Annotated in this window: 63 protein-coding genes and 1 pseudogene (2 of these 64 cut by a window edge); 39 read left to right on the top strand and 25 right to left on the bottom strand. The window is 46.7% G+C overall.

The window, feature by feature from the left end; translation table 11 throughout:
* The 4 genes in view from tyrS to mnmC are tightly spaced (each overlapping or abutting the next) and all read left to right on the top strand, a layout consistent with a single transcriptional unit that may run on beyond the window.
* Positions 1–1,101, top strand: partial view of a tyrosine--tRNA ligase gene (gene tyrS, locus EE116_RS09495; protein WP_122874208.1) — the 3' portion only. It extends 108 nt beyond the left edge of the window; the window shows 1,101 of its 1,209 coding nt (coding positions 109–1,209); the start codon falls outside the window, past its left edge; its stop codon occupies positions 1,099–1,101.
* Positions 1,101–2,192 (top strand): nitronate monooxygenase, encoded by a 1,092-nt coding sequence (locus EE116_RS09490; protein ID WP_122874207.1) that lies wholly within the window; start codon positions 1,101–1,103, stop codon positions 2,190–2,192. Before tyrS ends, EE116_RS09490 begins: the two co-directional genes overlap by 1 nt.
* Positions 2,176–3,897 carry an N-acetylmuramoyl-L-alanine amidase family protein gene (locus EE116_RS09485; protein ID WP_122874206.1) on the top strand — a complete coding sequence of 574 codons (1,722 nt, stop codon included), beginning with the start codon at positions 2,176–2,178 and terminating at the stop codon, positions 3,895–3,897. The genes EE116_RS09490 and EE116_RS09485 overlap by 17 nt, the downstream gene beginning before the upstream one ends.
* A complete protein-coding gene (mnmC, locus tag EE116_RS09480) occupies positions 3,894–5,981 on the top strand; it encodes a bifunctional tRNA (5-methylaminomethyl-2-thiouridine)(34)-methyltransferase MnmC2/FAD-dependent 5-carboxymethylaminomethyl-2-thiouridine(34) oxidoreductase MnmC1 (protein ID WP_122874205.1) in 2,088 nt (695 codons plus the stop codon). Before EE116_RS09485 ends, mnmC begins: the two co-directional genes overlap by 4 nt.
* 282 nt (positions 5,982–6,263) lie before the next feature.
* Here mnmC and EE116_RS09475 read toward each other — a convergent pair whose 3' ends face one another.
* From EE116_RS09475 to aspS, 6 genes are all read right to left on the bottom strand, one after another.
* Complete coding sequence (locus EE116_RS09475) at positions 6,264–6,797, bottom strand: DUF937 domain-containing protein (RefSeq protein ID WP_122874204.1); 534 nt, start codon at positions 6,795–6,797, stop codon at positions 6,264–6,266.
* A 90-nt stretch (positions 6,798–6,887) separates the two neighbouring features.
* On the bottom strand, positions 6,888–7,406 hold the full coding sequence (gene ppa / locus EE116_RS09470) for an inorganic diphosphatase (protein WP_002948463.1): 519 nt from the start codon (positions 7,404–7,406) through the stop codon (positions 6,888–6,890).
* 249 nt (positions 7,407–7,655) lie between these two features.
* Positions 7,656–8,039, bottom strand: coding sequence for a YgiW/YdeI family stress tolerance OB fold protein (locus EE116_RS09465; protein ID WP_122874203.1), 384 nt, complete (start codon positions 8,037–8,039; stop codon positions 7,656–7,658).
* A gap of 137 nt (positions 8,040–8,176) precedes the next feature.
* Entirely contained in the window at positions 8,177–8,743 is a 567-nt protein-coding gene (locus EE116_RS09460; protein ID WP_122874202.1) for an adenylate kinase, read from the bottom strand.
* Positions 8,744–9,034: 291 nt separating this feature from the next.
* Entirely contained in the window at positions 9,035–9,160 is a 126-nt protein-coding gene (locus EE116_RS13070; RefSeq protein WP_277418950.1) for a hypothetical protein, read from the bottom strand.
* A gap of 2 nt (positions 9,161–9,162) precedes the next feature.
* Complete coding sequence (aspS, locus tag EE116_RS09455) at positions 9,163–10,914, bottom strand: aspartate--tRNA ligase (RefSeq protein WP_122874201.1); 1,752 nt, start codon at positions 10,912–10,914, stop codon at positions 9,163–9,165.
* 93 nt (positions 10,915–11,007) lie between these two features.
* Between aspS and EE116_RS09450 the strand changes: the two are divergent.
* From EE116_RS09450 to mrdA, 13 genes and pseudogenes are all read left to right on the top strand, one after another.
* A pseudogene (locus tag EE116_RS09450) lies at positions 11,008–11,900 on the top strand (NAD(+) kinase).
* The gene (locus tag EE116_RS09445; protein WP_122874200.1) at positions 11,893–13,416 is read left to right on the top strand and encodes an AAA family ATPase; all 1,524 of its coding nucleotides are present in this window, start codon (positions 11,893–11,895) and stop codon (positions 13,414–13,416) included. Before EE116_RS09450 ends, EE116_RS09445 begins: the two are co-directional and overlap by 8 nt.
* A gap of 71 nt (positions 13,417–13,487) precedes the next feature.
* On the top strand, positions 13,488–14,741 hold the full coding sequence (locus tag EE116_RS09440; protein ID WP_122874199.1) for a diguanylate cyclase: 1,254 nt from the start codon (positions 13,488–13,490) through the stop codon (positions 14,739–14,741).
* The gene (locus tag EE116_RS09435) at positions 14,741–15,526 is read left to right on the top strand and encodes a TatD family hydrolase (protein ID WP_122874198.1); all 786 of its coding nucleotides are present in this window, start codon (positions 14,741–14,743) and stop codon (positions 15,524–15,526) included. Before EE116_RS09440 ends, EE116_RS09435 begins: the two co-directional genes overlap by 1 nt.
* A gap of 12 nt (positions 15,527–15,538) precedes the next feature.
* The gene (locus tag EE116_RS09430; protein ID WP_122874197.1) at positions 15,539–16,750 is read left to right on the top strand and encodes a lytic transglycosylase domain-containing protein; all 1,212 of its coding nucleotides are present in this window, start codon (positions 15,539–15,541) and stop codon (positions 16,748–16,750) included.
* On the top strand, positions 16,734–17,600 hold the full coding sequence (locus EE116_RS09425; protein WP_206159248.1) for a septal ring lytic transglycosylase RlpA family protein: 867 nt from the start codon (positions 16,734–16,736) through the stop codon (positions 17,598–17,600). Before EE116_RS09430 ends, EE116_RS09425 begins: the two co-directional genes overlap by 17 nt.
* 1 nt (position 17,601) lies before the next feature.
* Positions 17,602–18,165 (top strand): imidazoleglycerol-phosphate dehydratase HisB, encoded by a 564-nt coding sequence (gene hisB, locus EE116_RS09420; protein ID WP_122874196.1) that lies wholly within the window; start codon positions 17,602–17,604, stop codon positions 18,163–18,165.
* On the top strand, positions 18,162–18,650 hold the full coding sequence (locus EE116_RS09415) for a KdsC family phosphatase (protein ID WP_122874195.1): 489 nt from the start codon (positions 18,162–18,164) through the stop codon (positions 18,648–18,650). Before hisB ends, EE116_RS09415 begins: the two co-directional genes overlap by 4 nt.
* Positions 18,641–19,168, top strand: a complete 528-nt coding sequence (gene lptC, locus EE116_RS09410) for an LPS export ABC transporter periplasmic protein LptC (protein WP_122874194.1) — start codon at positions 18,641–18,643, stop codon at positions 19,166–19,168. Before EE116_RS09415 ends, lptC begins: the two co-directional genes overlap by 10 nt.
* A gap of 8 nt (positions 19,169–19,176) precedes the next feature.
* Positions 19,177–19,653, top strand: a complete 477-nt coding sequence (gene lptA, locus EE116_RS09405) for a lipopolysaccharide transport periplasmic protein LptA (protein ID WP_002948510.1) — start codon at positions 19,177–19,179, stop codon at positions 19,651–19,653.
* On the top strand, positions 19,650–20,273 hold the full coding sequence (yihA, locus tag EE116_RS09400; RefSeq protein WP_122874193.1) for a ribosome biogenesis GTP-binding protein YihA/YsxC: 624 nt from the start codon (positions 19,650–19,652) through the stop codon (positions 20,271–20,273). Before lptA ends, yihA begins: the two co-directional genes overlap by 4 nt.
* 136 nt (positions 20,274–20,409) lie before the next feature.
* Positions 20,410–20,895, top strand: a complete 486-nt coding sequence (locus EE116_RS09395) for a hypothetical protein (protein ID WP_122874473.1) — start codon at positions 20,410–20,412, stop codon at positions 20,893–20,895.
* Positions 20,892–22,745 carry a penicillin-binding protein 2 gene (gene mrdA, locus EE116_RS09390; protein WP_122874192.1) on the top strand — a complete coding sequence of 618 codons (1,854 nt, stop codon included), beginning with the start codon at positions 20,892–20,894 and terminating at the stop codon, positions 22,743–22,745. Before EE116_RS09395 ends, mrdA begins: the two co-directional genes overlap by 4 nt.
* A gap of 92 nt (positions 22,746–22,837) precedes the next feature.
* Here the strand turns inward: mrdA and EE116_RS09385 are convergent, their stop codons facing one another.
* Positions 22,838–23,476, bottom strand: coding sequence for a Crp/Fnr family transcriptional regulator (locus tag EE116_RS09385; protein ID WP_122874191.1), 639 nt, complete (start codon positions 23,474–23,476; stop codon positions 22,838–22,840).
* Positions 23,477–23,485: 9 nt separating this feature from the next.
* On the bottom strand, positions 23,486–23,893 hold the full coding sequence (mscL, locus tag EE116_RS09380) for a large-conductance mechanosensitive channel protein MscL (RefSeq protein WP_122874190.1): 408 nt from the start codon (positions 23,891–23,893) through the stop codon (positions 23,486–23,488).
* Between the two features lie 124 nt (positions 23,894–24,017).
* Between mscL and gltX the strand changes: the two genes are divergently transcribed.
* From gltX to EE116_RS09365, 3 genes are read left to right on the top strand one after another with little or no spacing between them, the layout of a single operon-like run.
* Positions 24,018–25,319, top strand: coding sequence for a glutamate--tRNA ligase (gltX, locus tag EE116_RS09375; protein WP_122874189.1), 1,302 nt, complete (start codon positions 24,018–24,020; stop codon positions 25,317–25,319).
* Complete coding sequence (locus EE116_RS09370; RefSeq protein ID WP_122874188.1) at positions 25,316–25,507, top strand: hypothetical protein; 192 nt, start codon at positions 25,316–25,318, stop codon at positions 25,505–25,507. The genes gltX and EE116_RS09370 overlap by 4 nt, the downstream gene beginning before the upstream one ends.
* Positions 25,491–27,122 (top strand): lytic transglycosylase domain-containing protein, encoded by a 1,632-nt coding sequence (locus tag EE116_RS09365; RefSeq protein WP_122874187.1) that lies wholly within the window; start codon positions 25,491–25,493, stop codon positions 27,120–27,122. Before EE116_RS09370 ends, EE116_RS09365 begins: the two co-directional genes overlap by 17 nt.
* Here the strand turns inward: EE116_RS09365 and EE116_RS09360 are convergent.
* The gene (locus tag EE116_RS09360) at positions 27,028–27,522 is read right to left on the bottom strand and encodes a membrane lipoprotein lipid attachment site-containing protein (protein WP_163028052.1); all 495 of its coding nucleotides are present in this window, start codon (positions 27,520–27,522) and stop codon (positions 27,028–27,030) included. The genes EE116_RS09365 and EE116_RS09360 overlap by 95 nt on opposite strands.
* A gap of 100 nt (positions 27,523–27,622) precedes the next feature.
* On the opposite strand from EE116_RS09360, the gene mobB reads away from it, so the two are divergent.
* The 5 genes from mobB to EE116_RS09335 are packed head-to-tail and all read left to right on the top strand — an operon-like array spanning position 27,623 to position 32,129.
* Complete coding sequence (gene mobB / locus EE116_RS09355; protein WP_122874186.1) at positions 27,623–28,105, top strand: molybdopterin-guanine dinucleotide biosynthesis protein B; 483 nt, start codon at positions 27,623–27,625, stop codon at positions 28,103–28,105.
* Positions 28,102–28,956 (top strand): class 1 fructose-bisphosphatase, encoded by an 855-nt coding sequence (locus EE116_RS09350; protein ID WP_122874185.1) that lies wholly within the window; start codon positions 28,102–28,104, stop codon positions 28,954–28,956. Before mobB ends, EE116_RS09350 begins: the two co-directional genes overlap by 4 nt.
* Entirely contained in the window at positions 28,953–29,165 is a 213-nt protein-coding gene (locus EE116_RS09345) for a hypothetical protein (protein WP_122874184.1), read from the top strand. The genes EE116_RS09350 and EE116_RS09345 overlap by 4 nt, the downstream gene beginning before the upstream one ends.
* Before the next feature lie 17 nt (positions 29,166–29,182).
* Positions 29,183–31,102, top strand: coding sequence for a methionine--tRNA ligase (metG, locus tag EE116_RS09340; protein ID WP_122874183.1), 1,920 nt, complete (start codon positions 29,183–29,185; stop codon positions 31,100–31,102).
* A gap of 19 nt (positions 31,103–31,121) precedes the next feature.
* Positions 31,122–32,129, top strand: a complete 1,008-nt coding sequence (locus EE116_RS09335) for a ferrochelatase (protein WP_122874182.1) — start codon at positions 31,122–31,124, stop codon at positions 32,127–32,129.
* Positions 32,130–32,492: 363 nt separating this feature from the next.
* Here EE116_RS09335 and queC read toward each other — a convergent pair whose 3' ends face one another.
* A complete protein-coding gene (gene queC, locus EE116_RS09325) occupies positions 32,493–33,164 on the bottom strand; it encodes a 7-cyano-7-deazaguanine synthase QueC (protein ID WP_122874180.1) in 672 nt (223 codons plus the stop codon).
* 446 nt (positions 33,165–33,610) lie between these two features.
* Here queC and ybeY point away from each other — a divergent pair, with 446 nt between their 5' ends.
* The 4 genes from ybeY to EE116_RS09305 all read left to right on the top strand — a co-directional run bounded on the left by ybeY (position 33,611) and on the right by EE116_RS09305 (position 36,633).
* Positions 33,611–34,027 (top strand): rRNA maturation RNase YbeY, encoded by a 417-nt coding sequence (gene ybeY / locus EE116_RS09320; RefSeq protein ID WP_122874179.1) that lies wholly within the window; start codon positions 33,611–33,613, stop codon positions 34,025–34,027.
* A gap of 345 nt (positions 34,028–34,372) precedes the next feature.
* Positions 34,373–35,464, top strand: coding sequence for a metallophosphoesterase (locus tag EE116_RS09315; protein WP_122874178.1), 1,092 nt, complete (start codon positions 34,373–34,375; stop codon positions 35,462–35,464).
* Positions 35,461–36,261, top strand: coding sequence for a phosphatidylserine decarboxylase (locus EE116_RS09310; protein ID WP_122874177.1), 801 nt, complete (start codon positions 35,461–35,463; stop codon positions 36,259–36,261). Before EE116_RS09315 ends, EE116_RS09310 begins: the two co-directional genes overlap by 4 nt.
* A gap of 9 nt (positions 36,262–36,270) precedes the next feature.
* Positions 36,271–36,633, top strand: coding sequence for a hypothetical protein (locus tag EE116_RS09305; RefSeq protein WP_122874176.1), 363 nt, complete (start codon positions 36,271–36,273; stop codon positions 36,631–36,633).
* A gap of 305 nt (positions 36,634–36,938) precedes the next feature.
* Here the strand turns inward: EE116_RS09305 and EE116_RS09300 are convergent, their stop codons facing one another.
* The 14 genes from EE116_RS09300 to folD all read right to left on the bottom strand — a co-directional run bounded on the left by EE116_RS09300 (position 36,939) and on the right by folD (position 46,666).
* A complete protein-coding gene (locus tag EE116_RS09300; RefSeq protein ID WP_122874175.1) occupies positions 36,939–37,676 on the bottom strand; it encodes a DNA alkylation repair protein in 738 nt (245 codons plus the stop codon).
* 60 nt (positions 37,677–37,736) lie between these two features.
* Positions 37,737–37,913, bottom strand: a complete 177-nt coding sequence (locus EE116_RS12485; protein WP_163028051.1) for a hypothetical protein — start codon at positions 37,911–37,913, stop codon at positions 37,737–37,739.
* Entirely contained in the window at positions 37,904–38,479 is a 576-nt protein-coding gene (locus tag EE116_RS09295; RefSeq protein WP_122874174.1) for a hypothetical protein, read from the bottom strand. The genes EE116_RS12485 and EE116_RS09295 overlap by 10 nt, the downstream gene beginning before the upstream one ends.
* On the bottom strand, positions 38,469–39,104 hold the full coding sequence (locus tag EE116_RS09290; protein ID WP_241091676.1) for a tetratricopeptide repeat protein: 636 nt from the start codon (positions 39,102–39,104) through the stop codon (positions 38,469–38,471). The genes EE116_RS09295 and EE116_RS09290 overlap by 11 nt, the downstream gene beginning before the upstream one ends.
* Positions 39,062–39,253: a hypothetical protein gene (locus EE116_RS12840; protein ID WP_241091675.1), complete on the bottom strand. Its 192-nt coding sequence runs from the start codon at positions 39,251–39,253 to the stop codon at positions 39,062–39,064. The genes EE116_RS09290 and EE116_RS12840 overlap by 43 nt, the downstream gene beginning before the upstream one ends.
* 458 nt (positions 39,254–39,711) lie before the next feature.
* Positions 39,712–40,815: a redox-regulated ATPase YchF gene (gene ychF, locus EE116_RS09285; protein WP_122874173.1), complete on the bottom strand. Its 1,104-nt coding sequence runs from the start codon at positions 40,813–40,815 to the stop codon at positions 39,712–39,714.
* Positions 40,815–42,266, bottom strand: a complete 1,452-nt coding sequence (locus EE116_RS09280; protein WP_122874172.1) for a leucyl aminopeptidase — start codon at positions 42,264–42,266, stop codon at positions 40,815–40,817. The genes ychF and EE116_RS09280 overlap by 1 nt, the downstream gene beginning before the upstream one ends.
* Entirely contained in the window at positions 42,247–42,849 is a 603-nt protein-coding gene (locus EE116_RS09275) for a DedA family protein (protein ID WP_122874171.1), read from the bottom strand. The genes EE116_RS09280 and EE116_RS09275 overlap by 20 nt, the downstream gene beginning before the upstream one ends.
* Positions 42,849–43,397, bottom strand: coding sequence for an adenine phosphoribosyltransferase (gene apt, locus EE116_RS09270; protein ID WP_122874170.1), 549 nt, complete (start codon positions 43,395–43,397; stop codon positions 42,849–42,851). Before apt ends, EE116_RS09275 begins: the two co-directional genes overlap by 1 nt.
* A gap of 20 nt (positions 43,398–43,417) precedes the next feature.
* Positions 43,418–43,747 (bottom strand): protein-export membrane protein, encoded by a 330-nt coding sequence (locus EE116_RS09265; RefSeq protein WP_002953464.1) that lies wholly within the window; start codon positions 43,745–43,747, stop codon positions 43,418–43,420.
* The gene (gene rpiB, locus EE116_RS09260) at positions 43,744–44,184 is read right to left on the bottom strand and encodes a ribose 5-phosphate isomerase B (protein WP_122874169.1); all 441 of its coding nucleotides are present in this window, start codon (positions 44,182–44,184) and stop codon (positions 43,744–43,746) included. The genes EE116_RS09265 and rpiB overlap by 4 nt, the downstream gene beginning before the upstream one ends.
* Before the next feature lie 110 nt (positions 44,185–44,294).
* On the bottom strand, positions 44,295–44,948 hold the full coding sequence (locus tag EE116_RS09255; protein ID WP_122874168.1) for a site-2 protease family protein: 654 nt from the start codon (positions 44,946–44,948) through the stop codon (positions 44,295–44,297).
* Positions 44,945–45,811, bottom strand: a complete 867-nt coding sequence (gene lepB, locus EE116_RS09250) for a signal peptidase I (protein ID WP_122874167.1) — start codon at positions 45,809–45,811, stop codon at positions 44,945–44,947. Before lepB ends, EE116_RS09255 begins: the two co-directional genes overlap by 4 nt.
* Before the next feature lie 3 nt (positions 45,812–45,814).
* On the bottom strand, positions 45,815–46,666 hold the full coding sequence (folD, locus tag EE116_RS09245) for a bifunctional methylenetetrahydrofolate dehydrogenase/methenyltetrahydrofolate cyclohydrolase FolD (RefSeq protein ID WP_122874166.1): 852 nt from the start codon (positions 46,664–46,666) through the stop codon (positions 45,815–45,817).
* 82 nt (positions 46,667–46,748) lie between these two features.
* Here folD and EE116_RS09240 point away from each other — a divergent pair, with 82 nt between their 5' ends.
* The 10 genes from EE116_RS09240 (at position 46,749) to EE116_RS09195 (ending at position 54,630) form a co-directional block, all read left to right on the top strand.
* Positions 46,749–47,105 (top strand): c-type cytochrome, encoded by a 357-nt coding sequence (locus EE116_RS09240; RefSeq protein WP_122874165.1) that lies wholly within the window; start codon positions 46,749–46,751, stop codon positions 47,103–47,105.
* The gene (gene hemL, locus EE116_RS09235) at positions 47,102–48,517 is read left to right on the top strand and encodes a glutamate-1-semialdehyde 2,1-aminomutase (protein WP_122874164.1); all 1,416 of its coding nucleotides are present in this window, start codon (positions 47,102–47,104) and stop codon (positions 48,515–48,517) included. The genes EE116_RS09240 and hemL overlap by 4 nt, the downstream gene beginning before the upstream one ends.
* Entirely contained in the window at positions 48,517–48,795 is a 279-nt protein-coding gene (locus EE116_RS09230; protein WP_122874163.1) for an AtpZ/AtpI family protein, read from the top strand. The genes hemL and EE116_RS09230 overlap by 1 nt, the downstream gene beginning before the upstream one ends.
* Entirely contained in the window at positions 48,792–49,550 is a 759-nt protein-coding gene (locus EE116_RS09225) for a potassium transporter TrkA (protein WP_122874162.1), read from the top strand. Before EE116_RS09230 ends, EE116_RS09225 begins: the two co-directional genes overlap by 4 nt.
* Positions 49,540–50,736: an MFS transporter gene (locus EE116_RS09220; protein WP_122874161.1), complete on the top strand. Its 1,197-nt coding sequence runs from the start codon at positions 49,540–49,542 to the stop codon at positions 50,734–50,736. The genes EE116_RS09225 and EE116_RS09220 overlap by 11 nt, the downstream gene beginning before the upstream one ends.
* 30 nt (positions 50,737–50,766) lie before the next feature.
* Positions 50,767–52,464 carry a flagellar hook-length control protein FliK gene (gene fliK / locus EE116_RS09215; protein ID WP_122874160.1) on the top strand — a complete coding sequence of 566 codons (1,698 nt, stop codon included), beginning with the start codon at positions 50,767–50,769 and terminating at the stop codon, positions 52,462–52,464.
* Between the two features lie 2 nt (positions 52,465–52,466).
* Entirely contained in the window at positions 52,467–52,736 is a 270-nt protein-coding gene (locus EE116_RS09210; RefSeq protein ID WP_002953476.1) for a FlhB-like flagellar biosynthesis protein, read from the top strand.
* 72 nt (positions 52,737–52,808) lie between these two features.
* On the top strand, positions 52,809–52,997 hold the full coding sequence (locus EE116_RS09205; protein WP_122874159.1) for a hypothetical protein: 189 nt from the start codon (positions 52,809–52,811) through the stop codon (positions 52,995–52,997).
* Positions 52,998–53,267: 270 nt separating this feature from the next.
* Positions 53,268–53,831, top strand: coding sequence for a CheB methylesterase domain-containing protein (locus EE116_RS09200; protein ID WP_122874158.1), 564 nt, complete (start codon positions 53,268–53,270; stop codon positions 53,829–53,831).
* Positions 53,824–54,630, top strand: a complete 807-nt coding sequence (locus EE116_RS09195) for a CheR family methyltransferase (protein ID WP_122874157.1) — start codon at positions 53,824–53,826, stop codon at positions 54,628–54,630. The genes EE116_RS09200 and EE116_RS09195 overlap by 8 nt, the downstream gene beginning before the upstream one ends.
* Before the next feature lie 136 nt (positions 54,631–54,766).
* Here EE116_RS09195 and EE116_RS09190 read toward each other — a convergent pair whose 3' ends face one another.
* Positions 54,767–55,380, bottom strand: partial view of an MFS transporter gene (locus EE116_RS09190; RefSeq protein WP_122874156.1) — the 3' portion only. Its footprint extends 589 nt past the window's final position; the window shows 614 of its 1,203 coding nt (coding positions 590–1,203); its start codon lies beyond the right edge, outside the window; it ends in the stop codon at positions 54,767–54,769.

Genomic DNA, 55,380 nt, shown 5'->3' with positions numbered 1-55,380 from the left:
GAAAATTTCTACGTTAAAGCAGGCTTTGACCCGACGGCTCCCGATCTACACCTAGGTCACACCGTAGTGCTTCAAAAGATGGCTCTTTTGCAAAAGCATGGAGCGATAGTGCAGTTTTTGATAGGCGATTTCACGGGACAAATCGGCGATCCTAGCGGCAAAAGCCAGACGCGTAAAAAACTAGACCGCGAGACCGTGGCGGCAAACGCCAAAACCTACGAGGAGCAAGTTTTTAAAATCTTAGATCCGCAAAAAACAAAGATAATGTTTAACTCCAAGTGGCTAAACGAGCTGGGAGCTGCGGGCATCGTGGAGCTAACTAGCACCTTTGCGGTGGCCAGGATGCTTGAGCGCGATGATTTTGAGAAAAGATACAAAAGCGGCGCCTCGATCTCGATTAGCGAATTTTTATATCCGCTCCTTCAGGGCTACGATAGCGTCGCGATGAAGTGCGATATCGAGATGGGCGGCACGGATCAGAAATTTAACCTTTTAATGGGGCGAACCTTGCAGCGAGTTTACAACGTCGGCAAAGAACAAGCCGTCATCATGATGCCGCTTTTAGAGGGGCTAGACGGCGTAAATAAAATGAGCAAGAGCTTGGGCAACTACATCGGCGTGACCGATGAGCCAAACGATATGTTTGCTAAGGTTTTAAGCGTGAGCGACGAGCTGATGTGGCGCTGGTACGAGCTACTAAGCGACAAAAGTGCGGAAGAAATCGCAAATTTAAAAGCGGACGTAGCTAGCGGCAAGGCTCACCCAAAAGCCGTAAAAGAGGCTCTTGCGCTAGAAATCACGGCTAGATATAACGGCGAAGCGGCGGCGAAAGAGGCGAAGGCCGAATTTGACCGCGTGCATTCGCAAAATTTGATCCCGACCGAGATGGACGAGTTTGAGCTCTCAGCTCCCGTTTGGATCGTGCAGGCGCTCACTCACTGCGGGCTCTGCGCTAGCAGCTCTCAGGCGCGCCGAGATATTGCGGCAAACGCCGTGAGCCTAAATCAAGAAAAGATCGCCGACGAGCAGCTTCAGTTGGGTGCCGGCGAATACGTCTTGCAAGTAGGCAAGCGTAAATTTGCAAAACTAAAGGTAACCTGATGCAACCCGTAAAAATCGGAAAATACGATATAAAATACCCGATAATCCAAGGCGGAATGGGACTTGGTATCAGTTGGGATAGGCTCGCCGGAAACGTCAGCCTAGAAGGCGGCCTAGGCGTCATAAGCTCTGTTGGGACGGGCTACTACGAAGGACGAAAATACATCACCAAAGAGCTAAACGCCAAGCCCTACGGTAGCGGAAATTTCTACTCGCGAGAGGGGCTAAAAGCCGTCATCGACAATGCGCGTAAAATTTGCGGCGATAGGCCTCTTGGGGTCAATATTTTGTACGCCAGCAACGACTACGAGCGTATCGTAAAAGACGCCTGCGATCACGGTATAAATGTAATCATCACGGGCGCGGGGCTACCGACGAATTTGCCTGAATTTACAGTAGACTACCCGGACGTGGCTTTGGTTCCTATAGTATCCTCGGCAAAGGCGCTAAAAATCATCTGCAAACGCTGGCAGGGGCGCTACGGTAGGCTTCCAGACGGCGTGGTACTCGAGGGGCCTCTTAGCGGCGGGCACCAGGGATTTACCTACGAGCAGTGCATAGATCCTGCGTACAGCCTGGAAAATTTGATAACTCCAGTTAGCGAAGAGATAAAGCAGTGGGGCGATTTCCCATTATTTGCCGCGGGCGGCATTTGGGATAAAAACGACATCGAAAAAGCGATTTCGCTAGGGGCAAATGGCGTGCAGATGGGTACTCGCTTTATCGGTACGCACGAGTGCGACGCTAGCGAAGAGTTTAAAGATGTACTCCTTGCGGCTAAAAAAGAGGACATAGAGCTAATCAAAAGCCCGGTAGGCTACCCCGCACGAGGCGTTAGAACAAATTTAATAAATCTAGTCGACAAACGCCAAGGACCAAAAATCAGCTGCGTAAGCAACTGCGTAAGTCCGTGCCAGCGCGGCAAAGAGGCCAAAGAGGTAGGATACTGTATCGCAGACCGCCTTTATGACGCCTTTGAGGGGCGCAAGGAGACGGGGCTGTTTTTCACGGGCGCAAACGGCTACAAGCTAAACGAGATAATAAGCGTGAAAGAACTATTTGAAAAACTGATAAATGGCGAAGATAGTTAAATTATTTTTAATACTTCTATTTTTTTTGAATAGCGCGGTTTGCGCAAGCGCTTTATCGAGTTTAGATAAATTCGATAAAAATTTTGATAGCGCAACCAATAAAGAAAAGATCGCAATGCATCAAGAGCTAAGGACTCTTTACGTAAAATCCATAATGGAAAATAACGTAAATTTAAGAGTCCAAAGCCTAACTAGACTAATAAAAAGCTCAAAAGCCCTAGGGCTAGATACCAAACCGTATGAAAAAGAGCTCGCGAGCATACCGCAGTCTGCAAAGCCAAGCGAAGAAAAACCAAAACAAGAAATAAAGCAGGTCAAAAAAGAACAACAAAAACAAGAGCCGAAGCAAAAAGAAGTAAAGCTAAGTCAACTTTCCTCCGCTCCATTGGCCGTTCAAAATACTAAAACCGTCAAAAATCAAACTTTGCAGCTTCTAGAAGTATCTGATAACGACGGGAATTTCGAGCTAAAATTTAACCGCCAGCTAAACGGCAATGATATTAAAAAAACCGACCTTAATCAAAAAGGTTCTTATAAAACGATTTATGAATTTAAAGGAATTTGGAGTGGCGGAAAACTGCAAAGATTTAAGAACTACTTGGTGGATGAGATCCGCATAAGTCAGTTTGACGAAAAAACCGTTAGGGTGGTATTCGTAAGTCAATTTGAACCAAATTTAAAACTCAGAGTCGATAATCAGTCTTTAATTTTCTCAAAGGCTAAGCCCACGCAAAGCCAAAATTTAACGAGTCAAAACAGTAAACAAAAAAATTATCAACCGTCTATCAAGCAAGAGCTCCCCAAAATCGCTGCAAATTCGAAATCTGAAATAACTCAAATACAGCAGCAAAAAGCAACTCAACACCAAGCTCAAAATCAAAAGCTCGCTCAGCAAAAGCAAGAAAAAGTTGCCGCACAGACCAAGACGAATGCTAAAAGTACCCAAAGCACCACCGAAAAGGATGAGCAAGAGGTCGTGCTGGCGCCCGTAAAAACGACAAGCACTAAAAAAATCACAAGCGCTAAAGGCAAGGTTGTCGTCCTTGACGCAGGACACGGAGGCGACGATCCAGGCGCCATAAACGGATCGCTAAAAGAAAAAAATATCGTGCTAAGTATCGCCCAAAAGGCAGGCAAAGAGCTGCAAGGACGCGGCTACAAGGTGTATTACACACGTAGTAAGGATAAATTTATCAACCTTCGCGACCGCACGAAATACGCCAACGACAAGGCTGCGGACCTCTTTATCTCCATCCACGCAAATGCCGCGCCGAGCAAAACCAAGGCAGCGACTATGCGCGGCATAGAGACGTTTTTCCTCTCGCCGGCTCGTTCTGAGCGTAGCAAAAACGCCGCTGCCCTGGAAAATAAATCCGACATCGAGGAGATGAACTATTTTTCTAAGCAGACTTTTTTAAATTTCCTCAACCGCGAGAAAATCATCGCCTCAAACAAGCTCGCCATCGACGTTCAACGCGAAGTTTTAGCGCGAGCAAAATCAGTTAGCTCAAAGGCCTCCGACGGCGGCGTTCGCGAGGCGCCGTTTTGGGTACTAGTGGGTGCGCTGATGCCTGCGGTTCTGCTTGAGGTCGGCTACATCACTCACCCGGGCGAGGGCGAGCTCATAAATAACTCAAAATACCAAGATGCCCTAGCTAAGGGGCTCGCAGACGGTATAGACGTCTATTTTTCAAACCAGCAATGAAAAGCGCGCAAGTCGTTTTAAAGGGCGGTATCCCTTTTAGTCCCGAATTTGACGACATTTACTTTAACGCAGACGACCCTGCCGGCCAGAGCGAGTACGTTTTTAACTCCGTTTTTGACGAAATTTGGGAGAAAAAGAGCGAATTTAACGTGCTTGAGGCTGGATTTGGCACAGGGTTAAATTTTCTCTGCGCTTTTAAAAGATTTAAAAACTCGGATAAATTTTTAAATTTCGTCAGTATCGAAAAAACTCCGATCGCCAAAGAGGATCTGGCTAAAATTTATGCGAATTTTAGCGAGCTCGCGGATATTTCGGGTGAGCTTTTGGGTGCCTACCCGCCTCTTATTCGCGGATTTCATAGGCTAAATTTGGCTCCAAACGTCACGCTTACCTTGTGTTTTGGTGACGTGGCCGAGGTTTTGGATGAGCTTAGTTTTAAAGCAGATACCGTTTTTATGGACGGCTTTGCTCCCGCTAAAAACGAAGCTATGTGGAGCGAGCGGGTTTGCGGTAAAATCGCAAATTTATGTGCATTGGGTGCTAGCGTTTGCACATACTCGGCTTCGGGTGCGTTAAAAAGAGCCTTGCAAAATAGCGGTTTTGAGGTAAATTCGCTAAAAGGTTACGGCAAAAAGCGCGAGATGCTACGTGCCAAATTTACGGGTGAACGGCAAGCTGAGGGTGAAATTTGGTTTAGCAGATTTGATCCCGCTGCCACGACCGCTCCAAAGACGGCGCTAGTTATCGGCGGCGGCGTGGCTGGCTGCGTTTGCGCGTTTAAGTTGCGCGAGCGCGGCCTAGATGTAACGATCGCCGAAAAGCGTGGCGATATCGCACTAAACGGCTCTGGAAATTACTGCGGGATTTTGATGCCGCTCATCACGAAACCAACCGTAAATTTAGGCCGAATGCATATGAACGCGTTTTTGCAGGCAGCGCGCTTTTATGAACAAAACCTCGGCGCCCAGGAGATAGAGTTTTGCGGTGCGACAGACTACGCATACGAGCAAAAGACGCTAGAGCGCTTTTACGAGTGGCACGAATTTGACGCGGACAACGGCGTTTTTGAGCTAAAATTTGATGACGAGCCTTACGCTAGCGCGTTTATTTTTAATGGCGCCAAAGCTCGCCCCAGAAAGATGTGCAAAGCGGCAAGCGCAGGCATAAAAACGCTATTAAACTGCGAATTTACGGGCTTTGAGACTCTTGAGAGCGGCGCTGTTAGGGCTCATTTTAAGGATGGGGAAATCATCGACGCCGACGTACTCTTGCTTGCTGTCGGTAGCGAGAGCATGGAGCTTTTTACGGACTACGACATCAGGCTTAGCTCCGTGCGCGGCCAGGTCACGCATATCGCGCCTGCCGTTTGGACGCCTGCGCCTTTTAGCGCCAAAGGCTACGTTTGCCCGCCTGCCCAAGGCGTGCAGGTTATCGGCGCGACTTACGATAGAAATCTTTTTTTAGACGAGCCGCGTTCTAGCGATGATGAGAAAAATTTAGCTGACGTTGCCGAGTTTTTGAGCGGTAAATTTGTAGAAAACGAGCGGCTAAATTTAAACGGCGTGCGGGAGCTAAATTTGACTATCGGCCCAGAGTGTGACGCTGAAAATGCGGATCGTTTGGAAGCGATAAATTTAAGTAAAAGTGTGGATTTGCGTGCCGAGACTACTGATGATTCGGCGCAGACGCAAGATGCATCAAATTTGACTGCATCCGAAAATCTCTCAAACAACACGATAAAAACTCCGCAAAACGTCCGAATAATCGGCTCGAAAGTGGGCTACCGCAGCTATAGCGGCGACCGTTTTCCGCTCATCGGGCGGCTTTACGACGAGGATTTTTATAAAGATACCTACAAGTCGCTGCTTTGGACGAAAGGTAAGTCTAATCCGCGTCCAAAATACGTGCCAAACGTCTACGTTAGCACCGCTCACGGCTCGCGCGGGCTTTGTACGGCCGTGCTCGGCGCCGAGCTCATCTGCGACCTTATTTTTGACCGTCCGCTTTGTATAGAAAAATCGCTTTTTGACGAGCTTCATTTGGCGAGATTTCTCGTTAGGAAACTCAAAAAAGGGCTAAAGTAGGCATAAAGTTGGATTTTAAAGTTTGATTTTACGTTGTTTAATTTTGCATCAAATTCGGCATAAATTTGAGGCAGCGGCTGGTACTGATCAAATTTTATTTTTTATAAATTTAGCCGTTCTAGTTAAAGTAGCATGAGTGCCGTTTGCAGGCGTATATCAAAAATGTTAAGAGTGGAATAAATTTACGCGATATGGTACAAAAGTAGCAGTTTTTAGCGAACCGTCAAAAGCTGTAATTTGGTGAAACGAAAAAGCACAACGGCTAAAATAGGCGAAATTCGCCTATTTTTTACCGAAAAAGTCGCCTGCGATCCTAAAAATATCATCTACGATCGAGCCGTCTTTGTTCTGATCCAAAAACTGCGTAAGCATCGACATCATGGAGCCGTTGTCCGCGGAGTCTTGCAAATTTGATGCTTTGAGTTGATTGTTTAGCATGCCCGCGATCATCGGCGCGATCATCGGTAGCAGAGTCTTTATAGAGTCTGCGCTGATGCCTAGCTGCGAGCCTATGTCGCTAGCTAGAGCCCTGCTGTTTTCTTTAGATCCCGTTAGTACGCCTAGTAGCTCGTTGCCTTCGGCGACGTTGATATTTTGCGGGGTGCCAGTCATCTCGTCAAGGTTTGAGCGGCGGATCATCTCTAGGAAATTTGACGAATCTGAATCTGATTTAAAATTCTCGTTGGCTCTTTGCATGAAAATCGGCGCGATCTTAGAAATCACGGCCTCTACGTCGTTTGTGCCCAGTCCGCTTTTTTGCGACATCGCATCTAACATACCGCCGGAGTTGCCCAAAAGTAGCTTTAGTATATCCATTTTTATCCTTTTGATTTTTGCGTGAGTTTAAATTTGGCCGCCGCTTGTTTAGGTTTAACAAGGCGGCGGCCGACAAGCCAAGATGGCTTATTATTTGTAGTTTTTGATCGCCGCGTCTAGGATCTCTTTTGCGGCATTCGCGTCTTTAAATTCTTTAACTTTGACCCATTTGTTAGGCTCTAAAATTTTATAAGTTTCAAAGAAATTTTTGATCTTATTTAAAGTGGCCTCAGGCAGGTCTTTGTAGCTTTTGATCGCGTCAAATCGCGGGTCGATCTTGGTAACCGGTACGGCCAGTAGCTTCTCGTCCATACCTGCTTCATCCTCCATCACGAGCACGCCGATGAGGCGGCACGGGATCACGCTACCTGCTTGCAGAGGGTATTCGTTTAGCACCAAGATGTCGGCAGGATCGCCGTCTGCTGCGAGAGTGTTTGGCACGAAGCCGTAGTTTGCCGGGTAGAACATCGCCGAGTAGAGCACGCGATCGACTACGACCGCGCCGCTATCTTTGTCGATTTCGTATTTTATGTTCGAGCCGTACGGGATCTCGATCACGGCGTTGATTTTGTCCGGGTTTGAGCCTGCTTTGATTTTTGAAACGTCCATTTTTATCCTTTGTAAAGCTCCTATCACGCGGCGTTTTATAGCAAAACGCTTTGAGATACTTGCCTTGAAATTTGAATAAGAGATTATATAAAATCTCGGCTAAATTTGGAGTAAAACGAGAATCGGGGCAGGCCAAAATTTGACCGGCATTACGGCGGTAAATTTGATGCTAAAAAGTAAAATTTGTAGATTTTTTTTGGGGGGGGACTAAAATTTGGGGAAAATTTAAGGCGGCGAACCGCCCTAAAATTATTTGATTATTTCGATAGTTTTTACGTCGATAGAGGTTTTCATAAAGTCCTTATCGACCTCACCGTAGATGCGCACGGGCGTGTTTTCATCGACGGTTACGCCTCTCCAATCCTTGTGGTCGATCTCGATTTCGATCGCGTCGCCGTTTCTATCGACGAACTGGTAGTGCTCAGGGCGAAACTCGGAGACGATCTTGCCTTCAAGCACTACGCGAGCGTCATCTGGTAGCGCTAGGGCTTGTTTTACAGTGCTTGCGCTCATGGCGCCTTTACCGACGAAGCCGCCTTGATTTGTTGAGTTTTGCGCGCTTGAACCAGTAAATCCGCCTGCTGCAAACATCGCGCTAGCAAGGGTTGCTGATAAAACTATTTTCTTAAACATTACGTATCCTTTAAAATTTTATGTGATTTTCGTGAAATCATAGTGCGGATTTTAATGATATTTCGTGAATTATTTGTTAATTTGTATTTATGGGAAGCTTAAATTTAGAGCCTGGTTTGAGGCTCTAAATTTAATGTTTATAGGCTATTTACGAGAGCTTTGACGTCGGCTACGATAGGCTCGATCGCACGCTCGCCGTTTACGACGTGAAGTAGGCCTTTTTCTTTGTAAAATTTACGTATCGCCTCGATCGGCTCTAGATAAACCTTCATGCGGTTGTTGAAAACCTCGTTGTTGTCGTCGGCTCCGCGCGCTCGTCCGAGTACTCTCTCGCGTGCGACGGCTTCGCTAACGTCCACTTCGATCACGCCTTTTAACGCGATCTCGTTTTGCGCGGCTAGAACCTTGTCTAGCTCGGTCATCTGCTCGATGCTGCGCGGGTAACCGTCGATGATGACGTTTGATTTGTCCGAGCTTTTAATCGCTGAGACGATCGCGTTTACGACGACGTCAAGCGGGACTAGGTTACCCTTTGAGATGAATCCGTCGATTAGTTTGCCAAGCTCTGAGCCGCTGGCAACCTCTGCGCGGAGCAGATCACCTGTTGAGAAGTGCGCAAATTTGGCGTCCTCTTGCGCGATTAGCGATGCGTCGGTGGTTTTGCCGGAGCCTGGAGCGCCGATGATTAAAAATAGTTTTTTCATAAAATTTCCTTTAAAACGGCTTGTCTTTTTCTGCTTATACTTCGCTCGATTTTAATTTTTAAGCTCGATGAACTATATGTTCTATCTACGCTTAAAAATTAAAATCCGCCTCGTCTAAGCGAAAAATACTTCGCCTACATTTTTACTATTAAATTTCAAAGCGAAAGTATTTAATACTTTGCTTTCCTGTGGTCGCAACTACAAACAGAAGCGACGAAATTTCTTCGCGACATTTAAATTCATCGCAAGATACTTCGCCTTTTCTTTAATAAAAAATAAAATTAGCTAAATTTATAGCGGAAGTATCGCCAAGCTAGACAAGGCGGTTTTAAAATTTAAGCGCACGCTAGGCATGTAGCCTGCGGAGCGTAAAATTTTAAAACCAACGACGTATAGCGCGGCGAGACGACGCTTCATACTTATTTTTCTTTTTCTCGCAGCCTTAGCCCCAGCTCCCTCAACTGCTCCGCGCTAGCTTCGCTTGGCGCTTTCGTTAGCGGGCACTGAGCGCGCTGGGTTTTAGGGAAGGCGATAACGTCGCGGATCGAGCTGGTTTTGTTTACTAGCATATTTAGCCTGTCAAAGCCGATCGCGATACCGCCGTGCGGAGGCGCGCCAAAGCTTAACGCGTCAAGCAAGAAGCCAAATTTCTCGCGCTGCTCGGCCTCGTCGATACCTAGCAACTTAAATACCTTTTGCTGAACGTCGTTTTTGTGTATTCTCACGCTGCCGCCGCCAAGCTCATAGCCGTTAAGCACGACGTCGTGAGCAACCGATAGGATATCCTCGAGATCCGGCTCGTCGATATTTTTAGGCATGGTAAACGGATGGTGCATAGCTGAGTAGCTGCCGTCGTCGTTTTGCTCAAACATCGGGAAGTCAAGCACCCATAAAAACTCCATTTTGTTTTGGTCTATGATACCCATTTGCTCGGCGAGGAAAATCCTAAATCGTCCCATATAATCAAGCACGACTTTTTTCTTGCCGGCGCCGAAAAATACGACGTCGCCGACTTTTAGCTCGCAGCGAGCGACGATCTCGTCGAGGTCGCTCTGCTCGAAAAATTTGCAAAGCGGTCCTTTTAGCCCGTCCTCTTTCATCTGGAAGTAGCCAAGGCCCTGAGCGCCGAATTTGCGGACGAACTCCTCAAATCTATTCATCTCGCGCTTGCTAAAGATATTATCGCCGTTTGGTACTTTTAGCGCTTTGACGCGGTTTTTCTTAGGTTCGGTTGCGATTTTGCTAAAGATTTCATTGCTAGAGCGCGCGAAAATGTCGATAACGTCGATCATCTTTAGATCGTAGCGCAAGTCGGGTTTATCGCTACCGTAGCTCTCGGTAGCCTCTTTGTAGCTCATGCGGCGGAAAGGTATTTGGATATCGTATCCGCAGGCGGCAAATACGTCTTTTAGCATATTTTCAGCCATATTTAGGATATCTTCTTGCTCGATGAAGCTCATCTCGATATCTATCTGCGTAAATTCAGGCTGTCTATCGGCGCGCAAGTCCTCGTCGCGGAAACATTTTGCGATCTGGAAATATTTATCAAAGCCCGAGCACATCAAAAGCTGTTTAAAAAGCTGCGGGCTTTGCGGCAGGGCGTAAAACTGTCCCGGATATACGCGGCTAGGCACTAGATAGTCTCTTGCGCCCTCCGGCGTCGCGCGGGTTAAAATCGGCGTTTCAAACTCGATAAAGCCCATTTTATCTAGGCTGTTTCTAGCCGCGATCGCCGCTTTTGAGCGCATTTTAAAGATATTTTGAAGTTTCTCGTTTCTAAGGTCTAAAAATCTGTATTTTAGCCTGATGTCCTCGTTTACGCTCTCGTCGCCGATGACGAAAGGTAGCGGCTCGCTCGGGTTTTCGACGATCACTTCGTTTGCGACTACTTCGATCTCGCCCGTTTTTAGGCGCGGATTTACCAGGCCTTCGCCGCGAGCGCGGACCTTGCCTTTTATCCTTAGTACGTACTCGTCGCGAACGTGCGACGCGGCCTCGTGAGAGCTCTTGCTATCTGCCGGATCGCAGACGATCTGAATCAGCCCCGTGCGATCGCGCAGGTCTAAAAATATAACGCCGCCGTGGTCGCGGTAGGTATTTACCCAACCGCAAAGCGTAACTTCTTTGCCTATGTCGGCACTGCTTAAATCAGTGCAGTAATGGCTACGCATTTTCACTCCTTTTGCTATTTTTAACGCGCCCATTATACTAGAAATTTGCTTTTTCCCAGCTTTTTTAAAACAAAATGTGATAAAATCCACTCTATGAAAAAAGAGAATTTATTACTTCCGGCTAAGGTAAAAAAAGTCGGCCTAGTCGCAAAAATCAATGCAAATTTAGTTAAAAACGTGCGAATCCTGCGCGAGATTTTGGCTAGGTACGGCGTTCAAATTTTGTTTGAAAATGCGGCGGCCAAACATTTAAATTTAAAAGAAGGCTCAAATTTACAAGGGTTTGATGTGCGCGAGCTAGCTACGGAGTGCGATTTTTTGATCTCGCTAGGAGGCGACGGCACGATCATCTCGATTTGTAGAAACGTGGCCGAGATTGCACCATTTGTGCTAGGCATACACGCGGGTAGGCTTGGATTTTTGACTGACATCACGATGAATGAATGCGAGAAGTTTTTCGCCGAGTTTTTTGATGGCAAATTTGAGGTCGAGACCCCTTTTATGCTTGATGTTTTTTGCACAAAAAAAGCGGCGAAATTTTACACAAGATAGCATTTAACGACGCGGTGATCGTGGGCGAAAAGGTTGGCTCCATGACGCACGTGGAGGCTTTTTGGAACGAAAAATACTTTAACGCGTATTTTGGCGACGGCGTCATCGTCTCTACGCCCGTTGGATCAACCGGATACAACATGAGCGCGGGCGGAGCGATAACATATCCTCTAAGCGAGGTGTTTTTGGTTACGCCAGTTTGCTCGCATTCGCTCACGCAGCGTCCGGTGGTGCTTCCGCGCGGATTTGAGATCAAATTTAAAACCGCTAGCGCGGCGGTGCTGGTTATCGACGGGCAGGAGCGGTACAAAATGGGCGAGCTTGAGAGCGTGAGCATGACGCTGAGCGCGAATACGGCGCGGCTAATCCGCCACGTCGGGAGAGATTATTTTCAAATTTTAAAAGAAAAGCTGCATTGGGGTTATAATGATTGAGCGGATTTTGATAAAGCAAAATTTGAGTTTTGAAAACGTCGAGTTAAATTTCGGGCGCGGGCTTAGCGTCTTTACGGGCGTGAGCGGTGCTGGCAAATCGGTCCTGATGGGCTCGATAATGGCGGTTTTGGGACTAAAGGACAGCGAAGCAAAGTTGATCGAGGCCGATGTCTCGCATAAATTTGACCTTGAGGAATTTGGTCTTGAGAGCGAGGAGATAAATACCTTTAAGCTATTTCGCGACAAAACGACGCGGTATTTTATAAACTCGCAAGCCGTTTCTAAAAAAAATCTCGCCAGCATCGCCAAAGAGCACGTAAAATACCTATCTGCAAAAGAAATAAACGAATTTGAAAACGAGAGATTTTTAAATTTACTAGATGCTTTGCAGGCGAAAAAAGACGCTAAATTTAACGAAAAGCTCGGCGAATTTAGGTTCAAATTTGAGGAATTTAGCCAAATCTCGCGCGAGCTGAAAAAAATAATCGACGAAGAAAAAAGAGTGGAGGAGCTAAAAGAATTCGCCTCCTTTGAAATCAATAAAATAGAAAGCGTGAGTCCGAAAATCGGCGAATTTGACGAGCTAATGGAGCTAAAAAAGCGCCTAAGCAAAAAGGATAAAATTTTAGAAGCATGGAATAGGGCGGAGCAAATTTTTAATTTCGAGCAATCCGTAGTAGACGCGCTAAACATCAGCGACGTCGATAGTAGCTTTTTTGAAGAAGCGATGAATGAACTGCGAGTAGCGCGCGAAAATCTAAACATGGATGAGCTGGAAGACGTGGATATCGAGGGCGTACTAGACCGCATCGAGGCGATAAACTCGCTCGTGCGTCGCTATGGCGGCGAGGAGGAGGCTCTGGCGACGCTAAAAACGCGCAAGGCAGAGCTAGCAAGATACGAAAATATAAGCTTTGAAAAGAGCGAGCTGGAGCGTAAATTTAAACAAAACGAAACTGCGATAAACGCGCTGGCGGATAAAATCAGCCAGGCTCGCGCGGCAAATTTAAAGGAGCTTGAAGTGCTCATAAATTCTTTTCTAAAAGAGCTTTATATGAGCGAGATTTCATTAAAGATAAATAGCAAAACCCTAGACGCCGCAGGTAGGGACGAGGTAAATTTGAGCTTAAACGAGACGGCGCTAAAAAATCTAAGCTCGGGCGAGCTAAACCGATTAAGGCTGGCTTTTATCGCGAGCGAAAGCAAGATCACCGGAGGCGGCGAGGGCGTCATAATATTAGATGAAATAGACGCGAATCTAAGCGGAAAAGAGGCGATGAGTATCGCAAACGTACTGCTAAATTTGGCCAAATTTTATCAAATTTTCGCTATCTCGCATCAGCCGCAACTAAGCTCTAAGGCCGATTCGCATTTTCTAGTAGAAAAACACGGCGAAACCTCGATCGTAAGAGAGCTAAAAGGCGAAGAACGCGTAAATGAACTAGCCAGAATGATAAGCGGCGAACATATAACCGACGAGGCGATAAATTTTGCCCGTCAACTTTTGGTTGTTTAAGTTTGGCTTAAAATTTAGGTTGAAAAAAGAAAAGTAATGGTATATTTGCAAAAATTTTAAAATGGGAATATATGGAAAAAAATAAAATTTTAATAGTAGAAGACAACAAAGCTCTGGCAAAGCTGATCGCCAAAAAGATGGAAGATAAGGTCGAGATGGATATCGACGTGGCGCACACTATGGCTGAAGCGCAAGCGTTTTTGAATAATTCAAAAGATTATTTTATCGCGCTACTTGATCTAAATTTACCCGACGCTCCAAACGGCGAAATCGTGGATTACGTCATATCAAAGGGTCTACCTAGTATCGTACTAACTGGTAGCATAGACGATGCTACCAGAGAGAGCTTTATCCATAAAGACATCGTAGACTACGTCTATAAAGGCAATATGGACGATATAAATTATATATTTCAGATCATAAATCGCCTAAGCAAAAATAGGCAATATAAAGTAATGATCGTTGAGGACTCGGCTCCTTTTAGAAATAGTCTTAAAAAAATCCTAACTAGCCTTCAGTTTCATGTATTTACCGCCGCTCACGGCGAGGAGGCTATGAGCTATTTTGCCGATAATCCAGATATTAGGCTTGTCGTTTGCGACTACAGGATGCCGGTAAAAGACGGCCTTGAGGTACTAAAAGAGATAAGGGCTGTGGGTGATAAAAATCAAATCGGCGTTTTAATGATGACGAGTCCGAGCGAAAACGTAAACGGCGCGATATTTTTGAAAAACGGTGCGAATGATTTTATTGCAAAACCTTTTGTAAAAGAGGAGCTTATCTGTAGGGTAAATAATCTAATCGAAGCGATGGAAAATATAAATCAAATCGCAGATTTTGCCAATAAAGACTTCCTAACCGGCGTTTATAATAGAAGATATTTTTATGACGACATGAACGAATACGTAGCTTACGCCGAAGAGCGCGCCGAGCCTTATGCGGTGGCGATGCTAGATATCGATCACTTTAAAGAGATAAATGACGCCTGCGGCCACGATAGCGGCGACAGGGTGCTAAAAACGCTAGCTAAAAAACTAATCGACGAGACCAAAAATGGCGATTTGATAGCAAGATTTGGCGGTGAAGAATTTTGCATCGTGCTAAAAAACGTCTCAAACGAAGAGGCGGTTAAATTTTTCGTAAATTTAAGGGCAAACATCGCAAGCTGTAATGTTCAGCTGAAAAAGGAGCAGATAAATTTCACCGTTTCTATCGGAGTGGCTTTTAGTAGGAGCGATTATAAGTTAGATGAGCTTTTGGAGCTTGCCGACGAGGCTCTTTATAGAGCAAAAGAAAACGGGCGAAATAGGGTAGAAATAGCCTGATGATAATAGACACTCACTGTCATTTGGACGATGAAAGCTTTGATAACGATCTGGTAAAAGTTATCGCAAATGCCCGAGAAAACGGCGTCGGCGGAGTGCTGATACCGGGGGCTGATATTAATGATTTACCAAAAGCGGCTAAAATAACCCGCGCATTTGAAAATGTATTTTTTGCCGTCGGAGTTCATCCGTATGATAAGGATGGATTTGATAAGGACGTACTTTATAAATTTGCAAAAGACGAAAAATGCGTTGCTGTGGGCGAGTGCGGGCTTGATTACTTCCGATTGCCCAAAGACGAAAACGAAAAAGAGCTTGAAAAAGCGGAACAAAAGCGCGTATTTAAAGCGCAACTTGATATGGCGATAGAGTTAAATTTGCCGGTTATTTTGCATATTAGAGATGCAAACGAAGATAGTTTTAATATCCTAAAAGAGTATGCAAGCAGGCTAGTCGGAGCGGTTTTACACTGCTACAACGCTTCGCCTTTGCTATTAGAGCTTGCTAAAATGGGCGAATTTTACTTTGGTATCGGCGGAGTTTTGACGTTTAAGAACGCAAAAAATTTGGCTCAAATTTTATCCCAAATTCCGCAAGATAGGCTGCTACTTGAAACAGATGCGCCGTATCTAACGCCTGAGCCATTTAGGGGGCGTAGAAATGAGCCTGCCTTTACGCGATTAGTCGCGACGAAGATTGCTGAGATTTTAAATTTAAAAGAAGAAGAGGTAATGGAAATAACAACGAAAAATGCAAAGAAAATCTTTACGAAATTTAACACGTAATCAAGGAGAAAAATGAAAATCTTTAGAGTAATAATGCTGTGTTTGGCATGTACGGGGTGGCTTTTTGCGACCGCGGCTAGCAGTGACGCAGAGCAAACCCAAAAGATGATATTAAAAGAATTTGACATAGATGCTAAATTTTTACAAAGCTCTCACTACGCTTCTATAAAAAATTCTATCAAAGACAGCAAAAGAAAAGAGTTTATAGATACCGTCAAAGGCGGTTATAAACATATCCCGATGCTCCAAAAGATTATAAAAGACTCAGGTATCCCGGAGTCGTTTTTGTATCTTGCTATGACGGAGTCCGGTTTTTCAAATCACATAGTTTCTAGCAAAAAAGCCATCGGAATTTGGCAGTTTATGGAGTCTACGGCAAAACTTTATGGTCTTAGAGTCGATAAATACACCGACGAGCGAAAAGACCCGATGGCGGCTACCGTTGCAGCTACAAAATACCTACAGAGTCTAAAAAACGACTTTGGTAAGTGGTATCTTGCGATGATGGCTTACAACTGCGGAGACACTAGATTAAGGGAAGGCATTAAAAAGGCCGGAACTACCGATCTGGCAACATTGTTAGACGATAAAAAAAGCTATATTCCAAAAGAAACTAAAAATTTCGTCAAGAAAATTTTAGTCATTGCGCATATAGCAAAAGAGCAGGAAAATTTGCTGGCTAAAACGCAGGCCCTAAGCGGAACGAAAGGCATAGAACTATCAAAGATAGACGTCCCCGGTGGTACAACGCTAATGGAGGTAGGAGACAGCATAGGTCTTAGTCTAAAAAAGATGAAAGAGTACAATATGCATCTAAAATTCGTCTACACTCCGCCGACGGAAAAACCTTATTATCTTTATATTCCATTAAACAAAAAGAAAATGTTTAGCGATAATTTCGAAGTAGCGCAAAATAGAAAATTTGAAATTTACACCGCTAAAGAGAATGACACGCTACTAACTATAGCAGAAAAAACCGGCGTAAATCATAAAATCATAAAAGAGTATAACGGACTTGCTTCAAACGAGATCAAGCCTAGTCAAAAACTAGTCATCCCAAGCGAACAAAACGTAAACTATCTAGCCGAGTATATGGTTAAAAGCGGCGATACTCTCGGCGAAGTCTCGCAGAAATTTGATGTAGCGTTTGAGGATTTAAAAGAAGCCAATACTCTTATGAGCTCAAACAGCTCGATCGGAGCCAAACTTGCCGCAACCGAGTAGGGCTAAATTTATATTTTTTAGTCTATTTTTCATATTTTTTATGAGCGGCTGTTCCTTTTTGACTTCGCCTTCAGGCGGGATTACCGCTAGCGGCGGCTCAAAAAAGAGCGGCAAAATAAACAGCTCAAAGGGCATGCATGAGGCTACTATGCGCCCTTATACCATAAACGGAAAAACATACTATCCGACCGTAGTCAAGGTCGGTGATAGGGCTAGCGGTATAGCCAGCTGGTACGGTCCGGATTTTCACGGCAAAAAAACGTCAAACGGCGAGACTTACGATATGCACGCTATGACGGCGGCGCATAAGACTCTGCCGATGAACACTATGGTGCGCGTGACGAATATAAAAAACGGCAAAAATATCATCGTGCGTATAAACGACCGAGGCCCTTTTGTCGCAGGGCGTGTGATAGATTTGTCAAAAACCGGCGCGGTTAAGCTTGATGTATTTAACGCCGGCACAGCCCCCGTTTTACTAGAGGTCGTTGGCTTTAACGGCAATGTCGGCGGAGCTGTTGTAGCATCCTCTCAGCCTAGCTCAAAACAACATAGCGGCTCGCAAAAAACGAGCACTCAAACTAAAGCGCAACCGCAACAACAGTCTTTTGTCGGCGGTATTTTTATGGTGCAAATCGGCGCATTTAAAAATTTAAGTGGCGCAAACGCTCATAAACGGCAGCACGCTGGACAATACGGCAACGGTGCCTATGATACTGTTATAAAGTCCTATGATCTTGACGGCGGTAAAATTTACAGGGTATTTATAAGCGGCTTTAGAAGCGAAGAGGAAGCAAAAGACTTCATAAGCGCAGGGCATATCTCGGGCGCATTTTTCGTGAGGGAATAAGATGCAAAGAAAGACAAAAGAGACGGATATCAGTCTAGAGCTTGAAATTTACGGCAGTGGCAAATCCGAGATAAGCACTGGCATAGGATTTTTTGACCACATGCTTGAGGCTTTTTGCAAGCACGCGCTTTTTGATATGAAGCTTGTTTGTAAGGGCGATTTGCACGTGGATTTTCATCACAGCGTTGAGGACGTGGGTATCGTTATCGGGCAGGCTTTGCGCGAGAAAATTTATCCGCTTAGCGGCGTGGAGAGATTTGGCGAAGCAACGGTGGTTATGGATGAGGCGGCGGTAAACTGCGCTCTTGATCTTTCAAACCGCCCGTTTTTGGTCTACGAAAGCATAAGCGATGGCAAAGTCGGCGAATTCGACATAGAGCTAGCGAATGAGTTTTTCCAGGCTCTAGCATTTAATGCCGCAATTACCTTGCATATAGCTAAAATCCGCGGACGAAACTCTCATCATATTTTGGAGGCGAGCTTTAAAGCCTGTGCCGTCGCGCTAAGAAGAGCTCTAGCCAAAAACGCTAGAGTCGGCGTGCCTAGCACGAAAGGCGTGCTATGATAGAGATTATATTTTTAGACGTCGACGGGTGCCTAACCGACGGCAAGATCGTTTATAGCCCAAACGGCGACGAGCTTAAATTTTTTGACGTTAAGGATGGATACGCTATCGAGAGCTGGCTAAAGCTCGGTAAAAAAGTCGCGATCATCACCGGCAGAAGCTCGCCTATCGTCGAAAAAAGGGCGCAGGATCTAAAGATAACGCACGTCTATCAAGGCATTAGCGATAAATTTGAAACCGCAAAACAGATACTTAAATTTGAAGGACTCGAGTTTGAAAATGCAGCAGCAATAGGTGACGATTACAACGACTACAAGCTACTAAAAAGCGTCGGATGGAGCTTTAAACCGAAAAATGCGATCAAAGAGCTTGAAGTAAGAACGAGGCTCAACTACAAAGGCGGCAACGGCGCGGTGCGCGAGATGATAGAGATACTTATCCGCAGCGAGGGCTTAATGCAAGAGTGGGCTAAGCGTTGGTTATAAGGATTTTTTACCTAGTCGTCAGCGTTTTTAGCGTGGCGATGGTTTATTTGGCGATTGAGGAGCCTTACTATAGCGAGCTATTAAAGGGTGGCGAAGTGACTACAAACATGCAGATGAACGCAGTCACTGACTACGAGATGAATGCTACTGTAGTAAATGCCAGATATGAAGCCGATACGTGGAATAGATACTCCGAATTTGACGAATTTATCAAATTTAGAGCGGAAATTTTTAAAGATAACAAAGAGCATAACGTGAGCTCCGATAAAGCGTTTTATAACGGCGGTCGAATTATACTTAAGGGTAACGCGCGCTATGCAAATAATGAAAATTTGACCTTTTTATCAGACGAGGTCATTTATAGTACCGCAACAAAAGTAGCTACTACACAAACGCCTTTTACGCTAACGAAAAACGAAGATAAAATAGTCGGCAAAGCCCTGGTTTATGACTTTGAGTTAAAAAAAGCTTATATCAAAAAGGCCTTTGCTTTAATAGAGCAAGATAGAAAAAGATAGGACGGAAAATGATAAATTTTGGTTTTAAAAAAGTGGCTTTAGTTTTGGCACTTAGCGCTTTGCCGCTATTGGCGGAGCAAGTAGAGATCACAGCAGACGAGTTTTATGCCGACGAAGGCAAGCAAATAAGCGAATTTAAAGGCAATGTAAATATTAAAAAAGGCAAGGATACGCTCACTGCAAATTTGGTAGTGATATATTTCGACAAAAAGCGAAATCCGCTAAAATACGTCGCTTCCGGTAATGCCAAATTTAGAGTATTTATCAAAAATAAAACATACGACGGCAGCGGTAGCGAGCTTGTTTATGAGCCTGCGCCAAATTTATATACGATAAATGGCAACGGCTTTTTGCACGAGATAGAGACTGATAAAAAAGTCTATGGCGAAAAGATCACCGTTAACCAAAATAGCGGCACGTATAACGTAAACAGCGGTAAAAAAGAGCCGGTCAAATTTATATTCCAAGTCGAGGACAAAAAGTGATCCGCGTTTTAAACGCAAAATTTCTTATCTCGGCGCCCGACATCTCGCTATCTCCGCCCGCAAACTCTAGCGAAGTGGCTTTTCTTGGGCGCTCAAATGTGGGCAAAAGCAGCCTCATAAACGCTCTCGTAAATCAAAAAGGCCTAGCCAAAAGCAGCTCCACGCCCGGCAAAACGCGCCTCATAAATTTTTTCGAAGTCGAGTATGCGCGCGGTATCAAAAACGAGCAAGGCGAGCTAAACGAGGAGAGGGCAAATTTGACTTTCGTCGATCTGCCGGGCTTTGGATATGCCAAAGTGGCTAAAAGCATGCACGCGCAGTGGAGAAAAAACCTCGACGAATATCTAAAATTTAGAGCCAACATCAAGCTTTTCGTGCATCTCATCGACTCGCGCCAGTTTGATATGCAAATCGACAGGGACGTGAATGATTATCTGCAAAGCTTCCTGCGCCCCGATCAAAAGATTTTAAATTTCCTCACAAAATCAGACAAGCTAAATCAAAGCCAAAAAAGCGCAGTTTTAAAGGTCTATCCGGGCGCGCATTTCGTTTCGGCGCTTAAAAAAACAGGCGTAGAAAAGGCAAACGAGCTTATATATCTAAACGCACTGGGGCTGTAATGAAATCAAAAAGCCGCAGGCAAATTTTAGCACTCTTACCTTCAAATTTTCTAACTAAATTTACAAATTTAAGCGCCGCCAAGGCCAAATTTATAAATTTAGCTAAAAACCTATAATAATGCGAACGAGTGCGGCGATGCGAAGACTGGGCGCGGAGAAGCGATTTTTAAAGCAGCTTGCTTGGGTTGCTTTTCTTATTTTTTATCAGAGCCTAACGACCGTATTTGCGTACCTGCCGCCTCTTATCGGGATATTTTTTACTTATACGATCATGCTAACATTGCAAAAACAAAAGACGCTCAAGGAGTTTGGCAAGGAGTGGTATTTTTGTCTATTTTACCTTACTTTTGCCGAGCAGGCGCACGGGTTTGCGCTGTTTTCGGCGGTGATAGCGTTTATGCTTTTTTATCATTTTATGTCCGACTGGCTCATCGTTACGCTAAAATCAAGAGAGCTTTTAGCGGTTGGATTCGTCGCTAGCGGCTATGTTTGGACCTGCGCGACGAGCTCTTTTATCTCATACGCAGCAAATTTACCCATGCTAAAATTTGACTACGAGTACCTGATCTACGTCGGCGTGGAGTCTGTTTTGGCGGTGATTTTGTTTAGGGGGCGCTTATGAGGATGCGCATAGTGTTTGGCATCATATTTAGCGTCTGGGTGCTCTTGCTGGTGCGAGTTTATTACCTTAGCGTCAAATCAAACGATTTTTATGAGGAGATCGCTGAACAAAATGCGGTAAAAACGCAGTATCTAGCTCCCGTCAGGGGGCTGATTTTAGACGCCAAAGGTCGCCCGATGGCGGTAAATCGCCTCGGCTTTTCCGTCGCTTTAAAGCCGCACCTAAACGGAAAAAGGGTGGAGATTTTAGATGCTGAGCTTACAAATTTGCAAAATTTATTCGAGGACTTAAACGTCACGAAGCTAAAGCGTGAATACATCAAAGCCGACTCGCCTTATAATCAAGATTTTATTCAGATTATCGATTTTATGGATTATGACAAGATGATACCGCGCATCGCCGAGCTCTCGCTGCGAGAAAATTTGGAGGTCAAACTGGCATCCAAGCGCCACTATCCATACAACAACCTAGCCTCTCACATCATCGGCTACGTCGGCCGCGCAAATCAGCAAGACGTCGAGTCCGATCCCGTCGCAAAGCTAACCAATCACACGGGCAGAAGCGGCACGGAGCGCTTTTATAACTCCGTCTTGCAGGGGCAAGAGGGCGTGCGAAAGGTAAAAGTAAACGCGCTAAATCAGGAGGTCGAGGAGATATCCGTGAGCTATCCGCAAAGCTCGGATATCTCGCTCACGATCGACCTTGAGATGCAAAAATACATAGAGGAAATTTTCGGCGATAACGCGGGCGTTATCATCGTGATGGACGTGAGAGACGGCTCGATACTGGCTGCGGGCAGCTTCCCCGAGTATGATCTAAACCCGTTTGTAACCGGTCTTTCGCAGGCCAAATGGGACGAGCTCGTTAAAAGTATCGATCATCCATTCACAAACAAGCTCGTAAACGGCCTTTATCCGCCGGGTTCGGTTATAAAAATGGGCGTGGCGATGGCGTTTTTAGATACTGGCAAGATGAGTCGCTCCGATGGGTATTTTTGCTCGGGCTCGTTTGAGCTTGGAGGGCGAAATTTCCGTTGCTGGAACGTATACGGACACGGTTTTATGGATATGAACTCGGCCATCCGCGAGAGCTGCGACGATTATTTTTATAAAGGCAGCTTAAAGGTCGGTATCGACGCTATAACCCCGGTTTTAGAGCGGCTGGGGTTTGGGCAAAAGAGCGGCGTGGATTTGCCTAACGAATTTGTCGGTATCGTGCCTGGACGCGAGTGGAAAATGCAAAAGTACGCCCAGCCATGGTATCAGGGCGAGACGCTGATCACTTCGATCGGGCAGGGCAACTTCCTCGTGACGCCGATGCAGGTGGTGCGCTATACGGGCATACTAGCGACGGGGAAAAATATCGTCCCGCATTTTTTACGTAGCGTAAACGGCGAGGAGGTTAAATTTGAGCCTACCGATGATATTCTCACGCCGTTTGAGAAAAAGCAGTTGCCGTATGTCCAAAAGGCGATGTATGAGGTCGTAAATCATAAAAAAGGTACCGCGCATAAATATTTTAAAGAGGCAAAACTCACGCTAGCGGCAAAAACGGGTACCGCGCAGGTCGTGGGCATCTCGCAGGCCGAAAAAAAGCGTATGAAAGAAGAGGACATGGAGTATTTGCGCCGCTCGCACGCGTGGGTCACGACTTACGGGCCGTACGAGGAGCCTCGTTATGCCGTTACCGTTATCATCGAGCACGGCGGACACGGCGGTCTGGCTGCCGGACCTCTCACGGCTAAAATCTTTAATAAGCTACTAGAAATGGGCTACATCGATCAAAAATACGAAATCACCTCGCTAGCAGATACCGAGGCTGCGGCTGCAGAAAAAAAGAATAAAAATTAAAATTCCGCGTTTAAATTCGGGGTTAAATGACGTCAAATTTGATCAAATTTCTAAAATTCTAGCGGATTAGTCGCGAAATCGGCAAGCCGAATTTATCCCTCAAACATCTCCGAAAGCTCGCTTGTAGCGATATTTACGATTTTATTATTTGCGTCTAGTTCGATCAAATTTTGGGTTTTAAATTTCGCCAAAATCCTTGAAAACGTCTCTGGAGTGATGTTTAGGATGGAGGCGATTTTGATGTGTTTTAGCTCGTTAAAAAGATCGGCGTGATTAACGAGAAAGCTCGCAACCTTGGCCTCGGAGTTTAGCACGAGTTCTTGGTGTATCAGCTCGCTTGCGATTTTTAGCTTTTGCGAGAGCGATTTGATTATTTGTAGTGATACGCGCGGGTTGGATAAAAACTCGGCGTAAAATTTATCGTAGTCGATTTTTAGCACCTCGCCGCCCGTTAAAAATATCGCAGTCGCCGGAAATTTGATATTTTCAAAGTTGGCAAGCTCTGCTACGAAGCTAATCCCGTTAAACTGATGCATAAAAATCTCTTTGCCTTTGGGGCCGATTTTATAGAGCTTGAGTGAGCCTTTTATGAGGAGGTGGAGCCACTTTGACTCCTCGCCCTCCATAAATAAAAACTCGCCTTTTTTATATTTTTTTAGGATGCTGATATCTTCTAGCCTTTTTAGCTCGGCCTCGTTTAGCCCCTGAAAAAACGGGATTTGCTCTAGCATTTGGTGTTCTTATTTATTTTTTAAAAGATCTCTGATTTCGGTTAGAAGCGCTATATCCTCAGGCACCGGCGCAGGCTCCTCGGCTTTTGGCTCCTCCGCCTTTGGTTTTTTGAGCGAATTTATAGCCTTAACGACGCAGAAAATACAAAACGCGATAATCGTAAAATCGACCATCGTTTGTATGAACGAGCCGTAGTTTACGGTTACGGCAGCCGTATCGCCGACCGCGTCTTTTAGGGTGATTTTTAGGTCAGAAAAATTTACCCCGCCGGTTAGTACGCCTACGATTGGCATGATCACGTCGCCCACTAGCGAGCTAACGATCTTACCGAAGGCGCCGCCGATCACGACGCCCACGGCCATGTCGATGACGTTGCCGCGCATTGCGAATTCTTTAAATTCCTTGATGAAACTCATCTTTTTCCTTTAAATTTTAAAATTAGATATCAATTATATTTATTTTAGCTTCACAAAAGATAAAAAAGCGAGGTTAAATGCCAAAAATGCTATAATCGCCCCAAAAATCAATAAGGAAATAAAAATGTATCGTTTTGCGCCGTCGCCGACAGGCGATATGCATCTGGGAAATTTGAGGGTTGCGATCCTAAACTACGTCTGTTCGCTCCAGGATAAAAGCGGCTTTATCATCCGTATCGAGGATACCGACAGGGAGCGCAATATCCCCGGGAAAGATAAGGAAATTCTAGAAATTTTGGAGCTTTTCGGGATCAAATGGGACACGCTTTATTATCAAAGTAAAAATTTGAAATTTCACCGCGAATTTGCGGCAAAGCTTTTGATAGATAAAAAGGCGTTTTCGTGCTTTTGCACCGAAAGCGAGCTGGAGGCTAAAAAAGAAGCCGCCAAGGCTAGAGGCGAAGCCTACCGCTACGACGGGACGTGCGAGCATCTAAGCGACAACGAAGTGCTAAATAACCAAAAGCCTTTCGTCGTGCGCATGAAAAAGCCGTTAGGTACGATGAAATTTAAAGACGCGATAAAGGGCGAGATCAGCTTCGAGCCTGAAAACGTCGATAGCTTCGTCATTATGCGAGCTGATTTTACGCCGACATATAACTTCGCCTGCGCGGTCGATGATATGCTAGAGGGCGTTACCTTCGTCATCCGCGGCGAGGATCACGTCAGCAACACGCCAAAGCAAGACCTCATCCGCGAAGGCCTAGGCTATACGCAAAAGATAAACTACGCCCACCTGCCTATCATCCTAAACGTCGAGGGCAAAAAAATGAGCAAACGCGAGAACGAAAGCAGCGTAAAATGGCTACTCTCGCAAGGCTTTATGCCTGAAGCCATCGCAAACTACATCGTTTCTCTGGGCTACAAGGCGCCGGTTGAAATATTTACGATCGAGGAGGCGGCGCAGTGGTTTGATATCTCGAAAGTCTCGGCCTCTCCGGCTAAATTTGACGTCAAGCAGCTAGAGCACATCAACCGCGAGCACATAAAAAGAGCAAGCGATGCAAGGCTAGCCGCGCTAATTGGCATAAAGCCCAAATTTGCCGCGCTTGCTAGATTTTACACGCAAGAAAGTAGCCTGCTAACCGAGATAAAAACTAAGGTCGATGCGATTTTCGCGACCAAATTTATCCCAGATGAGTTTAAGGCGGGTTGCGAGGCTATAAAAGCCGCTGTAAATTCGCTAAATTTGAGCGAATTTGGTGAATTTAACGAGCTGAAAAAAGCCCTAATGGACGCGACCGGACTAAAAGGCAAAGGCTTTTTTATGCCGCTTAGGATTTTGCTCACGGGCGCCGAACACGGCCCCGAGCTTAGCGAGCTATATCCGCTCATCAAACCGTACCTAAAGGAAATTTTACGATGATATTTTCGGTATTTTTAGAAGCAGTCGGCAGTATCTTGCACATTATTATCAGCGCCTACACGTGGATCATCATAGGCGCCGCGATCATAAGCTGGGTGCGCCCTGATCCCTATAATCCTATCGTGCTTTTGTCGCTTCAGTTTATAGATAGATTTTTCGTAAGGCTCATGTTTGCGTACGCTGCTTAAATTTATCCTGCCCGCGATTTTTGCAGCGGCGGCATTTGGCGGAGTTAAGAGTTTTGAGGAGATAAAAGACGAGCCTAAAGGGCTTGCTAAGGATTACTACTTTTACCGTCTTTTAACCGAAGGCGACTACACCAAGGAACAGGTGCAAATTTTAAATAAAGACGTCTTTCGCCGAGCGGGCGTGCTAGCAAAGAAACTAGCCGAAATTTTACCGCCCAAAAAGACCAAAGGAAACTGCGATAGCGTAAGCGCGAAAAATATCCTAGATGCCAACGTAACCTGCCAAAAACAGCGTCTCAGAGTGCCTTTTATGATGAAGCTAAAGAAGGAGACGAGGCAAAAGCTGGCGGATAAATTTAAAGACTCCGATCCGCTTCTTTATTGGCGCTTGAGCTCGCTAAACGAGAAGCACCCCGAGGACGAATTTGCCAAATTTAACGATACGGACGCGTTTTTGGTTTATTTTAACCAGTCTTCGCACAAGAATAAATTTGACAAGATATTTGACGCAAATTTTATAAATTTGCTCGCGACGAAAAAGGAGTTTCACGCTCTAGCAAACGATTTAATAATCGATAAAAAATACGCTAAATTTAGGAAAAATTTTCTTGCCATAAAGGAAACCGAGCTTGCCGGCAAGGACGCTTTTATGCTCGGCGTCAATGCGGTTTTGTTGGGCTCGCCCAAAGACGCGGCTAGGTTTTTTACTAGAGCGCAGGCCGCCTTTGAGAGGCAAGATCGTAAGGACAATGCCGTATTTTGGCTATATCTGCTAAGTCGTGACAGAAGCTATCTTGAGAAGCTAAATCAAAGCCGCGACGTAAATATCTACACGCTCTATGCAAACGAGCTAACGGGAGCAAGTCCGGCCGCAAACATCGTCTCGCCGACGCCTACGAAAGAAAAGGTAGCGGACTACGACATAAAAGATCCGTTTTTGTGGCAAAAAACCTTTAAAATGATAAAAGAGATGAGTGCGCAGGACGCCGCAAAGCACTCCGAAACTTTTAATACCAAAGAGACGCTAGGTCAGTATGCCTACTTGATGGAAAAAGCAAGCGGCTACAAGGATAGTTACTTCGTTATGCCGTTTGTTGATGAGCTAGAGGATGTAAACGCGACTAGAAAAGCACTTCTTTACGCGATCGGCAGGCAAGAAAGCCGCTTTATTCCGGCTGTCATATCGACCTCTTACGCGCTTGGTATGATGCAGTTTATGCCATTTTTGGCTAATCACATCGGCAAAAAAGAGCTTGCGATCCCAAATTTCGATCAAGACGATATGTTTGATCCGCGCCTTGCCTTAAAATTTGCGGACCACCACTTAAATTATTTGGAGAAATACCTCTACCATCCGCTTTTTGTCGCTTATGCATATAACGGAGGCATCGGTTTTACTAAGAAAATGCTTCAGCGAGGTGACCTTTTTAACGAAGGAAAATACGAGCCGTTTTTATCCATGGAGTTAGTACCCTTCGCCGAGAGTCGCGACTACGGCAAAAAGGTACTCGCAAACTACGTTATTTACCTAAGGCTTCTCCGTTCCAGTACATCGATTTCGACACTTTTTGAAAGCTTAAAGACGCCTTCTTTGACGGATAAATTTCGAAATTAATATTGATTTTATCGCTTGAAATTTCCGGGGTGCTGACCTCGAAATACTGAGCCCACGGCACCTCAAAGCTAACCTTTTCTAAAAGCGGATCGTTTGCGGCTAGGCGTCTAACCATGATGCCTCGCTGCGAGCCGTTTGCCGTGAAGCTCTCCTCTAAAATTTTAGCTTCTTTGGGGTGTACGGCCACGACGAATTTCTCTCTTTTTTGTTCATCGATCAGCTCGTTATAGATCGGATTTAGATAGGTCGCGACGATTAGGATATTCGTCTTGGCATCTATGATCTCAGACTTGCTCGTGTAAGCTAAAAGCTCGTTTTTTAATGGTTCGTGGATATATTTTTTATCCGCACAGCCGGCTAACGCCAAAATAAAACTTAAAAAAAATACGCTTTTTTTCATTTTAATACCTCTTTAAATTTGGTGCTATTTTAGATAAATTTTGCTTTTAAAAAGCCTAAATTTGCTATAATCCGCGTAAATTTCAAAAATTCGGAGAAAAATGAAAAAAGCGGCGATGGCGTTTTCCGGACCTTCAAATAGCGGCAAAACCACGCTTATTTTAAAGGTCGCCAAAAAATTTATCGATGACGGGCTAAAAGTCGTAATTATCAAGCACGACCCGGGCGACAAGGCAAGATTTGACGTCGAGGGCAAGGATAGTTACAAATTTGCTCAAATAGGCGCCGAGGTCGCGGTCATGAGTCCGACGCGCACGACCTTTTTCTCGCAGGAGAGCAAGAGCGTGGACGACGTCGTGGCGATGGCTGGCGAGTTTGATTTGCTATTAGTTGAGGGGCTAAAGACTCTGCCGCTGCCGCGCATCAGCGTGTTTAAGGACGAGATAAACGAGGATTATCTTAGCTTTTCAAACGCGATCGCAAGCTATCAAAAAGACTACGAGGTCGATAAGCCAAATTTCGATCTAGACGATACGCAGGCTATCTGCGAGTGGATACTAAAAAATGCAAAGGTTTTAAAATGAACGAAATTTTCAAAACGATTAAAAAGATCGCCGTAAAAATCGGCGAGGAGATCAAGTATGCCGATCTAGGCTACACCGATCACGCCAACGCCACGGGCGACACGCAGCTAAAACTAGATGTGAGAAGCGACGAGATCATCACGGCTGAGTTTGCAAATTTAGCCTGCGTAAAAGCGCTGGTTAGCGAGGAAAAAGAGGATATGCTGGCGCTAAACGAGGGCGCTAAATTTATCGTCGCCTACGATCCGCTAGACGGCTCTAGCCTGGTGGACGTAAATTTTTCCATCGGCTCGATTTTTGGCATTTACGAAAACGAGCTAACGCCGCAAAATCTAAAAGCCGCCGCTTACGTCGTGTACGGCCCGCGCCTTGAGCTCGTGCTTTGCGACGGCGAGACGGCTCCCGCGCTTTACCGCTTGGGTAGGGACGGCGAGTTTAAATCTATCAAAAATCTAGCGCTCGCGCAAAAAGGCAAGCTAAATGCCACGGGCGCGACGCAAAAAGGCTGGAGCGAAACTCATGCTAAATTTATCCGCGAGCTGTTTTTGCAGGGGTATCGCCTCAGATACTCGGGCGCCATGGTGAGCGACCTGCATCAAATTTTACTAAAAGGCGGCGGGCTTTTTAGCTATCCTGCCACGATCGACGCGCCAAAGGGTAAGCTAAGAGCGCTATTTGAGGTGCTACCGTTTGCCTTCATCTACGAGCGTGCCGGCGGTGCGACTAGCGACGGATACTCGGCAACGCTTTTTGATATGAAAGTGGAAAAAATCCATCAAACCACGCCTTGCTTTTTTGGCTCCAAAGACGAGATAAATTTACTGCATAAATTTTACGGAAGCGCGAAATGAGCGAGCACGCAGCGCAAACGGCTCAAAAGGACGAATTTGAGCTGGAGCTTGATCGCCAAAGAGAAATTTTACAAGCCTGTCAGCGCGAAAAAGGGCTAAACTCGTGCTTTGCCTGCGAGGTGATGTTTGAGTGCAAAACCCGCAAAAACTACGTGGACGCCGTATATAGCTCGATGTCTAAAGGCGACGGCGGCGGATTTGATTTTTAAATTTAAAAAGGAAAGATATGAACACGACTTATATTACGACTCCGATTTATTACGTAAACGACGTGCCGCACATCGGACACGCCTACACGACCGTGATCGCCGATACGGTAGCGAGATTTGCGAGGCTAAAGGGCGATGATACGTACTTTATGACCGGCACCGACGAGCACGGGCAAAAGATCGAACAAGCCGCCGCAAAAAAAGGCTACACGCCGCAAGCCTACGCTGACGAGATAAGCGCGAAATTTAGAGAGATGTGGGATAAATTTGAGATCAGCTACGATCATTTTATCCGTACGACCGACGACTATCACAAGCTCACCGCGCAAAATGCATTCGAAAAAATGTATAAAAAAGGCGACATCTACAAGGGCGAGTACGAGGGGTACTACTGCGTTAGCTGTGAGAGTTTTTTCACGCAGACTCAGCTTTTGGAGGACGAGAGGTGTCCGGACTGCGGCAGGCCGACAAATTTGGTGAAAGAGGAGAGCTATTTTTTCAAACTATCAAAATACCAAGACGCGCTACTAAAATGGTACGAGGAGAACGAGGACTGTATCGTGCCGCGCGGCAAGAAAAACGAGGTTGTGAGCTTCGTAAAAGGCGGCCTGCGCGATCTCTCGATCACTCGCACGAGCTTTGAGTGGGGTATCAAGCTGCCCGCGAGCCTAAACGAACCAAGACATGTGATGTACGTCTGGCTAGACGCGCTCATAAACTATCTTAGCACGCTTGGCTACACGCGCGGCGATGATAAGATGAACTACTGGAAGGGCGCGACGCATATAGTCGGCAAAGATATTTTGCGCTTTCACGCGGTGTACTGGCCGGCGTTTTTGATGAGTCTTGACCTGCCGCTGCCTCGCTGCGTCGCCGCTCACGGCTGGTGGACGAGAGACGGCGAAAAGATGAGCAAAAGCAAGGGCAACGTCATCAACCCAAGCGAGGTCGCAGACGCGTACGGGCTGGAAAATTTCCGCTACTTTATGCTACGCGAAGTGCCGTTTGGGCAGGACGGCGACTTTTCGCAAAAGGCGATGATCGAGCGCATAAACTCCGAGCTTAGCAATGATTTGGGCAATCTTTTAAGCCGCATAGTGGGCATGAGCGAAAAGTACTCGGACTTTGAGATAAAGGGCCAAAATTTACGCAAATTTTACGGCGAGGTTTTGGATAGCGGCAACGAATACCTACAAAACGCTATCAAAAATTTAGAGAGTTTCGCCACGAATCGCTATCTTGAGGAGCTCTTTAAGGCGCTAACGCTCGCAAACGCGAGCATAGCTAAATTTGAGCCGTGGAATCTAATCAAAAACGGCAAAAAAGACGAAGCAAACGCGCTCGTGTCGCTGTGCGCGAACCTGCTGGCTCGCGTGGCCGTCCTGTTAAGCCCTGCGATGCCAAAAACCTGCGAAAAGATCGCGCAGACGCTTGGCTTTGAGATCTCGACGGCTACTTATAAAAAAATCATCCTAAACAACGAAATTTTGGACTTTAAAGCGCAAAAAACGCAGCCGCTTTTCCCAAAAATAGAAAAAGAGCTGATGGCGACTGCGGTACCGAGCGTGAGCGAACCCGCCAAAACCGCCCCTGCGCCGCAAGAAAAATCGGACGCGAAGATAAAAATCGACGACTTTAAAAAATACGTCATAAAAGTAGGCACCGTGCTTGAGTGCTCAAATATCGAAGGCAGCGAGAAGTTGCTTAAATTTAAGATTGATCTTGGCGAAGAGCAGCCGCGTCAAATTTTATCGGGCATAGCTAAATTTTACGCTCCGGCGGATCTAGTCGGCAAGCAGGTCTGCGTGCTGGCAAACCTAAAACCGGCTAAAATTTTCGGCCATATATCCGAGGGCATGATACTTAGCGCCGAGGACGGGTCACTGTGCCTCATCGCGCCTATGGCTGCGGTCAAAAACGGCTCGCAAATAGGCTAGAAAGCGAGGCTAAAACGGCGTGAATATCGAAAACCTAAGGCGCCTCATCAACGGCGAAGCGCTAAATAAACCAAGCGTCAGCGCCGTGGAGGGCTTTGCGTTTGAGAGTAAAAATGTACGCCAGGGCTACGCCTACATCGGGCTTGGCGCTGGCGCGGACGAGATAGCCGTGGCCGTCGCAAACGGCGCTTATGCCGTGCTCGTCGAGCAAAGATGCGAGGTTGTAGATCCCGAAGTCGCTTTTATCAAGGTCGATAGCCTGAGCGCCGCGCTGATACGGCTAATGCGCTTTGAGACCAGCTACAAAAATCTCAAATTTTGCTCCGTTAATCCCGTGCAAAAAGCCTTGCTAGCGCGCATGAGCCTAGGCAAAAACGCCGAAGGCAACGCAGCCGGCTTGCTACCAGAGGATGCGACGCGACTTTTTATAAAGATAATGAAAGCGGGCGCGGGGGATCTGTTTTTCACCGACGATCTTAAAATTTTATCCAAGATCGCGCCGCTATACGACACCGTTTTTAGCGACGTGGACGCGGTTTGCGCGCAGGGCGGCTCACTGTTTGCCTCTAGCGTCGTTTGCGAGGGCGTTTATTATCCAAACTTAAATTTCCCTAAAGTTTTCACGCACTATCTTTGCGGGCTTTTAAGGTATCTGATCCGCGCTGGCTTTTCTTTTAAGCTCGGCGACACGCGAAATTTAGGGCACTTTGAGCCTATTTTTATAAATAAAAACTTTCGCGTCGTGCCTTTTGGCGCGAGCTCTCAGGCCTTTATCGCTGAGTGCGACGACGAGCTTTTTGATATGGAGGCAGCGTTTCTCGCGCGCAATTTTAGCGGCGGTATCGAGATTTGCGTGCCTGAGGATTTTGCTGGAAGCGCGGCGGCTACGATGAGATTTAAGGAGCTTGCCGAGCTGAAAAATCTTTCAAATTTTCACTACGCTCTCGTTAAATGCCAAAAAGAGGAGCTTGAAGCGATGCTAAATTTGGCCGCGCCCGAGCCTGATTTGTTTGGCGAAATTTTATAAAAAGCTCAAATTTGGCGCTGAGCTTGACGTCTTTATCTACTTCAAATTTAACCTGTTTTTTACAATCATCCGCTTTCTACTGCAAATTTGTCGCTAAATTTGACGCATAAAAATGTTTAAAACAGGAAAGCCTTAAATAAAACATTCTTTCCGCAAATCGTGTTTGCGTGCTTTGCGTAGCAATGCATACGCGGCTAAATTTTGGAAGAGGGCGTTTTTGTTTTACCGTCTGCAAAGGCGGATCTTGTTGCAAATGTCCGCCATTCAAAATCCGCAAAACCGCCGCCAAAAAGATTGCCGTGTTTTGGCGGATAAATTTGATTTTGGGCTAAATTTACTGGCAGAGCCGCACTCGGCCAAATTTTATTTTAGATTTACGTACTTTATCCTGTCTTTTTCGCTTGCAAGCTCAAATCCTCGCAGTCTCAAGCGGCAGCTGTCGCATTCGCCGCAGGCCTCGTCCTCGCGCTCGTAGCAGCTCCAGGTTAGCTCTAGCGGAGAGCCGGCCTCGAGCGACTCTCGCACGATGTCAGCCTTGCTTAAATTTACCAGCGGCGTGACGATTTGCAGGCTAAAATCCTTTGAGTTGCCGGCATTCACGGCGGTTTCTATCTTGGCGATAAAGTCCGCCGTGCAGTCCGGGTAGCCCGAGCCGTCCTCCTCGACGATGCCGATATATAGCGCCTGCGCGCCTTCTTTTTCGGCTAGCGCGGCGGCGATAGAGATAAAGATGCCGTTTCGAAACGGGACGTAGGTGCTAGGGGTGTCGGGCTTGGCGCCGTCTTTACGGATAGGCAGGCTCTCGTCGGTTAGCGCGTTGCCGCCGATGTCTGCTATAAAACTAGCATCTAAATTTACCTTTTTTAGAGCGCCGATACGCTCGCAGATCTGCTCAAACGCTATCTTTTCGCGCTTCATCGTTCGCTGCCCGTAGTCAAAATGCAGCGCGATGATCTCGTAGCCAGCGCGCTTGGCGAGGACGGCGCAGAGGGTGCTGTCCATGCCGCCGCTCATTATGCAAACCGCTTTTTTCACTTTTTCTCCTTTTTATAGTGCGTCGTCTTGCTTTGCTATGCTTTGTTGATTTTGAAATTTACTCAGTCACGCACAACGCGTGCGCTCCGTTCGTAAATTTCAAAATCGCCGCGCCTAGCTTTGCAATACTTCCGCCATTACTTTAAATTTATTAAAATACTTCGCGTTTCACATTAAAATTTAGTATTCACTATTGTTTTTATTTTTTTAAAAACACTTTGTGTTGCACGTTAAATTTTGGTGTCGCATCGGTCGCATAAATTTATCTGCGAAAGCATTGCCGCCGAAAATTGCTTTGAGCGAAGCGAAAAAGAATAATTTTCGTGCTACATGTTCGGCACTCTGCTTGAGCGGATAAAATTATGCGACCAAACCGACCATATCAGCAAATTTAGCCCGAATTTTCGCTAAAATCATACTCAAATTTTACTAAAGGAAAGCCAAAAATGATACTTTGCGAGGACGATTATCCGAAGATTTTGGATCAAATTTGCGACTATTTGACCGCAGGCGAAGTGGAGCTTAGTTTCGTGGACGCCGAGGAGATGAAGGAGATAAACGTCCGCCAGCGCGGCATCTACGAGACTACAGACGTGCTGAGCTTCCCGCTTGAGATGCAGTTGCACACGCCGCTTGGCTGTATCGTGATAAACACTGAGCTGGTCGCTGCCAAAGCCGCCGAGCTAGGGCACAGCGAGGATGACGAGACGGCGCTGCTTTTCACACACGGGCTGCTTCACGTACTGGGCTACGATCACGAAAATGACGCGGGCGAGATGAGGGCCAAAGAGTGTGAGGTGATCGAGAAGTTTAGCCTGCCAAAGAGCCTCATCGTGCGAACGCAGGATGCTGGCGAGGAATAATTAAATTTCGCTAGCTTCGTAAAGGTGCGGGTTATGCCAAGCGTAAAGTAGCTATCGGCGGTAAAATTTAAAATACACCGCTAAATTTAGCTCGCAAATAGCATATTGTCTAAAATTTACAAACCAAAACGCAAGCTCGGCGCGAGTCAAATTTGCCCCGAGCAACCGACCAAATTTTCCTGCCCGCCTATGCCGAACTTGTCGCGTAAAAAGACGTTTCTAGCACACGCTTTGCTGCCGTGGTTAAATTTCCTCAAATTTGCCGCGCGCAGTGGTTAGATATTTAATAATTTTGGCTAAATTTACGAAATGTTTTATGTTCTATCGTCTTTAGTCATTATTTTTATGAATTACGTTTCTTATCGCGGGCTTTTCGCGGATGCCGCGCTCAGGCCGCTTGCCGCGCACAAAAGGGCGCTTGGGCTATTTTTCCTGACGCTTGCTATGGGCGGCGTCGCGCTTGCTTTTTCGCTGCGGTTTAACTTTTTGGGACCTAGCCTTCGTATCGCCTGTTCGCTGATGCTGGCGCTGACGTTTATTATCTTTTCGTTCGTGCTTTTTACGAACATCGTCGCGCTCGCGGTTCGTCCCGTAACCAAGCGCGCGTTTAGCGAGAGCAGACGTAAATTTTTGCGCCTTTACCTTGACGTCACGATACTTATTTTGGCGTTTAGCTACTTTTTTAAAGGCATCTTTAACGCCGTAAAATTACCCGAAGTAAAAGCGCAGGATATCGAGTTAAAGGGGCTAAAGGGCGAGCTAAAGATCGCGGTTTTAACTGATATCCATCTGGGAGATTTTTTGGGAGCGGACTTTGCGCGGGCGGTCACTAGGCGCGTAAATGAGCTAGATGCCGACGCGGTCGCGATCGTGGGCGATATCGCCGACGTGAAGCCGCACCGTTTGGCCGAGTTTATCGCGCCATTTAACGAGCTAAAGAGCAAATACGGCACCTTTTACGTGCCAGGCAATCACGAGTACTATAACGGCATCGACGGCACGCTAAAAGCGATCCGCGAGGCGACGAATTTTAAAATTTTAGGCAACGAAAACGCGCGAGTCGGCGGAGTAAATTTAGCCGGCGTTTATGATATCATCGGTCTTAGATTTAAAGCATACGAGCCCGATCTAGTCGCTGCTCTGGACAGTCGCGACGTAAATTTGCCAACCGTTTTGCTCGCTCATCAGCCTAAGTTTTTAAAATACATGGACGAAAGCGCGCCCGTGGATCTGGTCGTGAGCGGACACACGCACGGCGGACAAATTTTTCCGTTTTCGCTGCTAGTAAAGCTGGATCAAAAATACGTCGCCGGGCTATACCGCGCGAATGAAAATACGCAAATTTACGTTAGCCGAGGCGCCGGGTTTTGGGGGCCGCCGGTGCGCGTGATGGCGCCTAGCGAGATTTCGTTATTAAGACTAAAAGGAGTTGTATGAGGGGACTTATTTCTAGGATATTCGGGTTTGTTGCGGCGATTAAATTTCCGAGATTTTTGCAAGCATTTATCAATGAAAAATACGTAAGCGGCTTTAAAATCGATATGAGCGAGTTTAAAGAGCCAAAGGAGTACGAGAGCCTCACGGCGCTTTTTACCCGCGAGCTACAGCGTCCGCGAAATTTCGACGTTTCGCCCCAGGCTTTCATCAGTCCTAGCGACGGCACGTGCCTGGAGCGCGGAGTTAGCAAGGAGCTAAAGGCGATCAGCGTCAAGGGCCACGAGTACGGTATAGCAGAGCTTCTAGGCGATAGTATGGAGAGTAGGGAGCGAGACGCCGAGCTAGAGTATGTAAATATTTATCTGAGTCCGCGCGACTACCACCGCTATCACGCGCCTTGCGATATGAGGATATTATCTGCGCTATACGTGCCGGGCGAGCTATATAGCGTGGCCGTTAGCGCGCTGCTAAAGGTGCCAAATCTTTACGCCAAAAATGAGCGAGTGGTACTAAAATGCGAGCTTGCAAGCGGCAAAAAGATGTGGCTGGTCTTCGTCGGTGCGCTAAACGTGGGCAAGATGAAATTTGACTTTGACGCGCGCATACAGACTAACGCATGCGCCGGAAACGTCGCGCTTTATGAATACGAAAATTTAAGCGTGAAAAAGGGCGAGCAGCTGGGGATGTTTGAGCTGGGCTCGACGATCCTAATCCTTAGCGAGCAGGGCGCGGTCAAATTTGATCTCGCAGCCGAGCAAAAGCTAAAATACGGCGACAAAATAGGAACTATCAACTAAGGAGGCGTGATGGGAACGCAACTAGTCGAACAAAACGAGCTAAAAGAAACGCTAGAGCTAAAAGAGCGCATCGAAAACAACACGGTGGTCGAACTCTGGGAAAACAGCGAGGACTACGAGCGCCTAGCCAACGCGACGCGCAAGACCATGCGATATATCAACGACGAGCAGATAAAGAGCTTTGCCGATGCGCTAAATCAAACGAACGAAAAGATCTTAAATTTAACCTTTGAGGGCGTAAAAAAGCATCACGAAAAGAAATTTGAGCAGATCAGAAAAAAACAGAAAATCTATGTCGCTTCGGCCTTTGCGGGCGGCGTTTTGATCGGCGCTTTGGCGGTTTGGATAGCGTTTAGGATTTTTGCTGGATAGATTTGTTTTTAGGCTCGGCCGCTTGCGATGCTTGTGCGCCGATTCGTTTTTATGCTGCGCTAAATTTGGGCGCTTGGCTTTAAATTTAAGCGCGGCGGCTTTTAAAATTTGCGTATCGTTACGTGGTTGGGGTCAAATTTGATCTCGGGCGGCGGTTGTAAATTTGATCTTATATTTTAGCGCGCCGACCATTAAGCTTGCATCTACTTTTTGCGCACCGTCTATCAAGCGCGTTTGCTTTTTAAATTTTATAAAAATTTAAATCCCAAATTTAATCGCCGCCAGCTTGCGTATCTACGTAAAAGCTAAATTTTGATTTTTCTCGTCGCGTGACGAACGATTTGCTGCGTGTTTTTGTTTTGCGAGCTTTGCCAGCGCACGAGCAGCTCTTTTGCGGCGGCAAAATTTACCTTTAGATAGTCCGCGACGTTGTTTGCAACCGAGCGCTGCACGAAGCGCACCTCGTCCTCTTTGAGTATCTCCAGCACCGCAAAAACCGGGCGCGGATCGCTGATAAAAAGCTCCAGTTTACTAGCCCACGGTAGCTTTGGTCGTAGGCCCTCGGACGCTAGCCTACGCAGGTGGAAATTTGACGAGCGCGCCCACTGCGTCATGGTCTTTAGCGAGTCTTGCGGATATTTTTTGATAAAGGCGCGCACCGCGTACTCACCCGTGCCGCGCTTCGTGATTTCCATGGTCGCATTCATCGAGGTCTCAAAGTCGTCTAGGCCGTAAATTTCGACGTATTTTGCCAGCGGCAAAGTCCAGTAAAAATGCTTAAACATGCCCGTTTCATTCGGGTTTTCTTCGCCTAAAATCGCGACCAAAATCTCCGCCGCGCGCCTAAAATCCGGCGGCAAAAGTTCATTTAGCGCGTTTGCGTGCGCTAAAATCCTTTGCGAATAACCGAGATTGGGCGTACTCTCCGCGATTTGCCCGCAGTAGCTCTGCGCGTCAAATTTAGGATAGACCGCCTTTATCTTTTGCGATAAAATTTGCGCCAAATTTTCTCCGAAATATACCGCCAGTCCGCCGTTTTCCATATTTTTCCTTTGGGTAGTTTTATCTAGCCTTTAAGCAGGCATGAATCGTAAATTTGTCGCCTAAAACCAGGCGGAGTTAAATTTGCAGCCGTTACGCTCGTCAAATTTGACCGCCCGCGCAAGCAAAGCGTCAAATTTGCCGCGGTTTTTTGGGGTCAAATTTAAATATCGACCCAAAAAGAGGGCGCTAAATTTAGCAGCGGCTAAAATAACGCCCGAAAGTAAAACTATTTGCACGCGACTTGCGGCATCTGCGCTAAAAATATCGGCATTTTTTGCTTGATTAGCGCGTGAAATTTGCTTCTATCCGCGATATTTAGAAACTTTAGCGCGTAGTGCGTGACTCTAAGCCCGCAGTTAAGGCTCTTGACGTGGATTAGATTAATCTCGTAGTTGTCAAAATCCGGGTTGCCCGCGATCGGATAGTAGATCGTGTAAGCTTGATACTCTTTATCATTTATAGACTTAAAATCATACTCCGCTTTGCCGAATTGTCCGCTTTTTAGCGCGGTCATAAAGGTCCTTTGGTATTCGTTGATGTCGGCGTTTTCATCGACGGTGACGCTTACTAGTTTGGTCCATTTAAAGCCTACTTTTTCATTTGGTAGATAAAATTCCGCCGTTCTTGCGTTTTTTTGCTTTAGGACGAATTTTTCGCCGTCTATGGCTATCTCGTTTGGTAGATTTACGCTATCTAGCGCGCTTTTTGGTAGCTCTATCTGCGTGGTTCTAGGCTGAGTGCAGCCGCCTAAAAATAAACAAACGGCTGCAACGGCGGCAAACGAAACTTTTTTAAAACTCATGTTTTTCTCCTTTGTTAGTTGATTTTTTAAACTCCATGCACTTTTTGCTTAGCCCCGCCTCGCACTCTTTTTCGTGCAACTTTTGCGCCTTTTGGCGTAGCGCGGCGGCTTGCTTTTTGTCGCTACTTTCAAGACGGCGCGCTAGATTTAGACACCCGCGCGCCTCGCCGTCCTCGTAAAGCCTGCCCAAAGCCTCGCACGCTTCGTAAATTTTACCATCGCAGGCAAGCGAGTAAAATTTGAGCGCGTTTTTCGAGGCTTCATCGTTTTCGCTTGCCCAGCCGTCCTCATACATACCGCCTAGATAGTAGCAAACTACCGCGTATCCGCGCTCGCAGGCCTTTACGTAGAGGTCTAGCGCCTTGCTTTCATCTAGTGCGACGACGCTGCCTGCTTCATAAATTTGAGCTAGATTATAGCAGCTTAAACCAAATCCTTTTTCGCAGGCTCGCTCAAAAATCGTGGCGGCTTTGGCGTGTTCGCCGCTGTTTTGGTAGAGCGAAGCTAGGCTGTTGCAGCCTGATAGTTCGTCCGCGTTGCAGGCTTTTTCGTAAAATTTGATAGCCTTTGCGTCATCTTGTTTTACGCCTTTGCCGCTTTGGTATAAAACCCAAGCCTTGCACACCCGCGCGCCTCGCCTGTTTCGCAGGCTTTTAGCCAAATTTTTGCCGCCCTTTGCTCATCGTCCGCGTCGTAGGCCGTTTGGCCTTCGTCTGTTAAATTTGCGAGAGCAAAATTTAGCGCAAAAAGCAGTAGTAAGAGCTGTTTTATCATCGCGCTCCTTTGTTAAATTTTACTTGTTTTGTTTTTCAAATTTGATCTATTTTGCCTCTTTGTATGCCACAGTCCTGTTTGTATCGGACGGGTAGGTTGTCGCGTCTTGTGCTGCTTTGATAGCGCGACGATATACTAAAATCGCGCGACATTGGCGTTCTTTAAAATTATTTGGGTGCGGAGTAAATTTAATGCGGTTACGCAAACGGCTATGATCTTTTTCAATTTTTTCCTTAAATTTAGCGCGAGTCAAATTTGAGCGGCAAAACCGCGCCGAGCTAAATTTAACACGCTCTTAAAGGCTAAAACAAATTTTGTAGCGCAGTGTCGGCACGAAAAGGCGTCAGATTTATTTTGCCCGCGTTTAGACCAATGGCCGCAAGGTATAAAGCAAGAGTAGTCAAATTTGGACAAAAAACTGCTTAGTTGTAAAAGCCAAATTTGACCGATTTTGCGCCCTAAACGTTAAATCTAAAATGCATCACGTCGCCGTCTTGCACGACGTAGTCTTTGCCTTCTAGGCGCATTTTGCCCGCTTCTTTTGCCGGATTTTCGCCGCCGCACGCGATGTAGTCCTCGTAGCCGATTACCTCGGCTCTGATAAACCCTCGCTCAAAGTCGTTGTGGATGACGCTGGCGGCTTTTGGCGCTTTCCAGCCTTTTACGATCGTCCATGCCCGCACCTCGACGACGCCCGCGGTAAAGTAGCTGATCAAATTTAGCTTTGCAAATGCCGTTTTGATGATCTTTTCTAGGCCGCTCTCGTTCGTGCCGAGCGAGCTTAGAAATTCATGCGCCTCTTCGTCGCTAAGGCCTACTAGCTCCTCTTCGATCTTGGCGCAGAGCTTGATAACCTCGTGTCCCGAGCGCGCGGCAAACTCGCGAAGCGCCTGTACATATTTGTTATCCTTCGAGATACCGTCCTCGTCGACATTTGCGCCGTAGACGACCTCTTTTGCGCTGAGTAGTCTTAGCTCTTTGTTTAAATTTATAAACGCGTCGTCGTCCTTGCCGCCGAAGCTGCTCGCGCTTTTGCCGTCATTTAGGTGGGCTAGTAGCGCATTTGCCGTCTCTAGCGCTTCTTTCGCACCTTTTGCGTTTGCTTTGGCTTCGCGGGTTAGACGCTCGATTTTTTTGTTTAGCTGCTCGATATCGGCGAGGATGAGCTCGGTCTCGATGATCTCGACGTCCCTGACGGGATCGACGCCGCCTTCTACGTGCGTGATGTTTTCGTCCTCAAAGCAGCGCACGATGTGTAAAATCACCTCGGTTTCGCGGATGTTTGAGAGAAATTTATTTCCCAGACCCTCGCCCGCACTCGCGCCCTTTACGAGGCCTGCGATATCGACGAACTCGATCGTGGAGTATTGGATTTTGTTTGGATTTACGATTTTGGCTAGCTCGCCTAGGCGCTTATCGGGCACCGGCACAACGGCTTTATTGGGCTCGATCGTGCAGAACGGATAGTTCGCGCTCTCGGCGTTTTGCGCTTTCGTTAGCGCGTTAAAAGTGGTTGATTTGCCAACGTTTGGTAAACCCACGATACCTACTGCTAGTCCCATTACAGCTCCTTTGCCATAGCGCATAGATAATAAAGATTCATTCGCACGCCGGCTCCCGTCGCGCCCGCCTGGTTATATCCCCAAGCTTTTTCGGTGTATGCGGGGCCTGCGATATCTTGATGTATCCACTTGTCTTTAAATTCGTCTTTTATAAATTTATCTAGGAAAAGCCCCGCCGTGATCGCGCCGCCGTAACGGCTAGAACCTGTGTTGCTGACGTCCGCGATCTGGCTTTTGATCAGCTCGCGCAAGTGCGGGTTAAACTCTAAAATCGTATTTAGCTCGCCGCTTTTTGCCGCTTTTGCTTTAAATTCCGCCTTTAGCTCCTCGTTGTTGCCCATTATGCCGCTAGTGTATTCGCCAAGGCCTACTACGCAAGCGCCCGTTAGCGTCGCCATGTCGATTAGCACGTCGGGTTTAAAATCCTGTGCGTAGCTGAGGCAGTCGGCAAGCACTAGGCGGCCCTCGGCGTCGGTGTTTCGCACCTCGATGCTAACACCGCTGCGAGAGATTAGCACGTCGTCTGGTTTATAGGCGTTGCCGCCGATCATATTTTCGGTCGCGCCTAAAATAGCGTGAATTTCAAAAGGCAAATTTAGCTCCGCCGCGCCTTTAATTATACCCATCGCCGCTGCCGCGCCGCTTTTGTCGGCTTTCATAGTTAGCATATAATCAGCCGGCTTTAAGCTAAGCCCGCCGCTATCGTAGGTTAGTCCCTTGCCGACGAAGATTATGCGCTTTTTCGCGCCTTTTGGCTTATAGATAAGATGGATGAGGCGAGGCGGATGGACGCTGGCTTTGTTTACGGCCAAAAATGCGTTCATCTTTTCTTTTTCGAGGAATTTTTCATCGTAAATTTTGCAGCTTAAATTTGGATAGTTTTTAGTTAGATTTTGAGCCTCTTCCGCCATCTTTTGCGGGGTGTAGATTTCTGGGATTTCGTTTACGATATCTTTGGTGAAATTTGTCGCAGAGGCGATTATCTCGCCGTGGGCAAAGCCGTCTTGCGCGTCGTTTTCGCGGACGTCCTCGCCGCTAAATTCTTCGCTGCTAAAAATAATATCTTTTAGCGCGTATTTTTCTTTTTTTTCTTTGTATTTGTTAAATTCATAAGCGCCCAGTAAAAAGCCTTCGGTTAGAGCCTGAAAGCTCATTTTTTGGCAACCTGCGAGATACGAGGCTAGTTTAATGCTTTTGACGTTTAGCGACTTTACGGCGTTATAGGCTTTTGCCGCAGCTATGCGAAGCTCGTCGTAGCCAAGCTTACCGAGCGGCACGTAAATCCTGCCGCTTTCTAGTAAAAGCAAGACGCTCTCGCCTTTGTAGTTGGCAAATTTAAATGCCTTTTCGTCTTTTATAAATTTATGTTTCAGGTTTTTATCTACGACGAAAATCAGCTCTAAATCAGCCTTGATTTCGTTTAGTTTTTTATTAGCGAGTTGAAACTGCACTTCTGTGTCTCCTATCGTTTAAAATTTTATTTTCTATGCGCCTAAAGCCGTAGAGCAGAGCGCCTAAAAATAGCGCTACTACAGGCACGGCGACGTACCAGTGCTCTTTTGCTTTGTGTAAAATTTCAAGTATGTGCTCGCCCAAAACCCACGCAGGAATTATCGTAATCGCAGCCCAGCACCACGCGCTTATTAGGTTTATAAACGCGTATTTTTTTGCGCTGTATCCAGTTAAGCCTATGGTCATCGGTATGATGACGCGAAAGCCGTACATATAGCGCTGGATAAAGATGATCGGCCAGCCGTATTTTTTCAGCATTATATGCGCGATGGCGAATTTTCGGCGCTGGGTATGAAGCTTTTTGGCGATATATTTTTTATTATAGCGGCCTAGGTAAAAGTAAATTTGATCGCCGACGAAGCCGCCCAGACCTGCTACGAAGATGGCCGGCGCGATATGCATATGCGTTTGATGAGAGAGGATGCCCGCCATTATGAGCGCCATTTCGCCTTCCATTATGCACCAGACGAAAAGTATGATGTAGCCGTACTCAATGAGTAGTTTTGTAAAAAATTCTTCCATCATAGCTCCAAAATGCTGTAAATTTTAGTTAGCGGGCGTAAATTTGCACTACCGCCCAGATCCTTTAAATCGATCAAAAAGCAGGCCTCTACGCAAACGGCGTTTGTTTGATTGATTAGCTCGACGCTAGCCTTAGCCGTGCCTCCCGTAGCGATTAGATCGTCGATTAAAAGCACCTTTGCGCCCGCTTTTTCGCCGAATGCATCGACGTGAATTTGCACTTCGTCTACGCCGTATTCTAGGCTGTATTTTTGCGAGATCGTGATGTATGGCAGTTTTTTAGGCTTTCTAATCGGCACGAAAGGTAGTCGCAGTCTAGCCGCCAAAGCCGCTGCGAATATAAATCCGCGAGACTCGATGCCTGCGATGAAATCGATATCGGCACCCTCGTATCTGGCAACTAGATGATCCATTAAAAAATTAAACGCCTCTTTGTTGTTTAGCAGCGTCGTGATGTCGCGAAATACTATGCCCGGTTTTGGAAAATCGTTTATGCAGCGGATGGAATTTAATAAAAATTCTTTCCCCGCTTTGTCTAGTTCTTTCATTTTTTACCTTTAAATTTGATTTATAGTAGCGCTTCGATTTTGCCCTCTAACTCGCGGATGCGCTGGCGGAGTTTGTCGTTTTCGAGGCGGTACTGCGAGTTTCTGGTGCGAAGGGCGTTGGCATCGTTTTTTACCTTGTTTAGTTCGTCGGTGAGTATGTCGATGTTGCCAAGACCGCGCTGGAGTTGGACTTGCAGCTTGCGGATGACGACTTCGGTATCTTGGAGATTGTTTTTCATAAAATCGCGCGTCGCACGCTCTTTTTTAAGCAAGGTTTTAAAGTAAAACACCATAACGGTGAGATATATACAAATGCATATCAAAACGGTAAGTACGAGCCAATCAGTCATTTCTCGCCTCCTAACTTTTTCACGCGTCTTTCGTGTCTGCCGCCGGCAAATTCGGTAGCGAAAAAAGCCTTTATCATATCTGCCGCGACCGCGTCGCCGATCGTTCTAGCGCCCATGGCTAGTACGTTTGCGTCGTTATGCTCGCGGGCTAGTTTTGCAGTGGTGACGTCGTGACAAAGCGCGCAGCGAACGTGCGCATGGCGGTTGGCTGCGATACTGATGCCGATGCCCGTGCCGCAGATTAGCACGCCGTATTCGTTTTCGTGCCGCAAATTTTGCGCCAAAAGCTCGGCAAAATCGGGATAATCTACGCTATCTTTGCTATGCGTTCCTAGGTCGCATACGCTAAAACCTTCGCTTTTTAAAAGCTCGCAAATTTGCGCCTTAAGATCAAAGCCCGCGTGGTCGCTCGCGATAAAAATTTTGTCTATTTTCATGAAATTTCCATAAGCTAAAAAATGCTTAATTATAGCAAAAAAGCATTAAAGTAAAATTTCGCCGCGAGCCTTTAGGAGCGAAATTTGGGCTAAATTTTAAAATTTGCCGTTTACAAAAACATCCTCATGATAGCAACAGCATATCGTATCGGCTCGAAAAAATAATCTTTTAGCGGCGAGATCACGATGATAACTAACGCTATAAAGCCGTATCTTTGCATACCGTTTAGCCGGTTTGCCGCGCCGTGAAGCCCGAAAATGCGCAAAAGATACTCAAGCGCCTTTGAGCCGTCAAGAGGCGGGATAGGGTAGAGGTTAAAGAGAGCCAAGACTAAATTTACGGCTGCAAGCATAAATACAAACTCCACTACCGCGCCGTCAAAAAAACCCTCGAAGCCTATAAATTTAAATAGGCAAAACGCTAGCGCAAAAAGAGCGAGGTTGTATGCGATGCCAGCAAGCGCGACGACTATAGCTGCTTTGTAGCCGCCGTTATAAAGCACCGTGCGTAAATTTATGGGTACGGGTTTAGCCCAGCCAAACGTCACTCCCGTGCTAAGATACATGAGTGCCGGCACGACGATAGTTCCTAGCGGATCGACGTGTTTTATGGGATTTATGCTGAGCCGCCCCAAATTTTTGGCGGTTAGGTCGCCAAATTTAAACGCCGCATATCCGTGCGCGATCTCATGTCCGACGACGGAGATAACGAGCACTGCGACTAGGATCGCAACCTTTGCGAAGTCGATGCTATCAAGGTTCATTCGATCTTGTTTCCGTCGTTTTTAGCTTCGGCTCTGGCGGCGTCTAGCAGCTCAGGCGAGTTTTGTATAAAGTCCACGCTCTTGCCGACTCTGTTCCATCTGATTTTGTATTCGTCATCCCAGCTAAAATATACAAACCACGGCTTGCCGACGATATTTTTATATGCCACTGGCCCCCAAAAACGGCTGTCGTTTGAGTGGTCGCGGTTATCGCCGATCATGAAAAACTCGCCCTCTGGAACCTGAAAATAAAATGCGTTAAACGGATAGTTGCCTACGCTTGGTAGTTCGTTTACGATAACGGGTTGCATGGCGAATTTGCTAGCGTTTAGGTAGTTTACGGCTAGTTCAAATAAATTTACCTTCTCGTCGTAGTGTATGCCGCCGAATTTATATGGCTCGCGTACAAAAAGCTTACCACCAAATTTTACTATATCTTTTTCGTCGAAATTTGCCTTTATAAACTCCTCGCCCTCGTGCGGGTGTAAAAATAGCGCCTTTTCTGTAAATATCACTTCGTCGCCGCCGACTGCGAAATTTCGCTTGACGTAGTGGATCTTTTCATCGTGCGGATAGCGAAAAACCACGATATCGCCGCGCTGCGGCTTTGCGCCCTCGATGAGATGACCGTTACCGTTAAAATCTGGCAAAACCTTGACCTCTATCCACGGAATGCGCGGGGTTGAGATGCCGTAGCTAAATTTTTTAACAAAAAGATGATCGCCGACTAAAAGCGTGTCCTTCATCGAACCAGACGGTATCACGAAGGCCTGCGCGACAAAAAAAATCACGAGCAGGACGATGACGACCGTGCCCGTCCAGCTGTTTGAAAAATCTAAAAATTTATTAAACGCTTTTTTCAAAATTTATGCCTTCTTCGCGCGGTTTTTAGCTGATTTTATCGTGTTTGACAGTAGCATCGCGATAGTCATCGGGCCTACGCCTCCCGGAACCGGAGTTATAAACGAGCATTTAGGCGCTATCTCGTCAAATTTGACGTCGCCTTTTAGCTTGCCGTCGTCCATGCGGTTTATGCCTACGTCGATTACGACGGCGCCCTCTTTTACCATATCCGCCGTTACGAAATCGGCTCTACCGATAGCGGCCACTAGGATGTCGGCGTCCGCGCAAATTTCTTTTAAATTTCGCGTTTTGCTATGCGTCACGGTTACGGTCGCGTTGGCGTTTAGCAGTAGATTTGCCATCGGTTTGCCCACGATGTTGCTACGTCCGATCACGACGGCGTTTTTGCCCTCTAAATTTATATCGTAGGCTTTAAAAATTTCCATTATGCCTAGCGGCGTGCACGGTACGAACCCGTCAAGTCCGCTAGCTAGTTTACCGACGTTTATCGCGGCAAAGCCGTCCACGTCTTTTTCGGGGCTAATGGTTTCTAAAATTTTATTCGTATCTATGTGCTTTGGTAGCGGCAGCTGCACTAATATGCCGTCGATGCCGTCGTCTAAATTTAGCACGTCTATTAGCGCGATTAGCTCGCTTTGTGTCGTAGACTCGGGTAAGCGGTGCATTACGCTTTTTATCTCGCAGGCTATGCAGGCTTTTTCTTTTGCCGCGACGTAGGTTTGGCTGGCTTTATCCTCGCCGACCAGTATCACCGCAAGCGCAGGCTCTATGCCTTGATTTTTCAAATTTAACGCTTCGTTTTTTACTCTTTCCTTTACCTGCGCGCTTACGTTTTTGCCGTCTAATATCGTCATTTTCGTCCTTTATTACTTTTTAATCGCAAAGATTGTATGATAGCTAATTTTAGATTAAATTTACGAAAAAGAGAAAGAATTTATGAAAATTTGGCTGATTTCAGCGCTACTTTGCGGCGCGGCGTTTGCGAGCGATTTTATTACAAAAAACGAATACGCAAAGATGCTCTATCAAAACCCGCGCGGCATCGGCTGCGACAAGTGTCACGGCAGCGGCGGCGAAGGCTCGCTCATATCAAAATATAGACATTTTGATAAAAAAACCAAGCAGGTCATCGACGACGAGCTAAGAGCGCCCAGGATAAACAATCTTGATTTTGAGACGTTTAAAGAGGGCGTGCTAAGCGCTAGAAGCGTTATGCCTAGCTACTTTCTAACCGACGAAGAGATAAATTTGCTTTACGAATACGTTATAAATTTCAACAAGGATAAAAAATGACGAACAAAGAAGCTTTCGGGCTAGCTAAAAAATATATCCCGGGCGGCGTAGATTCGCCCGTTCGCGCGTTTGGCAGCGTAGGCGGCGAGCCATTTGTGGTGGACCGCGGCGAGGGCGCGTATCTAGTCGATATCGAGGAAAACCGCTATCTGGACTTCATCCAGAGCTGGGGACCGCTCATTTTTGGACACTGCGATCCCGACATTGAGAGTGCGGTGATAGCGACGGTTAAAAAGGGACTAAGCTTTGGCGCTCCATCAAATTTGGAAACCAAGCTAGCAAAGCTAATCTGCGACGAGTTTAAAAATGTAGAAAAGGTGCGTTTTGTAAGCTCCGGCACTGAGGCCACTATGAGCGCGATACGCGTAGCGCGCGGCTTTAGCGGCAAGGACGGACTCATAAAATTTGAAGGCTGCTATCACGGGCACAGCGACGCGCTTTTGGTGAAAGCAGGCAGTGGTGCTACGACCTACGGCAATGCTTCCAGCGGCGGAGTACCGGCAGACGTGGTGAAAAACACCTATCTAGCGCGCTACAACGATATAGCTAGCGTGCGAGCGATATTTGAGGCAAATCCGGGCAAAATCGGCGCGCTAATCATCGAACCGATCGCGGGAAATATGGGGCTTGTGCCTGCTGGTAACGAGTTTTTAAGCGAGCTTAGACGCCTTTGCGACCAAAACGGCGCGGTGTTAATTTTTGACGAGGTTATGAGCGGATTTCGAGCGAGCAGGCACGGGTCGTTCGAATTTAACGGCATAGAGGCCGATCTCGTGACCTTTGGTAAGGTTATCGGCGGCGGCTGCCCGGCGGCTGCGTTTGGTGGAAAGGCGGCGATCATGGACTACCTAAGCCCCGAAGGTGCGGTGTATCAGGCAGGCACGCTAAGCGGCAATCCCGTAGCTATGGCTGCCGGCATCGCAAGCCTGAGTAAAATTTTCGCCGATCATGATCTTTATGACCGCCTAAATAAACTAGCCGTACTGTTCGCTCACGGACTAAAAAGTGTCGCCACGAAGCATGGCATTGCTCTGCAAACGACGGTGCGAGGCTCGATGTTTGGCTTTTTCTTTACCGCAAGCGAGGTTAAAAACTACGACGACGCGCTAAAAAGCGACGTTAAGCTTTACGCCAAATTTCACGCCAAAATGCTTAAAAAGGGCGTCTATCTAGCACCTAGCCAGTTTGAGACGGGCTTTATCTGCGACGCGATGAGCGAAGAGGATATCAAATTTGCCATTAAAGCCGCAGACGAGAGCTTTGCCGAGATAGCTGCGGAAAGCACAAGCGAGAACGAGGAGATGCGCGAGGTAAAAGCAAGGATCGCCGATCTAGAAGAGCGTCTAAAAGAGGCCAGAAAAGAGCGCGAAGCGATACAAGAGCGCATGAAAAACAGCTGGGGATTTGCCTAATGGCGAAGATAAATTTAGGCGACGTCGTAAAAGGCGCCGAGCAGCTAAGTTTGGGCGTTTCTATCGTCGTGGCGCTTGCTATCGGGGCTGGGTTTGGCTACTGGATGATGAAGGAAACCGGCTGGACGTGGACGCTGTTTGCGGGTATCGCAGTCGGTATCGCCGCAGCCGGCCTAAACATCAAAAAGGCCTACGACGTGCAGATAAAAAGTCTAGATGAACTAAAAGATAAAGGCAAATTTAAACCCGCGAAAGACGATGACGAGGACGATGAGTGAATTTTAAGCTCATTGCCGTTTACGGCGCATTTGAGGCTTTGCTTTTGCTGGGCTCGGCTGTATTTGGCCGCGCGTGGTTTTACAGCTCGCAGGTCGCGTTTGCGGGCTCGCTTTTGGTGCTGGCCGCGACCTTTAGAGCCTACAAAAAACGTATAGAAAACGGCGTGCGAGACTATGACGCCTCCGCAGAGGACGACATAGACGAATGGGGCGAAAATCACGAGGAGTTTCCGGATCGCCCCGCGGAGGCTAAATTTGACGGGCATGACCCGCACCGCAAAAATACTAAGCGACTAGATGCCTCAAATTTGGACGGTCTCGCAAAAATAGACGCGGAATTTGACCAAGCGGCGGGGCTAAATTTAAACGGCGAAAACGAGCGGGTTAAATTTGACGCGGCAACAGAACAAAACGAAGCCGCGCAGGGCAAATTTGACGAGCAGAATTTAAGCGGCGCAAGCCAAATTGGCGGGTCAAATTTAAGCGCGGCAAGCGAGTCAAATTTGAACGAATCAAATCAAAACAGCGAAGCTAAGCCCTCAAAAAAGCAAAATTTCACGCGTAATTTAAAGCAAAATTCGCCCAACTATTTCACCGCCTTCGTGCCTTTTCGACTGATCGCGTATGCGGTTTTGGTCGTCGGATTTTTGGCGCTAAAAAGACAAGACAGCCTTGATATAGCCGCGTTTTTGATCGCGCTTGCGGCGATGCCCGCGGGCGCTTTGATATATGGAGTAAAAAGCAATGAGAAATAGCTCGATAATAACGATCAGATCGATGTTTGCACTATTTGTGGGGATGGCGTTTTTGTTTGTGGGAAACGGCCTCATCATCAGCTCTGCGGGCGTCGAGCTAAAAAAAATGGGCGCGGACGAGCTAGAAACGGGATTTGTCATCGCGGTATTTTTCGTTGGAGCTATGATAGCTACGATATTTTCGCACAAAATCGTCTCAAAAGTCGGCCACATCAGGAGCTTTGGGATATTTGCGTCGCTTTTTGGTATCGCGGCGATGTTTCACGACCTTAGCCAAAATCTCTACTTTTGGGCGTTTTTGCGCGGGTGTTTGGGATTTTGCTACTACTCGATCTTGATGATAATCGAAAGCTGGCTCAACGCGCGCGCTAGAAACGAAGTGCGCTCTCGAGTACTGGCATTTTACGAGATCACGTTTTACGTATGTTTTGGGCTGGGTATCCTCGTGCTATCGCTAAATTTATCCACTTCTCACGTGCTTTTGCTTAGCGCGGCGTTTATTTTGTTTTTGAGTATTCCTTTAAATTTAATCCGCATCAAAGAGCCGCCGATCCCCGAAAAAAAGAGCGTCTCGATCCCGAAGGTCTTTGCGCTCGTGCCTTTGGCGCTCATTACCAGCATCGTAGCGGGCATCCTCATAAACGGCTTTTTTGCGATGGCTAGCGTTTATATCCTGCTGCAAGGATACGGCGCGAGGGAGGTTTCGTTTTTTATGACCGTCGCGATGGCGGGCGGCTTTATCGCCCACTCTCTCATCGGCGGTTTTTCGGATAAATTCGGCCGCCGTCCTGCGATAATGTGCTGCGCGGGCGTGTCGCTATTTGCGGCTATTTGTTTTTTGGCGCTTAAGCCCTCTATCTACGCGCAGTACGTTTTGTCGTTTTTTTTGGGTTCTGGCGCTTTTTGCCTCTATGCGTTATCGCTTGCTCGCGCCAACGACGTTTTAAAACATAAAAATCAAGGCATCGAAGTAGGGCGCGCCGTGCTTTTTAGCTACTCTTTCGGCTCGCTTCTTTCGTCCGTGATAATGGGCGCTAGTATGAAAATTTTAGGCTTTGACGGCTTTATGTGGGTTTATGCAGCGCTGCTTGCGTTTCTCATCGCGTTTTGCCTCACGCAAAAGACCGTTCCGCTTGAAAGCAGGCGAGGCTTTGAGCATAGCCCCGGCACGATGGCCAATAGCTAATGAAAATCTCAAATTTGACGATATAGCCGTATGGAATCAGTAAATAACTCAGTAAGTTCGCAAATCGCGACCCAAGCCGCCATCGGCGGCGCGCTACCCAAAACAGGCGGCGTAGGCGGCGCAAACGCCGGACAGGCTGGGCAGGCGGGCGAAACCAAAAATCTTTTTAAAAATCAGCCCGCACCCTCGCAAAATTTAGGCTCCGAGGCCGCGGATAACGCCGTAAAGGATCTAGATAAGCTCGTAAATAAGCTTTTAGACGAGCTAAAATCAAGCCCTACGCAGGCCAAAGAGCTAGCCGTTCAAGCAAAAAATCTGCAACTCTCGCCAAATCTCGCAAAAGATATGAAAGGCCTCGTCGCACTTGCCGAAAATGAGCCCGATCTAAAGGAATTTGCGCTTAAACTAAAGGAGTTTTTAAAACCCGTCGCCGATCTAAAAAACGCGCCGCTAAACGAGCAGATAAAAAACTCGGGCATCATGTTGGAGGCAAATTTAAAGGACGCGCTAAACGGCAAATTTAACCTACCCAGCGCGATAAATAAGCTCTTCGGCGATATAAAAAATCTCTCAAATCAGCAGCTTTTGGAGCAAATTTCAGCCTTGGCTAAGGATGATAGCCTAAGCACGAACGAGAGCTTTACGAGGCTTGATCAAATTTTACAAAACGCTAAAACCGCGGCCAAAGATACGCTAGCCGGCTCGCCTTTTAAGCAGCTTTTCGAGATCGCTGATAAGCTCGAAAACGCGGCTAAATTTATGGACAAGCAAGCAAACGCCATGAGCGGCAGCGGGCTAAGCTTAAACGAAAAAACGCTAAACGCCGAGCTAAATAAAATCTCTCAGCTGCTGGCAAACGCGGGCGAAAAAATGCAAAATTTAAACAGCGAAAAGCTAAGTCAAAACAGGGGCTTTACTTTAAATTTCGCCGAGCTAAAAAGCGCTATAAAAGAGCTAACGGACGAGCTTAGCGCGCTTGCGGCTTCGCAGGATAAATTTAACGATTTCGCGCAAAAAATCGTCCGAGAAGGCGCGGAAGGAAGCGAGGGTGCGACGCTGCAAGACAAGCTGCAAAATGCGGCTAGAAAGCTAAATTTCGCCCTGCAAATCGCCGATAAAGCTGGCTTTGAAGCAAAAAATAGCCTAGATGAAGTCGGCAAGCTAATCAAACAGCAAAATATCGCTCGCGGCGAGCTTGGCGCCGTGACGCCAAAAAGCGCCGAAGAGACGGCAAAGGTGCTGCAAAACGACGTAAAAAGCGCTCTTTTAAACATGCAGTCAAAGTCTCCGGACGCTAGCCCCGTAAAAGACGCCGCCTCAAAGCTGCTCGCTCAAATCGAGATGCACCAGCTAGCCTCCGCAGTCGCTGGCGGAGTGCAGACCTATCTGCCCTACGTCTGGGAGGGCGTAGAGGGCGGAAATATCAGATTTAAGCAGGGCAAAAAGCAAAAACACTACGCGCAAATCGATCTAAATTTTCAAAATTTCGGACAAATTAATATCATGGTGGCGCTTAGCGAAAACAAATACATCGACCTTGCGATTGCGACGCAAAAAGAGGAGTTTAAGGAGCTAATTTTAAGCGGCGCAAAGGAGCTAAAAAGGGCTATCGGCGAGCAGGGGCTGATAGTGTCGAATTTTAGCCTAAAAACTATGCCTAAACTGCGTCTTAGCGGCGTTTACGGCGGTCTGGATAAGCTTGATATGGGATTTGATAAAAAGGCGTAAATTTGGCAAAAGTGCAAAAAACTAAAAAAGCCGTGGCTCTTGGCTACAACCGCCAAAAAGATAATGCCCCAAAAGTGCTGGCAACGGGCTCTGGCGAAGTGGCGAAAAACATCATAAATCTAGCCAAATCTCACGACATACCGATCAAAGAGGACGCCGATCTGGTCGAGGTTCTAAGCAAGGTCGATCTAAATGAGGAAGTCCCGCCAAATCTCTATAAAGCGGTCGCGGAAATCTTTAGCTTTTTGTATCAAATGACGAATAAAAAATAGGGCGCTTGTCGTAAAATCTAGGCGAGATTAGGCTACTTTCAAGCGTAAATTTGAATGCAAACGGAAATTTAAATGAAAAAGACGGTCGGGATAATGCTAATTTTAGCTTTGCCCTTGTTAATCTTGTTTTCTGCTCTAGTTTTTGCTAGCGGTAATGCATCAAAAGGCGCAAACTATCCGAAACACGCGCTAGAAAAAGCGGTAACGCACGATAAAAAAGAGCCTCATCTAAAGAAGATAAAACCGTCAATCATAAAGTAAAATTTGACGGAAATCTTGTAGCAAAAAGCCGTAAATTTGAAGATAAATACAAGAAGACGCATAAAATTTAGGTATAAATACCGAGTTTGAAGTAAAATTTGACGACTATTCCGCCGCTGTTGCAAGCGCTAAAATCTCACCCAAATTTTATCGTAGCGTTTAGTTAGCGTAAAATTATCTGCATTATTTTATGTATTTTTGCCTTATAGCTAAATTTAATATAAATAAAGATAAAATAGCCATAAAATTAACTCAAAAAACGGAATAAATTTGAAACAAAAACTGGTCTTAGTCGGCGCCTCGACGGGCGGTCCGGGACATTTAAAAAGGCTTTTTAAAGGGCTTGAGCTAAACGGAGCTAGCGTCGTTATTGCGCAGCATATGAGCCTGGCTTTTATCCCTAGTTTTATCTCGCAGTTTGACAAGGAGTGCGCGGCGGAGGTGTTGATGCTGGGCGCGCCCACGCAGCTAAAAAGCGCGATATATATCTGCGAAAAAAACTCGGAGATAATCTCTGCTAGCCCCCTCATGGCCGGCATGTGCTCGCCGGCAAAGGAGACCACGTACAACCCCAACGTAGACGTGCTTTTTCACTCCGGCGTGCAGGCTTGTAAGTTTGCCGACGTCATGGCGATCCTGCTAACTGGCATCGGCGACGACGGCGCGCGCGGGCTAAACGAGCTATACAAAGCCGGTGCTAAATGCGTCGCCGAAAACGAGGAGAGTGCGATCGTCTACGGCATGCCAAAACGCGCGAAAGAAATCAACGCAAATTTAAGGTCGCTACCCATCGGCGGTATAAGAGCGGAACTAGAAAGGTTTTTACATGCTTGAAAATGCAAATTTGACGCCCGCTCCTAGCGATGCGGCGGGGCTGAATAAATTCGTCGAAGTTATCAAAAATATGTGCGGCGTGGACCTAGAGTCCAAAAAGGACATGATAAAGCAGCGCCTAATAAATTTCTGCCAAGCAAACCGAATTTCAAGCTTTGAAGCGTTAAGCTCAAAAGTCGTCGTAGACCGCTTTATGAGGCAAGAAATCGTGAATTTGATCACCACGAACGAGACTTATTTTTACAGAGAGTTGCCGCAGCTACAAGCCGCGATATACTACGCCAGAGAGGAGCTTGATAGCGTGCGGATACTGTGCGCGCCGTGCTCGACGGGCGACGAGGCGTACTCGCTAGGTATGCTCGCGCACTCAAATTTACTCGACGTAAACCGCGTCAGTATCGTTGGTATCGACATAAACTCCGAGGCTATCGATAGCTGTAAAAAGGGCGTTTATAACGAGCGTTCATTGCACCGCCTAAACGATAATCAAAAAAATATCTACTTTACAAAACGCGACGGCAAATACGAAATCAGGCGCGAGATGCTGCCTAGATGCGAGTTTAGCGTGGCAAATATCTTTGACGACGCGATCTTTAAGCTAGGCAAATTCGACATCATTTTCTCGCGAAATATGATGATTTATTTTAACGAGGAATTTAAGCTAAAAACGGTAGAACGCTTTCATAAAATTTTGAGCGATCACGGCAGACTCTACGTCGGACACGCCGATCTGGTGCCGTTTACGACGCTTTATAAAAAGCATATTTCAAACGGAACGACTTATTATGCTAAAGCCTGAGCGGGGTAAATTTGAGGTCAAATTTGCCATTAAATTTGACATACCGAGACTGCTACGTTTTTGATGCGGACAGCAAATTTATTTGGTCAAATTTGATTAAAATTGCCGCTTGCTAAACCCGCACCGCAGAGCAAATTTACGCTAGCTCGTCTTTGTAAATTTTACGCACGAAAAGCCAGTAAATCGCTCCGGCAAAAAACATACACCCTATCAGCGCCGTGATTATCGAGAGGCTAAGCCCAAGCTCAAAAAGCAGCCCTATACCGCTAGAAATCACCGCCGCGACGCCTAGATAAACCATGTCGTTATAGGCGATGATACGACCGTAAAATGAGGGATCGCACTTTTGCTGGATGAGCGTGTAGGTGTAACTCCAAAGCGTCGAGGTGAAAAATCCCGCACAAAAAATCCCGATAAATCCGATATAAAAGTTAAACTGCAATGCGCTCCACGCGATGACGCCAAGTCCGTGACCGACGTAGATATAAACTAGGTTGGAGTTTGAGACGAATTTGCTAAGCACGAGCGGGCCGACGATAAGGGCGACGGCGCGGCAAGCGTTTATGTAGCCTATGATGAGCGATGCCGAGAGCAGGCCAGCGTACGGATAGTCCGCTAGTAGCGCCACGAGCGCGTCGTAGCTGGTCACGCCCACAACCGCGTGCAGCATGATGAGGTGCGCGATGAGGGGATTTTGTTTTACGTATTTTAGGCCGTTTTTTAGCATCTCGCGGACTCTTTCGCCGCCTT

This window comes from Campylobacter showae (assembly GCF_900573985.1).
Lineage (GTDB): Bacteria > Campylobacterota > Campylobacteria > Campylobacterales > Campylobacteraceae > Campylobacter_A > Campylobacter_A showae_E.
This window is presented reverse-complemented; position numbering and strand designations above follow the sequence as displayed.

What these genes read in the sequence shown, in the direction of transcription:
- EE116_RS09370 (WP_122874188.1), top strand. Translation starts at nt 25,316, where the DNA reads ATGATATTTTCGGTATTTTTAGAAGCAGTCGGCAGTATCTTGCACATT.
- EE116_RS09490 (WP_122874207.1), top strand. Translation starts at nt 1,101, where the DNA reads ATGCAACCCGTAAAAATCGGAAAATACGATATAAAATACCCGATAATC.
- EE116_RS09305 (WP_122874176.1), top strand. Translation starts at nt 36,271, where the DNA reads ATGGGAACGCAACTAGTCGAACAAAACGAGCTAAAAGAAACGCTAGAG.
- EE116_RS12840 (WP_241091675.1), bottom strand. Translation starts at nt 39,253, where the DNA reads ATGATAAAACAGCTCTTACTACTGCTTTTTGCGCTAAATTTTGCTCTC.
- EE116_RS09220 (WP_122874161.1), top strand. Translation starts at nt 49,540, where the DNA reads ATGAGAAATAGCTCGATAATAACGATCAGATCGATGTTTGCACTATTT.
- fliK (WP_122874160.1), top strand. Translation starts at nt 50,767, where the DNA reads ATGGAATCAGTAAATAACTCAGTAAGTTCGCAAATCGCGACCCAAGCC.
- EE116_RS09460 (WP_122874202.1), bottom strand. Translation starts at nt 8,743, where the DNA reads ATGAAAAAACTATTTTTAATCATCGGCGCTCCAGGCTCCGGCAAAACC.
- ppa (WP_002948463.1), bottom strand. Translation starts at nt 7,406, where the DNA reads ATGGACGTTTCAAAAATCAAAGCAGGCTCAAACCCGGACAAAATCAAC.
- hisB (WP_122874196.1), top strand. Translation starts at nt 17,602, where the DNA reads ATGCAAAGAAAGACAAAAGAGACGGATATCAGTCTAGAGCTTGAAATT.
- EE116_RS09195 (WP_122874157.1), top strand. Translation starts at nt 53,824, where the DNA reads ATGCTTGAAAATGCAAATTTGACGCCCGCTCCTAGCGATGCGGCGGGG.
- EE116_RS09275 (WP_122874171.1), bottom strand. Translation starts at nt 42,849, where the DNA reads ATGGAAGAATTTTTTACAAAACTACTCATTGAGTACGGCTACATCATA.
- mrdA (WP_122874192.1), top strand. Translation starts at nt 20,892, where the DNA reads ATGAGGATGCGCATAGTGTTTGGCATCATATTTAGCGTCTGGGTGCTC.
- EE116_RS09345 (WP_122874184.1), top strand. Translation starts at nt 28,953, where the DNA reads ATGAGCGAGCACGCAGCGCAAACGGCTCAAAAGGACGAATTTGAGCTG.
- EE116_RS09265 (WP_002953464.1), bottom strand. Translation starts at nt 43,747, where the DNA reads ATGACTGATTGGCTCGTACTTACCGTTTTGATATGCATTTGTATATAT.
- EE116_RS09350 (WP_122874185.1), top strand. Translation starts at nt 28,102, where the DNA reads ATGAACGAAATTTTCAAAACGATTAAAAAGATCGCCGTAAAAATCGGC.
- ychF (WP_122874173.1), bottom strand. Translation starts at nt 40,815, where the DNA reads ATGGGACTAGCAGTAGGTATCGTGGGTTTACCAAACGTTGGCAAATCA.
- apt (WP_122874170.1), bottom strand. Translation starts at nt 43,397, where the DNA reads ATGAAAGAACTAGACAAAGCGGGGAAAGAATTTTTATTAAATTCCATC.
- EE116_RS09315 (WP_122874178.1), top strand. Translation starts at nt 34,373, where the DNA reads ATGAATTACGTTTCTTATCGCGGGCTTTTCGCGGATGCCGCGCTCAGG.
- ybeY (WP_122874179.1), top strand. Translation starts at nt 33,611, where the DNA reads ATGATACTTTGCGAGGACGATTATCCGAAGATTTTGGATCAAATTTGC.
- mobB (WP_122874186.1), top strand. Translation starts at nt 27,623, where the DNA reads ATGAAAAAAGCGGCGATGGCGTTTTCCGGACCTTCAAATAGCGGCAAA.
- EE116_RS09440 (WP_122874199.1), top strand. Translation starts at nt 13,488, where the DNA reads ATGGAAAAAAATAAAATTTTAATAGTAGAAGACAACAAAGCTCTGGCA.
- folD (WP_122874166.1), bottom strand. Translation starts at nt 46,666, where the DNA reads ATGACGATATTAGACGGCAAAAACGTAAGCGCGCAGGTAAAGGAAAGA.
- EE116_RS09310 (WP_122874177.1), top strand. Translation starts at nt 35,461, where the DNA reads ATGAGGGGACTTATTTCTAGGATATTCGGGTTTGTTGCGGCGATTAAA.
- EE116_RS13070 (WP_277418950.1), bottom strand. Translation starts at nt 9,160, where the DNA reads ATGAAGCGTCGTCTCGCCGCGCTATACGTCGTTGGTTTTAAAATTTTA.
- EE116_RS09465 (WP_122874203.1), bottom strand. Translation starts at nt 8,039, where the DNA reads ATGTTTAAGAAAATAGTTTTATCAGCAACCCTTGCTAGCGCGATGTTT.
- EE116_RS09385 (WP_122874191.1), bottom strand. Translation starts at nt 23,476, where the DNA reads ATGCTAGAGCAAATCCCGTTTTTTCAGGGGCTAAACGAGGCCGAGCTA.
- EE116_RS09395 (WP_122874473.1), top strand. Translation starts at nt 20,410, where the DNA reads ATGCGAAGACTGGGCGCGGAGAAGCGATTTTTAAAGCAGCTTGCTTGG.
- mscL (WP_122874190.1), bottom strand. Translation starts at nt 23,893, where the DNA reads ATGAGTTTCATCAAGGAATTTAAAGAATTCGCAATGCGCGGCAACGTC.
- EE116_RS09485 (WP_122874206.1), top strand. Translation starts at nt 2,176, where the DNA reads ATGGCGAAGATAGTTAAATTATTTTTAATACTTCTATTTTTTTTGAAT.
- EE116_RS09300 (WP_122874175.1), bottom strand. Translation starts at nt 37,676, where the DNA reads ATGGAAAACGGCGGACTGGCGGTATATTTCGGAGAAAATTTGGCGCAA.
- EE116_RS09360 (WP_163028052.1), bottom strand. Translation starts at nt 27,522, where the DNA reads ATGAAAAAAAGCGTATTTTTTTTAAGTTTTATTTTGGCGTTAGCCGGC.
- EE116_RS09230 (WP_122874163.1), top strand. Translation starts at nt 48,517, where the DNA reads ATGGCGAAGATAAATTTAGGCGACGTCGTAAAAGGCGCCGAGCAGCTA.
- metG (WP_122874183.1), top strand. Translation starts at nt 29,183, where the DNA reads ATGAACACGACTTATATTACGACTCCGATTTATTACGTAAACGACGTG.
- EE116_RS09240 (WP_122874165.1), top strand. Translation starts at nt 46,749, where the DNA reads ATGAAAATTTGGCTGATTTCAGCGCTACTTTGCGGCGCGGCGTTTGCG.
- EE116_RS09415 (WP_122874195.1), top strand. Translation starts at nt 18,162, where the DNA reads ATGATAGAGATTATATTTTTAGACGTCGACGGGTGCCTAACCGACGGC.
- lptA (WP_002948510.1), top strand. Translation starts at nt 19,177, where the DNA reads ATGATAAATTTTGGTTTTAAAAAAGTGGCTTTAGTTTTGGCACTTAGC.
- gltX (WP_122874189.1), top strand. Translation starts at nt 24,018, where the DNA reads ATGTATCGTTTTGCGCCGTCGCCGACAGGCGATATGCATCTGGGAAAT.
- EE116_RS09205 (WP_122874159.1), top strand. Translation starts at nt 52,809, where the DNA reads ATGAAAAAGACGGTCGGGATAATGCTAATTTTAGCTTTGCCCTTGTTA.
- EE116_RS09430 (WP_122874197.1), top strand. Translation starts at nt 15,539, where the DNA reads ATGAAAATCTTTAGAGTAATAATGCTGTGTTTGGCATGTACGGGGTGG.
- EE116_RS09475 (WP_122874204.1), bottom strand. Translation starts at nt 6,797, where the DNA reads ATGGATATACTAAAGCTACTTTTGGGCAACTCCGGCGGTATGTTAGAT.
- EE116_RS09435 (WP_122874198.1), top strand. Translation starts at nt 14,741, where the DNA reads ATGATAATAGACACTCACTGTCATTTGGACGATGAAAGCTTTGATAAC.
- rpiB (WP_122874169.1), bottom strand. Translation starts at nt 44,184, where the DNA reads ATGAAAATAGACAAAATTTTTATCGCGAGCGACCACGCGGGCTTTGAT.
- EE116_RS09445 (WP_122874200.1), top strand. Translation starts at nt 11,893, where the DNA reads ATGATTGAGCGGATTTTGATAAAGCAAAATTTGAGTTTTGAAAACGTC.
- EE116_RS09295 (WP_122874174.1), bottom strand. Translation starts at nt 38,479, where the DNA reads ATGAGTTTTAAAAAAGTTTCGTTTGCCGCCGTTGCAGCCGTTTGTTTA.
- mnmC (WP_122874205.1), top strand. Translation starts at nt 3,894, where the DNA reads ATGAAAAGCGCGCAAGTCGTTTTAAAGGGCGGTATCCCTTTTAGTCCC.
- hemL (WP_122874164.1), top strand. Translation starts at nt 47,102, where the DNA reads ATGACGAACAAAGAAGCTTTCGGGCTAGCTAAAAAATATATCCCGGGC.
- EE116_RS09255 (WP_122874168.1), bottom strand. Translation starts at nt 44,948, where the DNA reads ATGAACCTTGATAGCATCGACTTCGCAAAGGTTGCGATCCTAGTCGCA.
- aspS (WP_122874201.1), bottom strand. Translation starts at nt 10,914, where the DNA reads ATGCGTAGCCATTACTGCACTGATTTAAGCAGTGCCGACATAGGCAAA.